This window comes from Pseudomonas sp. NPDC089918, assembly GCF_050280605.1.
Lineage (GTDB): Bacteria > Pseudomonadota > Gammaproteobacteria > Pseudomonadales > Pseudomonadaceae > Aquipseudomonas.
Genome location: NZ_JBNNVP010000001.1, coordinates 223,245 through 276,356, shown reverse-complemented (window position 1 = coordinate 276,356; position 53,112 = coordinate 223,245). Strand labels below are relative to the sequence as shown.

The 53,112-nt window shown below is 57.7% G+C and carries 65 protein-coding genes and 1 pseudogene (2 of these 66 running past the window's edge); 33 read left to right on the top strand and 33 right to left on the bottom strand.

Going from position 1 to position 53,112, the window contains the following annotated elements; genetic code table 11:
* The 4 genes from tusD to ACQKPC_RS01290 all read right to left on the bottom strand — a co-directional run.
* Positions 1–216, bottom strand: the 5' portion of a protein-coding gene (gene tusD, locus ACQKPC_RS01305; RefSeq protein ID WP_427622848.1) for a sulfurtransferase complex subunit TusD. It extends 177 nt beyond the left edge of the window; only the first 216 of its 393 coding nucleotides appear in the window; it begins with the start codon at positions 214–216; its stop codon lies off the left edge, out of view.
* A gap of 223 nt (positions 217–439) precedes the next feature.
* Positions 440–1,144 carry a YoaK family protein gene (locus ACQKPC_RS01300; protein ID WP_427622847.1) on the bottom strand — a complete coding sequence of 235 codons (705 nt, stop codon included), beginning with the start codon at positions 1,142–1,144 and terminating at the stop codon, positions 440–442.
* 27 nt (positions 1,145–1,171) lie between these two features.
* A complete protein-coding gene (locus tag ACQKPC_RS01295) occupies positions 1,172–1,501 on the bottom strand; it encodes a DUF6388 family protein (RefSeq protein ID WP_427622846.1) in 330 nt (109 codons plus the stop codon).
* Between the two features lie 2 nt (positions 1,502–1,503).
* Positions 1,504–1,758, bottom strand: a complete 255-nt coding sequence (locus tag ACQKPC_RS01290) for a hypothetical protein (RefSeq protein ID WP_008008546.1) — start codon at positions 1,756–1,758, stop codon at positions 1,504–1,506.
* Between the two features lie 162 nt (positions 1,759–1,920).
* On the opposite strand from ACQKPC_RS01290, the gene ACQKPC_RS01285 reads away from it, so the two are divergent.
* Complete coding sequence (locus tag ACQKPC_RS01285; RefSeq protein WP_007904889.1) at positions 1,921–2,271, top strand: hypothetical protein; 351 nt, start codon at positions 1,921–1,923, stop codon at positions 2,269–2,271.
* A gap of 107 nt (positions 2,272–2,378) precedes the next feature.
* Here the strand turns inward: ACQKPC_RS01285 and ACQKPC_RS01280 are convergent, their stop codons facing one another.
* Positions 2,379–2,807, bottom strand: a complete 429-nt coding sequence (locus ACQKPC_RS01280; protein WP_427622845.1) for a GNAT family N-acetyltransferase — start codon at positions 2,805–2,807, stop codon at positions 2,379–2,381.
* Between the two features lie 147 nt (positions 2,808–2,954).
* Here ACQKPC_RS01280 and ACQKPC_RS01275 point away from each other — a divergent pair, with 147 nt between their 5' ends.
* The 6 genes from ACQKPC_RS01275 to ACQKPC_RS01250 all read left to right on the top strand — a co-directional run bounded on the left by ACQKPC_RS01275 (position 2,955) and on the right by ACQKPC_RS01250 (position 6,629).
* Positions 2,955–3,392 carry a hemerythrin domain-containing protein gene (locus ACQKPC_RS01275; protein ID WP_007904887.1) on the top strand — a complete coding sequence of 146 codons (438 nt, stop codon included), beginning with the start codon at positions 2,955–2,957 and terminating at the stop codon, positions 3,390–3,392.
* Positions 3,393–3,550: 158 nt separating this feature from the next.
* Positions 3,551–4,051 carry a hypothetical protein gene (locus ACQKPC_RS01270; RefSeq protein WP_427622844.1) on the top strand — a complete coding sequence of 167 codons (501 nt, stop codon included), beginning with the start codon at positions 3,551–3,553 and terminating at the stop codon, positions 4,049–4,051.
* A gap of 12 nt (positions 4,052–4,063) precedes the next feature.
* Positions 4,064–4,306, top strand: a complete 243-nt coding sequence (locus ACQKPC_RS01265) for a hypothetical protein (RefSeq protein ID WP_019580101.1) — start codon at positions 4,064–4,066, stop codon at positions 4,304–4,306.
* 240 nt (positions 4,307–4,546) lie between these two features.
* The gene (locus tag ACQKPC_RS01260; RefSeq protein WP_427622843.1) at positions 4,547–5,140 is read left to right on the top strand and encodes an NUDIX domain-containing protein; all 594 of its coding nucleotides are present in this window, start codon (positions 4,547–4,549) and stop codon (positions 5,138–5,140) included.
* 125 nt (positions 5,141–5,265) lie between these two features.
* A complete protein-coding gene (locus ACQKPC_RS01255; protein WP_427622842.1) occupies positions 5,266–5,805 on the top strand; it encodes a kinase inhibitor in 540 nt (179 codons plus the stop codon).
* Between the two features lie 5 nt (positions 5,806–5,810).
* Positions 5,811–6,629: a helix-turn-helix transcriptional regulator gene (locus ACQKPC_RS01250; protein WP_427622841.1), complete on the top strand. Its 819-nt coding sequence runs from the start codon at positions 5,811–5,813 to the stop codon at positions 6,627–6,629.
* Positions 6,630–6,780: 151 nt separating this feature from the next.
* Here the strand turns inward: ACQKPC_RS01250 and ACQKPC_RS01245 are convergent, their stop codons facing one another.
* Positions 6,781–7,302 (bottom strand): methylated-DNA--[protein]-cysteine S-methyltransferase, encoded by a 522-nt coding sequence (locus ACQKPC_RS01245; protein ID WP_033036799.1) that lies wholly within the window; start codon positions 7,300–7,302, stop codon positions 6,781–6,783.
* 152 nt (positions 7,303–7,454) lie between these two features.
* Here ACQKPC_RS01245 and ggt point away from each other — a divergent pair, with 152 nt between their 5' ends.
* The 3 genes from ggt (at position 7,455) to ACQKPC_RS01230 (ending at position 11,079) form a co-directional block, all read left to right on the top strand.
* Positions 7,455–9,182, top strand: coding sequence for a gamma-glutamyltransferase (gene ggt / locus ACQKPC_RS01240; protein WP_008068370.1), 1,728 nt, complete (start codon positions 7,455–7,457; stop codon positions 9,180–9,182).
* 228 nt (positions 9,183–9,410) lie between these two features.
* Entirely contained in the window at positions 9,411–9,944 is a 534-nt protein-coding gene (locus tag ACQKPC_RS01235) for a cysteine hydrolase family protein (RefSeq protein ID WP_427622840.1), read from the top strand.
* 112 nt (positions 9,945–10,056) lie between these two features.
* Positions 10,057–11,079, top strand: coding sequence for a helix-turn-helix transcriptional regulator (locus ACQKPC_RS01230; protein ID WP_427622839.1), 1,023 nt, complete (start codon positions 10,057–10,059; stop codon positions 11,077–11,079).
* Positions 11,080–11,207: 128 nt separating this feature from the next.
* On the opposite strand, the gene ACQKPC_RS01225 is transcribed toward ACQKPC_RS01230, so the two are convergent.
* On the bottom strand, positions 11,208–11,564 hold the full coding sequence (locus ACQKPC_RS01225) for a DUF6124 family protein (RefSeq protein ID WP_192342650.1): 357 nt from the start codon (positions 11,562–11,564) through the stop codon (positions 11,208–11,210).
* A gap of 634 nt (positions 11,565–12,198) precedes the next feature.
* Here ACQKPC_RS01225 and ACQKPC_RS01220 point away from each other — a divergent pair.
* The 4 genes from ACQKPC_RS01220 (at position 12,199) to ACQKPC_RS01205 (ending at position 17,231) form a co-directional block, all read left to right on the top strand.
* Complete coding sequence (locus tag ACQKPC_RS01220; RefSeq protein ID WP_427622838.1) at positions 12,199–13,941, top strand: amidohydrolase; 1,743 nt, start codon at positions 12,199–12,201, stop codon at positions 13,939–13,941.
* A gap of 111 nt (positions 13,942–14,052) precedes the next feature.
* Positions 14,053–14,793, top strand: a complete 741-nt coding sequence (locus ACQKPC_RS01215) for a TorF family putative porin (protein WP_427622837.1) — start codon at positions 14,053–14,055, stop codon at positions 14,791–14,793.
* Positions 14,794–15,005: 212 nt separating this feature from the next.
* Positions 15,006–16,418 carry a purine-cytosine permease family protein gene (locus tag ACQKPC_RS01210; protein ID WP_427622836.1) on the top strand — a complete coding sequence of 471 codons (1,413 nt, stop codon included), beginning with the start codon at positions 15,006–15,008 and terminating at the stop codon, positions 16,416–16,418.
* A gap of 159 nt (positions 16,419–16,577) precedes the next feature.
* The gene (locus tag ACQKPC_RS01205) at positions 16,578–17,231 is read left to right on the top strand and encodes a peroxiredoxin (protein ID WP_038982589.1); all 654 of its coding nucleotides are present in this window, start codon (positions 16,578–16,580) and stop codon (positions 17,229–17,231) included.
* 219 nt (positions 17,232–17,450) lie between these two features.
* Here ACQKPC_RS01205 and ACQKPC_RS01200 read toward each other — a convergent pair whose 3' ends face one another.
* Both ACQKPC_RS01200 and ACQKPC_RS01195 read right to left on the bottom strand, forming a co-directional pair.
* Entirely contained in the window at positions 17,451–17,948 is a 498-nt protein-coding gene (locus tag ACQKPC_RS01200; protein ID WP_427622835.1) for a heme-degrading domain-containing protein, read from the bottom strand.
* Positions 17,949–17,958: 10 nt separating this feature from the next.
* A complete protein-coding gene (locus tag ACQKPC_RS01195; protein WP_427622834.1) occupies positions 17,959–18,960 on the bottom strand; it encodes a LacI family DNA-binding transcriptional regulator in 1,002 nt (333 codons plus the stop codon).
* 213 nt (positions 18,961–19,173) lie between these two features.
* Between ACQKPC_RS01195 and ACQKPC_RS01190 the strand changes: the two genes are divergently transcribed.
* The 3 genes from ACQKPC_RS01190 to ACQKPC_RS01180 are packed head-to-tail and all read left to right on the top strand — an operon-like array spanning position 19,174 to position 22,716.
* Entirely contained in the window at positions 19,174–20,328 is a 1,155-nt protein-coding gene (locus ACQKPC_RS01190; RefSeq protein ID WP_427622833.1) for a Gfo/Idh/MocA family protein, read from the top strand.
* Positions 20,325–21,428, top strand: coding sequence for a sugar phosphate isomerase/epimerase family protein (locus tag ACQKPC_RS01185; RefSeq protein WP_427622832.1), 1,104 nt, complete (start codon positions 20,325–20,327; stop codon positions 21,426–21,428). Before ACQKPC_RS01190 ends, ACQKPC_RS01185 begins: the two co-directional genes overlap by 4 nt.
* 55 nt (positions 21,429–21,483) lie before the next feature.
* Positions 21,484–22,716, top strand: coding sequence for a nucleoside permease (locus tag ACQKPC_RS01180; RefSeq protein ID WP_427622831.1), 1,233 nt, complete (start codon positions 21,484–21,486; stop codon positions 22,714–22,716).
* Positions 22,717–22,936: 220 nt separating this feature from the next.
* On the opposite strand, the gene ACQKPC_RS01175 is transcribed toward ACQKPC_RS01180, so the two are convergent.
* Positions 22,937–23,797 (bottom strand): CAP domain-containing protein, encoded by an 861-nt coding sequence (locus ACQKPC_RS01175; RefSeq protein ID WP_427622830.1) that lies wholly within the window; start codon positions 23,795–23,797, stop codon positions 22,937–22,939.
* 252 nt (positions 23,798–24,049) lie between these two features.
* Here ACQKPC_RS01175 and ACQKPC_RS01170 point away from each other — a divergent pair, with 252 nt between their 5' ends.
* The 3 genes from ACQKPC_RS01170 (at position 24,050) to ACQKPC_RS01160 (ending at position 26,446) form a co-directional block, all read left to right on the top strand.
* On the top strand, positions 24,050–24,862 hold the full coding sequence (locus tag ACQKPC_RS01170; RefSeq protein WP_427622829.1) for an AraC family transcriptional regulator: 813 nt from the start codon (positions 24,050–24,052) through the stop codon (positions 24,860–24,862).
* A 91-nt stretch (positions 24,863–24,953) separates the two neighbouring features.
* Positions 24,954–25,340, top strand: coding sequence for a cupin domain-containing protein (locus tag ACQKPC_RS01165; protein ID WP_030130977.1), 387 nt, complete (start codon positions 24,954–24,956; stop codon positions 25,338–25,340).
* Positions 25,341–25,624: 284 nt separating this feature from the next.
* Positions 25,625–26,446, top strand: coding sequence for a MinD/ParA family protein (locus tag ACQKPC_RS01160; RefSeq protein ID WP_427622828.1), 822 nt, complete (start codon positions 25,625–25,627; stop codon positions 26,444–26,446).
* A 201-nt stretch (positions 26,447–26,647) separates the two neighbouring features.
* Here ACQKPC_RS01160 and ACQKPC_RS01155 read toward each other — a convergent pair whose 3' ends face one another.
* Genes ACQKPC_RS01155 through ACQKPC_RS01145 form a run of 3 tightly spaced genes read right to left on the bottom strand, consistent with a single transcriptional unit; the run spans position 26,648 to position 28,314 of the window.
* Positions 26,648–27,133, bottom strand: a complete 486-nt coding sequence (locus ACQKPC_RS01155) for an adenosine-specific kinase (RefSeq protein ID WP_427622827.1) — start codon at positions 27,131–27,133, stop codon at positions 26,648–26,650.
* A gap of 47 nt (positions 27,134–27,180) precedes the next feature.
* Entirely contained in the window at positions 27,181–27,684 is a 504-nt protein-coding gene (locus tag ACQKPC_RS01150) for an SLATT domain-containing protein (protein WP_192342661.1), read from the bottom strand.
* 57 nt (positions 27,685–27,741) lie between these two features.
* On the bottom strand, positions 27,742–28,314 hold the full coding sequence (locus tag ACQKPC_RS01145) for a thioesterase family protein (protein ID WP_008075105.1): 573 nt from the start codon (positions 28,312–28,314) through the stop codon (positions 27,742–27,744).
* 241 nt (positions 28,315–28,555) lie between these two features.
* Between ACQKPC_RS01145 and yfcF the strand changes: the two genes are divergently transcribed.
* Complete coding sequence (gene yfcF, locus ACQKPC_RS01140; protein ID WP_427622826.1) at positions 28,556–29,188, top strand: glutathione transferase; 633 nt, start codon at positions 28,556–28,558, stop codon at positions 29,186–29,188.
* A gap of 15 nt (positions 29,189–29,203) precedes the next feature.
* Here yfcF and ACQKPC_RS01135 read toward each other — a convergent pair whose 3' ends face one another.
* Positions 29,204–30,001, bottom strand: a complete 798-nt coding sequence (locus ACQKPC_RS01135; protein ID WP_427622825.1) for an alpha/beta fold hydrolase — start codon at positions 29,999–30,001, stop codon at positions 29,204–29,206.
* Positions 30,002–30,134: 133 nt separating this feature from the next.
* Between ACQKPC_RS01135 and ACQKPC_RS01130 the strand changes: the two genes are divergently transcribed.
* Positions 30,135–30,524, top strand: coding sequence for a c-type cytochrome (locus ACQKPC_RS01130; RefSeq protein ID WP_008008497.1), 390 nt, complete (start codon positions 30,135–30,137; stop codon positions 30,522–30,524).
* A 131-nt stretch (positions 30,525–30,655) separates the two neighbouring features.
* The gene (locus tag ACQKPC_RS01125; RefSeq protein ID WP_008008496.1) at positions 30,656–30,991 is read left to right on the top strand and encodes a hypothetical protein; all 336 of its coding nucleotides are present in this window, start codon (positions 30,656–30,658) and stop codon (positions 30,989–30,991) included.
* Positions 30,992–31,160: 169 nt separating this feature from the next.
* Here the strand turns inward: ACQKPC_RS01125 and ACQKPC_RS01120 are convergent, their stop codons facing one another.
* Positions 31,161–31,466, bottom strand: a complete 306-nt coding sequence (locus ACQKPC_RS01120; RefSeq protein WP_427622824.1) for a panthothenate synthetase — start codon at positions 31,464–31,466, stop codon at positions 31,161–31,163.
* 310 nt (positions 31,467–31,776) lie between these two features.
* A complete protein-coding gene (locus ACQKPC_RS01115) occupies positions 31,777–32,169 on the bottom strand; it encodes a VOC family protein (RefSeq protein WP_427622823.1) in 393 nt (130 codons plus the stop codon).
* Positions 32,170–32,282: 113 nt separating this feature from the next.
* On the opposite strand from ACQKPC_RS01115, the pseudogene ACQKPC_RS01110 reads away from it, so the two are divergent.
* Positions 32,283–32,584 (top strand): annotated as a pseudogene (locus ACQKPC_RS01110) (arsenate reductase ArsC); the annotation flags it as partial.
* Between the two features lie 120 nt (positions 32,585–32,704).
* Here ACQKPC_RS01110 and ACQKPC_RS01105 read toward each other — a convergent pair.
* From ACQKPC_RS01105 to ACQKPC_RS01090, 4 genes are all read right to left on the bottom strand, one after another.
* The gene (locus tag ACQKPC_RS01105; RefSeq protein ID WP_427622822.1) at positions 32,705–33,184 is read right to left on the bottom strand and encodes a phage infection protein; all 480 of its coding nucleotides are present in this window, start codon (positions 33,182–33,184) and stop codon (positions 32,705–32,707) included.
* 209 nt (positions 33,185–33,393) lie between these two features.
* Entirely contained in the window at positions 33,394–33,873 is a 480-nt protein-coding gene (locus tag ACQKPC_RS01100; RefSeq protein WP_008074055.1) for a YbaK/prolyl-tRNA synthetase associated domain-containing protein, read from the bottom strand.
* A gap of 16 nt (positions 33,874–33,889) precedes the next feature.
* Positions 33,890–34,648 (bottom strand): sulfite exporter TauE/SafE family protein, encoded by a 759-nt coding sequence (locus tag ACQKPC_RS01095; protein ID WP_427622821.1) that lies wholly within the window; start codon positions 34,646–34,648, stop codon positions 33,890–33,892.
* Between the two features lie 4 nt (positions 34,649–34,652).
* Entirely contained in the window at positions 34,653–35,738 is a 1,086-nt protein-coding gene (locus ACQKPC_RS01090; RefSeq protein ID WP_427622820.1) for a TauD/TfdA family dioxygenase, read from the bottom strand.
* Between the two features lie 109 nt (positions 35,739–35,847).
* Between ACQKPC_RS01090 and ACQKPC_RS01085 the strand changes: the two genes are divergently transcribed.
* From ACQKPC_RS01085 to ACQKPC_RS01070, 4 genes are all read left to right on the top strand, one after another.
* Complete coding sequence (locus ACQKPC_RS01085) at positions 35,848–36,777, top strand: LysR family transcriptional regulator (protein WP_008074052.1); 930 nt, start codon at positions 35,848–35,850, stop codon at positions 36,775–36,777.
* 317 nt (positions 36,778–37,094) lie between these two features.
* Positions 37,095–37,571 carry a VOC family protein gene (locus ACQKPC_RS01080; RefSeq protein WP_427622819.1) on the top strand — a complete coding sequence of 159 codons (477 nt, stop codon included), beginning with the start codon at positions 37,095–37,097 and terminating at the stop codon, positions 37,569–37,571.
* A gap of 67 nt (positions 37,572–37,638) precedes the next feature.
* Positions 37,639–38,475 carry an AraC family transcriptional regulator gene (locus tag ACQKPC_RS01075; protein WP_008074051.1) on the top strand — a complete coding sequence of 279 codons (837 nt, stop codon included), beginning with the start codon at positions 37,639–37,641 and terminating at the stop codon, positions 38,473–38,475.
* A gap of 51 nt (positions 38,476–38,526) precedes the next feature.
* Positions 38,527–39,123, top strand: a complete 597-nt coding sequence (locus ACQKPC_RS01070; protein ID WP_427622818.1) for a LysE family translocator — start codon at positions 38,527–38,529, stop codon at positions 39,121–39,123.
* A 101-nt stretch (positions 39,124–39,224) separates the two neighbouring features.
* Here the strand turns inward: ACQKPC_RS01070 and ACQKPC_RS01065 are convergent, their stop codons facing one another.
* The 8 genes from ACQKPC_RS01065 to ACQKPC_RS01030 form a co-directional block, all read right to left on the bottom strand.
* A complete protein-coding gene (locus tag ACQKPC_RS01065) occupies positions 39,225–39,779 on the bottom strand; it encodes a YSC84-related protein (protein ID WP_427622817.1) in 555 nt (184 codons plus the stop codon).
* A gap of 259 nt (positions 39,780–40,038) precedes the next feature.
* A complete protein-coding gene (locus ACQKPC_RS01060; RefSeq protein ID WP_192342674.1) occupies positions 40,039–40,539 on the bottom strand; it encodes a GNAT family N-acetyltransferase in 501 nt (166 codons plus the stop codon).
* A 48-nt stretch (positions 40,540–40,587) separates the two neighbouring features.
* Positions 40,588–40,908: an isochorismate lyase gene (locus ACQKPC_RS01055; protein ID WP_063343151.1), complete on the bottom strand. Its 321-nt coding sequence runs from the start codon at positions 40,906–40,908 to the stop codon at positions 40,588–40,590.
* A 110-nt stretch (positions 40,909–41,018) separates the two neighbouring features.
* Positions 41,019–41,381, bottom strand: coding sequence for a DUF6463 family protein (locus ACQKPC_RS01050; RefSeq protein ID WP_427622816.1), 363 nt, complete (start codon positions 41,379–41,381; stop codon positions 41,019–41,021).
* A 78-nt stretch (positions 41,382–41,459) separates the two neighbouring features.
* Positions 41,460–41,978: an isochorismatase family protein gene (locus ACQKPC_RS01045; RefSeq protein WP_192342677.1), complete on the bottom strand. Its 519-nt coding sequence runs from the start codon at positions 41,976–41,978 to the stop codon at positions 41,460–41,462.
* A 310-nt stretch (positions 41,979–42,288) separates the two neighbouring features.
* Positions 42,289–42,834 (bottom strand): histidine phosphatase family protein, encoded by a 546-nt coding sequence (locus ACQKPC_RS01040; protein ID WP_427622815.1) that lies wholly within the window; start codon positions 42,832–42,834, stop codon positions 42,289–42,291.
* 89 nt (positions 42,835–42,923) lie between these two features.
* Positions 42,924–43,991: an SDR family oxidoreductase gene (locus ACQKPC_RS01035; RefSeq protein ID WP_427622814.1), complete on the bottom strand. Its 1,068-nt coding sequence runs from the start codon at positions 43,989–43,991 to the stop codon at positions 42,924–42,926.
* Between the two features lie 10 nt (positions 43,992–44,001).
* Positions 44,002–44,418: an ester cyclase gene (locus ACQKPC_RS01030; RefSeq protein ID WP_008074035.1), complete on the bottom strand. Its 417-nt coding sequence runs from the start codon at positions 44,416–44,418 to the stop codon at positions 44,002–44,004.
* 116 nt (positions 44,419–44,534) lie between these two features.
* Here ACQKPC_RS01030 and ACQKPC_RS01025 point away from each other — a divergent pair, with 116 nt between their 5' ends.
* Both ACQKPC_RS01025 and ACQKPC_RS01020 read left to right on the top strand, forming a co-directional pair.
* Entirely contained in the window at positions 44,535–45,446 is a 912-nt protein-coding gene (locus tag ACQKPC_RS01025; protein ID WP_427622813.1) for a LysR family transcriptional regulator, read from the top strand.
* Positions 45,447–45,559: 113 nt separating this feature from the next.
* Positions 45,560–46,186, top strand: a complete 627-nt coding sequence (locus tag ACQKPC_RS01020) for a LysE family translocator (RefSeq protein WP_427622812.1) — start codon at positions 45,560–45,562, stop codon at positions 46,184–46,186.
* 633 nt (positions 46,187–46,819) lie between these two features.
* Here ACQKPC_RS01020 and ACQKPC_RS01015 read toward each other — a convergent pair.
* From ACQKPC_RS01015 to ACQKPC_RS01005, 3 genes are all read right to left on the bottom strand, one after another.
* The gene (locus ACQKPC_RS01015; RefSeq protein ID WP_123493927.1) at positions 46,820–47,326 is read right to left on the bottom strand and encodes an AAA family ATPase; all 507 of its coding nucleotides are present in this window, start codon (positions 47,324–47,326) and stop codon (positions 46,820–46,822) included.
* An 87-nt stretch (positions 47,327–47,413) separates the two neighbouring features.
* The gene (locus tag ACQKPC_RS01010; protein WP_427622811.1) at positions 47,414–47,836 is read right to left on the bottom strand and encodes an MAPEG family protein; all 423 of its coding nucleotides are present in this window, start codon (positions 47,834–47,836) and stop codon (positions 47,414–47,416) included.
* A gap of 81 nt (positions 47,837–47,917) precedes the next feature.
* Entirely contained in the window at positions 47,918–48,871 is a 954-nt protein-coding gene (locus ACQKPC_RS01005) for a diiron oxygenase (protein ID WP_427622810.1), read from the bottom strand.
* Between the two features lie 199 nt (positions 48,872–49,070).
* On the opposite strand from ACQKPC_RS01005, the gene ACQKPC_RS01000 reads away from it, so the two are divergent.
* Positions 49,071–50,027: an AraC family transcriptional regulator gene (locus tag ACQKPC_RS01000; RefSeq protein WP_427622809.1), complete on the top strand. Its 957-nt coding sequence runs from the start codon at positions 49,071–49,073 to the stop codon at positions 50,025–50,027.
* Positions 50,028–50,403: 376 nt separating this feature from the next.
* On the top strand, positions 50,404–51,552 hold the full coding sequence (gene yiaY / locus ACQKPC_RS00995; protein WP_427622808.1) for an L-threonine dehydrogenase: 1,149 nt from the start codon (positions 50,404–50,406) through the stop codon (positions 51,550–51,552).
* Between the two features lie 218 nt (positions 51,553–51,770).
* Here the strand turns inward: yiaY and ACQKPC_RS00990 are convergent, their stop codons facing one another.
* A complete protein-coding gene (locus ACQKPC_RS00990) occupies positions 51,771–52,043 on the bottom strand; it encodes a hypothetical protein (RefSeq protein ID WP_048397200.1) in 273 nt (90 codons plus the stop codon).
* Between the two features lie 386 nt (positions 52,044–52,429).
* Here ACQKPC_RS00990 and ACQKPC_RS00985 point away from each other — a divergent pair, with 386 nt between their 5' ends.
* Complete coding sequence (locus tag ACQKPC_RS00985) at positions 52,430–53,023, top strand: sce7726 family protein (protein ID WP_427622807.1); 594 nt, start codon at positions 52,430–52,432, stop codon at positions 53,021–53,023.
* On the opposite strand, the gene ACQKPC_RS00980 is transcribed toward ACQKPC_RS00985, so the two are convergent.
* Positions 52,978–53,112, bottom strand: the 3' end of a protein-coding gene (locus ACQKPC_RS00980; protein WP_427622806.1) for a beta family protein. 924 nt of this gene lie beyond the right edge of the window; only the last 135 of its 1,059 coding nucleotides appear in the window; its start codon lies off the right edge, out of view — the gene reads right to left on this strand; the stop codon is at positions 52,978–52,980. The two genes, ACQKPC_RS00985 and ACQKPC_RS00980, sit on opposite strands and share 46 nt — an antisense overlap.

Sequence of the window (53,112 nt, the reverse complement as noted above, 5' to 3'; positions counted from 1 at the left end):
GAGTTGATGCTCAGTGACAAAGTTGCGCCATTGCTTGGGCAAATCCTGCTCGTCCTGAGGCGTGACCACGCTGCCGGACGCGTTGTAGACGCCATCCTGATAGAAAAACAGCCGGACAATCTCATGCCCGCCGGCCAGCGCGGCCTGGGCGAATAGCAGGGCACGGCGCGAGGAGGGCGCATGGGCGGCGGAAAACAGCGCAATGGCGAATTTCATGATGGGCTCGATCAGCAAAACTGCGGCCATGATAAAGCTTTATCGGCGGGGCGGCGAAGGGCGTTTATTCGTAGACCGAGTCGCTGCTATCGCGAGCAGGCTCGCTCCCACAAGGGATTTGTGTCGTACAGGACACTGAAATCCACTACAGACCCCTGTGGGAGCGAGCCTGCTCGCGATAGCGGAGTGTCAGGCAACATCAATGCTGAATGTGATAACCCGATCAGCGCGGCATATAACCCAACTGCCAACGCCGCGGTATCTTCAATGACAGCACCCCCAGCGCCCCGGCCAGCAGCCCGCTGACAAACAGCGCCTTGAGCCCAAGATGATGTTCCAGCACCGCACCCAGCACCGCGCCGGCAAACATCCCGGCCCACGGGATCAACTGCACCCGCCAGCCATTGCGCCGCTCGCCAAGCATCCATCGCCCCAGCCCACGACCAAACCGCGATAACGCGCCGGTGACGTAGGTCAGCCCGACCGGCAGGCCGTTCACTTCTTCCACGGCGGCATTGAGCATGCCCATGGCGATGATTGCCGCCAGCAGCGCCGGCAATTGCGTCTCATAGGGCCAGGCCGCAGCGCCGCAGAGCAACGTGGCGATGCACAGCATCAATGGCAGCGCCCGTCGGCCACCGAACCGGCTGACGACAATGCCCAAGGCATTACCGATGACGAACGTGGCCACGAGAATCAGCAGACGCAGGGTCAGCCCGAGGTCGCCATCGCTGATCGCCACGGCCAGACGGGTGGTGTTACCGCTCATGAAGGACACGAAGTCGCCGCTGGCCATGAAGCCGATGGCATCGGTCATGCCGGCGAGTACCGACAAACCGGCGACTAGCGCCAGGCCGATGCGTCCGCGCCATTTATGGGTATGCAGATGGCCCGGCGTGGCCCGGGTGCCTGACGGAGAAGGCAGCATTGAAGAGGACTTCCTTGAGCCGCGAGATTATTTGGTTAACCCATATAACTCGCAATACTCCAGCCAGTCCATGCCGGCCATCTCCGCGACTTCCTTGTGCACCTCCAGGCGTTGGGCCTGGTAGTCCTCAGGCGTGGCGGCAGTCAGTTGCAGTGTCAGCTCCCAGGCAAACAGACCCAGGCGCTCAGCCTCGGCTTCGAACGCTTCATGCAAGCGCACGTCGCGGTACTGCTCCACTGTCACGCCCTTGGCTTGGGCCAATAGTGGATTCAGGTTGTCCAGTTCGACGTGCAGCTCAGGACGCTCATCGAGAAATTTTTTCAGCGCCTGCTCGTGTTGCTGTTCGGTTGCCGCCATGGTCACTCCTTGGAAGACTGCTTTTTGCTCGCCTTGGCAGCCGCGGCCAGACACTCCAGAGCAAATTGCTCGGGGTAGGTCATCTGGATCGGCGTGGTTTCGCCTTTGACGGTTCGTTCGCCATCGAGAATGTAACGAATCCGTTTGTCGGTGACGCCAATTCGCTTGGCGATCCAGGAAGGCGTCTGACCGATCTGGCTGATCAGCTTGTCGGCGTATTCAGCGGTTGGTTTGTAGTATTCGGCGTTGGGTGTCATGACCTTTCCAGAAAAATGCGCCCGGAAAAATGGGCGATGCGGCGTTAATGGCGCGACAGGGTGCGCGAATCGTTGCGCGGTGTCGCGGTATAAATGAAGTAAAGCAGAACGATACGCCGTGCCGCGGTGATACAGTCCGCTTTTTCTTGATGAGCGAACGCAATGCGAATTCTGATGGTGGCGCTGGCCGCAACCTTGCTGGCGGGCTGCGCCGGATCGGCGATGAATGACGCCCGCACCAAAACCCCGTACAAAACCCTGACCTCGGACAAACCGGAAAAAGTCGTCGCCCAGTGCGTGCAGTTTGCATGGCAGGACGAAGCGGTGTTCGGTGTCGATGCGGGCGCGTATTTGCAGCCGGGCAAGAAGGGTGGCTCGACGGTGTATACCCGTTCGGCCGAGTCCTTCGTGGACGTGACCACCGACGCCTCCGGTACAGCGTTGAGCTACTACGCGCAGCATGACGACTTTGTCGCCAAGCGCCGATTGGCGGCGTTGGCGACCTGCTTGTAAGCAAGATCAAAAGATCGCAGCCTTCGGCAGCTCCTACATGGGATTGCGTTCACCCTGTAGGAGCTGCCGAAGGCTGCGATCTTTTGGGCCCCCCCGAAAATCGAAGGTTACAAATCCACCAAACGCTTCTGGAAAAAGAAGCGCTTATGGCCCGGCGGGTAATCGGCAATGTGCCCCAACTCGCTGTATCCGTGTTTTTTGTAAAACTCCGGCGCCTGGAAGTCGAAGGTGTCCAGCCAGATCCCCACGCATTCCTTTTCCCGCGCCAGGTCTTCGGCCATCTGCATCAGCTTCGAGCCCATCCCTTGTCCCCGGGCCTGCTCCGGCACCGACAACAACTCAATGAAAAACCACTGGTAAAACACTCGGCCATAGAGCCCGCCGAGAATCTCGTCGCTGTCATTGCGTACCAGCAAAGCAATCTGCTCCGACACCGTGGCCCCGGCCTTTGAGGCGTTGTAGGCGCGCAGCGGTGTGAGGATCGCCTCGCGCTCTTCCGGGGTGGCATTTTTCGACAATTCGATTCGCAGGGTCATAGGCAACACATCCTTATGGCAGTGAACACGGAGCCTATCCCGGTTGTGGCGATTGTTCTATCCCCCGCAACCGAAGGAACCCCCGGGGCTCCGGGAATGTCTAGCCTGAACAGCATCGTTGTTGAACGCAGCCATTGAGGACAGCCCGTGAACATTTTCGAAGCCTTGCGCGAAAGCCACGACCGTCAGCGCCGCTATGCCGATGCACTGATTCAAACCCGGGGCGACACCCCGGAACGGGTCGAGGCTTACAAACGGCTCAAATCCGAGCTTCAGGCCCACGAAACCGCTGAAGAACGCCATTTCTACATGCCGCTGATGGAGTTCGACAACGGCGTGGATCTTAGCCGCCACGCCATCTCCGAACACCATGAAATGGACGAGATGATGGAAGCGCTGGATGCGACCGAAATGTCCAGTCCATCCTGGTTGGCAACGGCGAAAAAGCTCTCGGAGAAGGTCCATCACCACTTGAAAGAGGAGGAGCAGAAGTTCTTCCAGATGGCCGGTAAGTTACTCGACGAGCAACAGAAAGAAACCCTCGCCGGGCAGTATCAGAAAGAATACAAGGCGCAACTTTCCTGAGGATGAAAGCGCCGCAATGCGGTTCACTCAAGAGAGTCTTGAGTCAGTAAGAACTTGTGGCGAGGGAGCCAACACACCTTGCCGGCAAGGTGAAATGATTTGAATCCAATGCGCTCCTTATAGAGAATCGCCATCTTTGCCTCGAAAGGATGCGCGCGATGAAGTTCGAAGGGACTTTCCAATACATGGGCACTCACGGGATCGTCTTCAACGTCTCGCAGATCACCCTCACCGACAGCGAGCGCGGACGCCTGCGCGAGCTGCATTTTGGCGAGGCGAAAAGCGCCCACTATGAGGTCAACAGCAAGGTCGTCGAGGTGTACGACAAGATGCAGGCCAAGAGCCTGCCGTGCGTGATGATGATCGGCATCTCCAAGCCGCTGACCCGGCAACAGGGCGATGTCCTCAATGCCCAACGCACCAAGATCGCCAACCTGGCCGCCTCCGCCTTCGGTGGCGCTGCCGGTACTGTGGGCGGTTTAGCCGGACCTGCAGGCAGTGTCGCCGCAGGTACTGTTGTAACGGCGGGTGTGCGCTCGTACGTCAATGACGCTCTGCCCACCTACCATGCTGGCGACGTAATCGTCAGCATCCAGGCGCAGGTCAATGGTGGGATTGGCCCACAGCGCTCTTCCGAATCCCTGATCATCAAGACCTGAGTGGGGCTGCACATGTCCGAAATTACCCAGACGGTCATCGTTGTGGCGCTGGCCTTTCTACTTGATCGGTTTCTTAAGCCGTACCCGCTGCGCAAGTGGCTAGGGGTGACGCTGGTGGTGGCAGGCGCAATCGGCTGCGTTGCAGTGAGCCAGACCCAGTTGCTGGGCTTTGACTTGGGATTGATGTCGGTCCTTGCCGTGCCGGTGGGCGCGGGGCTGTTCGTGACCAGGCGGCGGTTCGAGCAGATTGGCTGAAGGTCAGGAAGGTGTGTTGACCGGACGGATACCTTGCTCCCGCTTGAGTGCGTAGCGCTCACAAAAATCGCAATGGTTGTCAGATTTTTGGGGCCGCTACGCAGCCCAGCGGGAGCAAGCTCCCTCGCCACAGGTTTCTCTGACTCAAGATTCTCTTGGGAGCGCCATTACGGCAGTCGCCGGGCTTTTCTGTTTTCGCCTAACATGGACGCTTTCTGACGAACATAAGGATGGATTGTCATGTCGAACACAGCCGAGCGGGTCAACATCATCGAGTCCCAAGTGCTGTCCCACGACTGGTATCTGCTGAAGAAAATCACTTTCGATTACTTGCGCAACAACGGCGACTGGCAGCGTCAGACTCGCGAAGTCTACGACCGGGGCAATGGCGCGGCGATTCTGCTGTTCAACCGCGAGAAGAAAACCGTCGTACTGACCCGCCAGTTCAGGCTGCCGGTGTTCGTCAACGGCCACGATGGTTTGCTGATCGAAGTGGCGGCGGGGCTGCTGGAAGGCGTTGCGCCTGAAGAGCGCATTCGTGCTGAGGCCGAGGAGGAAACCGGCTATCGCGTCCACCATGTGCAGAAGGTTTTCGAAGCCTACATGAGCCCCGGTTCGGTGACTGAAAAGCTGCATTTCTTCATCGCTGAGTACGACGCGTCTTCGAAGGTCAGTGATGGCGGCGGGCTGGAGGAAGAAACCGAAGAACTGGAAGTGCTGGAATGGACGTTCGACGAGGCGTTGGCGGCGTTCTATCGCGGGGAGATCTGCGATGCCAAGACCATCATGCTGCTGCAGTATGCGGCGATGAAGAATGTCTTCGGAGCGGTTTGAGCAGGATTGGATTGGCCTCTGAATTGAGAGAGCGTTCAGGCACAATGGTCGAGCATTTCGGCACAGTAACCAGCCTTTGCTCTCTCTAAACTCGTGCCTCACGCCAACACTCAGATGAGGTCACGATGAACATCAGAATAATCCTATCCGCATTGTCCATGGGCGTCGTGCTCACGGGACACGCTGCCGAGTTCTCGCTGACAAGCCAGGATATTGCTGAAAACCGCCCGCTGACCAGTCGCGAGGTGTTCCAGGGTTTCGGTTGCGAAGGGGGTAATACTTCGCCCGAGCTTTCCTGGCGCAACGCCCCGGCGGGTACCAAAAGTTATGCGATCACGGTCTACGATCCTGATGCGCCGACCGGTAGCGGCTGGTGGCATTGGACGGTGGTCAACTTACCCGCTTCAACCAGCAGTTTGCCAAGAGGGGTCGGCTCGAACCTGCCTGCCGGAGCAGTACAAGGGCGAACCGATTATGGCCAACCGGGATTTGGCGGGGCTTGCCCTCCAGTAGGGGATAAGCCGCATCGCTATCAATTCACCGTATGGGCGCTGAAAGTCGATAAGCTACCACTCGACAACCAGGCCAGCGGCGCCTTGGTGGGCTATATGCTCAATGCCAACGCCTTGGCCAAAGCGACCATCACTTCAACTTACGGACGTTAAGAACGATGCGCCCTTGTGTCGGCATACAGCACCGGGAAAACATTATCGATGCGTGTGTCATACGGGCGCGACAGCCCCATACATTGCAACGGGTGCCGATATTCGCTACCGCCTTGTGTCGAGTGCGGCAGGGGGAAAAACTGCTGCAATGGGATGACCGGCAGATGCGTGCAGGGCCGCAACATCTGATTCTGATGCCGGCCGGGCGCGAGCTTGGCATCTCGAATTTCCCCGGCCTTCACGGTCACTACATTGCCGATGTGGTGACCTTTCCCGGTTCGACATTGCGTAACTTCAGCAGCCGATATGGCCAGCAGCTCATCAGCCATCGCCATGCCCAGAAGACAGACCTGTGTGTCCCTCTGGACAGGCATACCACACAGGCATGGGATCAGTTATTGGCCTCCATCAATGCGGATGCTCCGGATGCATTACGCACCCACTATGGGGAGGCGGTGCTTCTGAGCCTGTGCCTTGGCGGCCAGGCTGGACCGCTGCTGATGGATCGCAACGATCCACTGTGCGAACGGGTGCAGCAGCTGGTAATGGGCAGCCCGGAGAGAGACTGGACTGTTGCGCACGTCGCACAACACCTGAACCTGGGGGAGTCGACGTTGCGTCGCCAACTGGCCAATGAGGGGGACAGTTTCAGGAATATCCTGGAAAACGTTCGGCTGGCGACGGCGCTGCAATGGTTGCAAACCACTTCACGCCCCATCGGTGAAATTGCCGGTGCCAGCGGTTACGCCTCGGCCTCACGTTTTGCAGTGCGCTTTCGCTCACACTATGGCTTGTCGCCACGGGAATTGCGGGCGACGATTTAGGTAATTCCTGTGAGATGTTCCCTGTCTTTTTGAAACTGTGCGTTTTGTGGCGAGCGAGCTTGCTCGCGCTGGGCGTGAAACGCCCCTTGTCGAAGATTTTGCCAGCGCTACGCACTGGAGCGGGAGCAAGCTCCCTCGCCACAAGGGCTCATTAGCTCAAAAACAAATCATCCATCTTGCCGGTCCCTGACCATTCGCAGCCCTCCAGCGTCAGCAACCGCTCTTTCGCCTCGAGCCCACCGGCAAACCCCGTCAGTTTCCCCGACGCCCCAATCACCCGATGACACGGCGCGATAATCGAAATCGGATTCTTGCCATTCGCCGCACCCACCGCGCGAACCGCACTGGGATTGCCGATTTGCCGGGCAATCTCGCTGTAGCTACGCGTTTCGCCAAACGGAATCGTAAGTAGCGCCTGCCATACCTTCTGCTGAAATTCCGTCCCGGCAAAGTCCAGTTCCAGCTCGAAACGGTTACGCGTGCCAGCGAAGTATTCCTGCAGCTGCTGTGCGGTGCGCACCAGGATCGGGTTGTCCGCTGCTTCAGTCATCGGCCCCAGCCTTACCCGGCCTGGTTTGTCGTTTTCCCAGAGGATGGCCGCCAGTCGCGCGCCTTTCGCCACCAGTTTCAATTCGCCGACCGGAGACGCCAGGGTGGTGAAGGTGTAGGACATGCCGGCGGACTCCGCAAAAGTGCTGAACAGGGGGCCCAGCATACTGCCTCGTCGGGGAGGCGCAATACGCAATCCCAGCCATACTTGCCTACTGCTCTTGAACCGTTCCCTCTGTTTTTGAACAGAACCTAAAAACAAAAAGAGACCGACTCATGAAGTTCGAACCTTTTACCAAATCGCTCGTGGCAACCGCATTGGCGCTGAGCTGTCTGACCGCCCACGCGGCCTCCGTCGCCCCGGTCGCAGCCGAAAACGGCATGGTCGTCACCGCCCAGCATCTGGCCAGCCACGTCGGCGTCGATGTGCTCAAGAATGGCGGCAACGCCGTCGATGCCGCCGTTGCGGTGGGTTATGCGCTGGCGGTGGTGTACCCCGCGGCGGGCAACCTGGGCGGTGGTGGTTTCATGACGATTCAATTGGCGGACGGGCGCAAGACGTTCCTCGACTTCCGTGAAAAAGCCCCGCTGGCCGCGACCCCCGACATGTACCTCGACAAAGCGGGCAACGTCATCCCGGACCTGAGCACACGCGGCCATCTTGCCGTTGGCGTGCCGGGCACCGTCTCGGGCATGGAACTGGCCCTGAAGAAATACGGTACCAAACCCCGCAAGGAAGTGATCGCCCCGGCCATCAAGCTTGCCGAAGACGGTTTTGTGCTGGAGCAGGGCGATGTCGATTTGCTGGAGTACGCCACCGACGTCTTCAAGAAAGACATGCGCGACTCGGGCTCGATTTTCCTGAGCAATGGCGAGCCGATGCAGGTGGGCCAGAAACTCGTACAAAAAGACTTGAGCAAAACCCTGCGGGAAATTTCCGAGAAGGGCGCCGACGGTTTCTATAAAGGCTGGGTGGCCGACGCCATTGTCACCTCCAGCCAAGCCAACAAGGGCATCATCACCCAGGCTGACCTCGACAAATACCAGACCCGCGAACTGGCGCCGATCGAGTGCGATTACCGTGGCTATCACGTGGTCTCGGCGCCACCGCCAAGCTCCGGTGGCGTGGTGATCTGCGAGATCATGAACATTCTCGACGGCTACCCGATGAAAGACCTGGGCTTCCGCTCGGCTCAGGCGATGCACTACCAGATCGAAGCGATGCGTCACGCGTATGTGGACCGCAACAGCTACCTCGGCGACCCGGACTTCGTGAAAAATCCGATCGCCCATTTGCTGGATAAAAACTACGCGACCAAAATCCGTGAAGTCATCGATCCGCAAAAGGCCGGCGTGTCCCGCGAGATCAAACCCGGCGTAGCGCCCCACGAAGGCAGCAATACCACCCATTACTCGATCGTCGACAAATGGGGCAATGCGGTGTCGGTGACCTACACCCTCAACGACTGGTTCGGCGCCGGCGTCATGGCGAGCAAAACCGGGGTCATCCTCAACGATGAAATGGACGACTTCACCTCGAAAATCGGCGTGCCGAACATGTACGGTCTGGTGCAGGGCGAAGCCAACGCCATCGCCCCAGGCAAGGCGCCGCTGTCGTCCATGAGCCCGACCATCGTCACCAAGGACGGCAAAGTCGTCATGGTCGTCGGCACTCCCGGTGGCAGCCGCATCATCACTGCAACCCTGCTGACCATCCTCAACGTGATCGACTACGGCATGAACATCCAGGAAGCGGTGGATGCGCCGCGCTTCCACCAGCAATGGCTGCCGGAAGAAACCAACCTGGAGAACTTCGCCACCAGCCCGGACACCAAGAAGATGCTCGAAAGCTGGGGGCACAAATTTGCCGGGCCGCAGGACCCCAACCATATCGCAGCTATTCTGGTAGGTGCGCCTTCGCTGGAAGGCAAGCCAGTGGGCAAGAACCGCTTCTATGGAGCGAACGATCCACGGCGTAATACCGGGTTGTCACTCGGTTACTAAAGCAGGCGATCACCGGCCACCTGAACTCCCGGGTGGCCCCGATCCCCGTAGGAGCTGCCGAAGGCTGCGATCTTTTGCCTTTGATGTCAGCGAAAGCAAGATCAAAAGATCGCAGCCTTCGGCAGCTCCTACAGGGGCTCGAACGTAGCCTCGCAAGCTCGACAGTTGCTACAGGTTAAAAGGGAGTTGAATTCCATCGTTCTACCGACCTATCTAAGGAAGGAAGCCATGAGCACCGCACTCCTGATCATCGATGTCCAACGCGCGCTGTGCACCGGCGAGTATGAATGCTTCGACATCCAGCGCGTCATCGACACCATCAACGACCTCAGCACCAAAGCCCGGGCCGCCGACATCCCGGTCATCCTGATCCAGCACGAAGAAGAGGGCGACCTGTTGCAACACGGCAGCGAAGGCTGGCAACTGGCCGACGGTCTGAAGACATCACCCCAAGACCTGCGCGTGCGCAAAACCACCCCGGATTCGTTCTACCAGACCCACTTGCATGAACAGCTGCAAGAGCTGGACGCCGACCGCCTGATCATCTGCGGCCTGCAAACCGACTACTGCGTCAACGCCACCGTTCGCCAGGCGCATCAATTGGGCTACGACGTCGTGCTGGTGGCCGACGCCCATTCCACCATCGACAACGGCACGATGAGCGCCGAAGACATCATTACTGAACACAACAAGGATCTGGCGCACCTGACCGGCTCCGTGGCGCGAATCGATGTGATGCCGGCCAGCGAAATCAAAGTCTGAAACAGCGCCTACCCCACGGCAGGGAGCTTGCGTGCCAGGGGCTGGACGCATTCGCTGCGCCTATGGCATGGTCAAAAAAATAATACGCCATGCAGCGAACAGGATCAGAGCGATGGAGGAGGGTGATGAGGTCGGCGCCAAGGCGTCGATGGCAACGCTGCAAGCGTTCAATCTTTGCGTATTGCACCTGGGGCGTCTTGCCCGAGATCGCGGTGCATCCCGCTTCATCACCGACGGCCTGCAGGCGTTCAGCCAACTGGTGCCCTTCGCTTCGGCATGGTGGGGCGAGATGTCTGCGCCGGGCGTCGATGTTTCGACCAGAAACTGGATGCACGGGCGAATCAATCTGCCCGAGTCGTTTACCGCCGAGTGGCACACGTGTGCGCGCAACGACAAATTCTCCGATGACACCATGAGTCGACCCGGTGAGGTCGTGCGCGACAGCGGCTTCACCGACCCCAATGAAGAAGTGAATGCATTCGCTCGGCGCCACGACCTCTACTACCTGATGTGCATCACCTTCGAGTTACCCGAAAGCGGCTTGATGTTCTTCGTCTGTCTCTATCGAGGCATTGATGCCTCGGCTTTCAACGACAGCGAGGCCGATCTGTTTTCGGCCTTCTGCGACCATCTGTTGCAGCTGTGGCGATTCCAGGTGCAGGACATGATCCGCTTCGACACGGGCAACGGGGCGTCTGACTTTGGTGTCGCGCGTATGGACGGCAGCTTGCTGTACGTGGGAGCAACGCTGTGTGCAGCCATTGAGCGTGAGTTACCCGGCTGGAACGGCTCAATGCTTCCCGCGCAGGTGATCGCGCAACTGCCAAAGGCACCCTGCGTCATGCGCCTGGGCCGCTGCGCCCTGACACTGAGCCCTAACGCCGAGCACGTTATCCTGTCGCTCGAAGCCCAGTCGCGCGGGGCGATGCTGGCGCCACGCGAGCGAACGGCAGCCATGCTGTTCGCCGCCGGCCATTCCTACAAGGAGATTGCCAAAATCCTGGAGTTGAGCCCTGCGACAGTACGCACCTACCTGCGCAACTGCTACCTGCAACTGGGCGTGAAGAGCAAGGTGGAACTGGGGTCGGTGCTGCGTTCAGCGACCTCGCTTGCGGATGCGCCGCGCCGCGATTAAATCCGCCTACAACGCGCGCCCTGTAGGAGCGAGGCTTGCCCGCGAAGGCGTCAGGTCTGGCACACCGCGTTATCGTTCTTCGCGGGCAAGCCTCGCTCCTACATCTATGGAGAGTGGAGCTCACATGTCTAAGGTGTATTGATTTTATCCAGCACCCGGTTCGCCGTGATCTCCGCCACCATGATGCTGTTTGAAATGCCCAGCAGGGCGTAGCGCGACTCACCCTCCAGATGATCCACCAACTGATGGACCATCACATCGACCGAGGCCAGCGTCTCGACCAAAAAAACCGCCAGGGTTTCGGCTGTGGCCTGTGGGTCCACGGAAAACATAGTGCTGGGTGTACGCGCGGTGGCTTTGATGTCGGCATTCGACGGGAAGTGGAAGTTCAGAGCCCGCTCGGCGGCCTCGTTGAGCTTCTTTGAATCGGGTTCGTACGGGGAGATCGGATCAGTGTCCGGCGGATTGGGTGTGACTTTGAACATGGTGACTAACCTCTAGTGAGGCCGCAACCATCTCGCTGCTAAACGAAAGGGTGGCAGCTGTGCGCAAGTTAGCAGACCGGTAAGTCACCCAAACCCGGCGCACCCGAAGGTGCCATGCGCACAGCCACCATCAAGTGCAGGCGAATGCCTGACTGGATAAGACATGTGCAACCGTGAATGACTAGCCGGGCTGCTAAACCCGATCACTGGGAATCAGTGATGCGAATCAAGTTACCGGCGGAGCTCCAGGCGCACAAGCCAGCGGATTCTGGTGCAGCCGTAGGCAACGGCGCAAGGTTTTGTAGCTTTCAGGAAGTAACTTTCAGGTCTTTTAAACAAGCCTCTTCGGTCTATGTTGATTGTGCCGCCGTCTTCGCGAGCAAGCCCGCTCCCACAGGGTCCGCCGCCCACCAGATCGGATCTCTGTCATTTAATTGCCTCACCCCTCCTCATTTGTAGAGGTCCATCCGACGTTTGCGCCCTATAGGGTAGGCCTGCATGTCAGAGGCTTGCGGCCGTCTGTTCGGGCCACTTCCTGAGCGGGGCCAAGGCGCCGTTCGTTGGACTTGATCCGAAGGCATTGTCACAAGCGTCCACATCCCGAACCGCCCAATAAAAACAAGTGAGTGTTCCGATGCAACTATTCATTCCCAACCTGTTGGCTGCAGCCCTGGCCCTTTCCTCGGTGCAGGCTATGGCCGCCGCTGATCTTGTGCTGTTCAACGGCAAGGTCTTTACCGCCGAACCCGGTCAAGCACTGGTTCAGGCCGTGGCGGTGCAAGACGGCAAGATTCTGAAAGTGGGCAGCAATGCCGAGATCAACGCCTTGGCCGATGCCCAGACGCAACGAATCGATCTGGCGGGCAAAGTACTGATGCCTGGAATGATTGATACCCATAGTCACCCGGTCGTTGCGGCCTTCAACAGCCAGGGGGCCAACCTGCTGGATGAAGTAAAGCCGTTGCCGGAACTCGAGCAATGGGTGATCGAGCAAGATGAGGCGGGGCGAGCACGGGCCGGTGACGTGATCAGCATTGCCGGGGTGAGTTCGGCCTATTGGGAGAAAAGCCGCGAACTCGGTCAGCGCTTCAATCAGGGACGCTGGGCGGACCAACCGGTGGTCCTCAGCGGGATTGACGGGCATACCGGCTGGGCCAACAACGCGATGCTCAAGCGTCTGAAGATCGACGCGGCATTGGTAAAAGGTCTGTCGGAACAGGACCGCAGCTTCGTGGGGCACGCAGCGGACTTCACCCCCAATGGTTTGTTCGCCGAGTCGCGCTGGGACAAGGTACGCAGTCAGATCCCCGCGCCCGGCAACGAGGTCATGCTCAAGGCTGCCCGCGAGGCTGTGAAAGTCAATAATCAATATGGCGTTACCGCCTGGATGGACGCGGCAGCGAATGCCGGAAGTGGTGATTCGCTGTTCGATTTCCAGGCCACCGAGCAGAGTTACGGTGTTCTCCCGCTTTACCGCGAACTGGCGGAGAAGGGCGAGCTCAATGCCCACGTCGCGGCGCTGCTGCTGGCCAACCCAAAAAGCCGGCCGGCCGACCTGGAAGTGCTGGCCAAGGTGATGAAGAAATTCGAGGGCGTGCCCAACCTGAGCTTCCCTGGCATCAAGGTCTTCGCTGACGGCGTCCTGGAGTTTCCAGGGCAGACGGCAGCGGTGATTGTTCCGTTCACTAACAGTCACAAAAACGGTCAGTTGCTGATCGACCCGGCACACTTTGGTGAATTGGTCGTCGCGGCGGAGAAGCGTGACTGGATTGTGCACATGCATGCGGTCGGCGACCGTGCCGTACGTGAGTCACTCAATGGTTTTGAATACGCGCGCAAACTCAACCCGACACCGATGGCCCACAGCATCACTCACCTGCAACTGGTCAATCCAAAGGAGTTTCCGCGCTTCAAGCAGCTTGGCGTGATCGCTTCCATGCAGCTGCTGTGGGCCACCGGCGAGTCTTACACGGTGGAGTTGGTCAAACCGTATATCAGCGCATTCGCTTACGGTTATCAGTATCCCGCCGGGTCCTTGCATAACGCCGGTGCGGTCATCGCCGGTGGCAGTGACTGGCCGGTGTCCAGCCCCAACCCGTGGAATGCCATCGCTCAGGCCAGCACGCGCAAAGGGCCGCTGGGTGTGTTGAATGCCAAAGAAAGCATTGATCGCCAGACCATGTTCTACGCCTACACCCTCAATGCCGCCAAAGTCCTGCGGCTGGAGCAACAGATTGGTTCGCTGGTGCCCGGAAAACAGGCCGATCTGATCATCCTCGACCGCGATGTGTTCAAGGTCAGCGACGACGAACTGTTCGACACCAAGGTCCTGAAGACTTTCTTCGCTGGCAAGCAGGTTTACGCGCCCGCGTCCTGACGACTACCCGCCGGCAGCACCGAAAAAAATGCTCCTGCTCCTCGCATTGCGAGGGGCAGGGCAACGCCGTGCCCGAAATCACCCGCTGATCCATAAAAATAAGAGACTTGTATGAACGTACGCTCAGCATTGACCCTTGCCAGCCTTGTATTGGCTCCCCTGACCAGCCAGGCACTGACGCTTAACGATGACTTCAGCCTGGACATGACCCTGGGCGTTGTCAGTGACTACCGCACCCGTGGCATTTCGCAAACCCTGGGGGATCCGGCGGTTCAGGCCGGCGCCACGCTGGTGCACAGCAGCGGCTTGTACGTTGGCGCCTGGACCTCGAATATCGATTTCGGCGGCCCATACAAAACCCGGCAGGAACTCGAGTACTACGCGGGCTACTACTGGCAGGCGACCGAGGCAATCAGTCTGGATCTGGGGTACATCAAGTACGACTATCCAAAGGAAGGCCAATTCAACATGAGTGAGGTCTACGCCATCCTTGACGTTTATGGCGTGAAGCTCGGCGCCAACTACTCAAACGATACGCCGAACTTCTTTGGCGAGGACCAGGACACCCTCTACACCTACCTCAGCTACAAAATCGAATTGCCGGCCGAGATCGGCCTGGACCTGCGCGTGGGTCGCAACGATGTCAAAGACCCGGCTTTCTGGTCCGCCAACGGCGAAAGCCGCGATGCCTACACCGAGTGGGAAGCCAAACTGACCCGTGATTTCGTGGGCGTGACCTGGGGCCTCAGCTACATCGATACCGACCTGTCGAAAAGCGAATGCGCGAGCTGGTACGGCTATGGCGATCTATGCACTGCCACCGTGGTCGCCAGTGCCAGCAAGGCCTTCTAAGCGTTAAAAGCCCTGTCAGTCAGTTAACAGTCAAGCGATCAATTGTGGCGAGGGAGCTTGCTTGTGGCGAGGGGGCTTGCCCCCGTTAGGTTGCGCAGCAGCCGTCGCTTTTGGGGCCGCTTCGCAGCCCAACGCGAGCAAGCTCGCTCGCCACAAAACAGTATTTGACTTGAAACCCCTTGCCCGTCTGCCCCTCAGAAGAGAACACCGTAATGACCAGGCTCAGCGATAGACAGCAGCGAAGTCCCCTGATCGAGACACGTTCGATCGATTACATTCCCGAGGCCGAGCGTCATGGCAGCCTCTACAGCCAGTTCACCCTGTGGCTCGGCGCCAACCTGCAGATCACCGCGATCGTCACCGGCGCTCTGGCGGTGGTATTGGGTGGCGATGTGTTCTGGTCACTGATTGGTTTGCTGATCGGCCAGTTGTTCGGCGGTGCGGTGGTTGCCTTGCACGCGGCTCAAGGACCGAAGCTTGGGTTGCCACAGATGATCTCCAGTCGCGTGCAGTTCGGCGTCTATGGGGCGGCGATCCCGATTGTGCTGGTGTGCCTGATGTACCTCGGCTTCAGCGCTACCGGCGCGGTACTGTCGGGGCAGGCCATTGCCCAGTTGATCGATGTCAGCGACAGCGCCGGCATCCTGATTTTCGCCTCCTGCATCGCGTTTCTGACGATCTTCGGTTATCGGGTCATCCACTTGGTCGGACGGGTCGCCAGCGTGCTGGGCATCATTGCCTTCGTCTACCTGTTTACCCGGTTGATGACGCTCAACGACATCGGCCTGTTGCTGGAAAATCGCCATTTCGGCTGGAGCACTTTCCTGCTGGCGGTATCCCTTTCCGCGTCCTGGCAGATCGCGTTCGGCCCTTATGTGGCCGACTACTCACGCTACCTGCCGAGCAAGACCTCGTCCTGGAAGACCTTCGCCGCCGTAGGCCTGGGAACGGTGCTGGGCGCTCAGGCGTCAATGGTACTCGGGGTGTTCGCTGCGGCATTGGCGGGCACGGGTTTTCGCGGGCATGAAGTCGCCACCATCGTTGGTTTGGGCAGTACAGGCGTGATCGCTTCCTTGCTGTATTTGAGCGTGGTATTCGGCAAGGTCACGGTGTCGACCCTCAACGCTTATGGCAGCTTCATGTGCGTGGCCACCATCATTAGTGGCTTTCGTCGTGGCTTCGAGATATCCGCCGGTAAACGCATGCTGTTTGTGCTGGCGATTGTCGGCGCGTCCACCGCGCTTGCATTGCTGGGGCAGCACTCGTTTCTCACCACGTTCAAATACTTCATCCTGTTTTTGTTGACCTTCTTCACCCCGTGGAGCGCGATCAACCTGGTGGATTATTACTTCATCAATAAAGAGCGTTATGACATTCCCGCGTTGTCCGACCCGGCGGGGCGTTATGGCCGCTGGAATGTGTTGGGGATCAGCGTGTATGTCTTCGGTGTGCTGGTTCAGCTGCCTTTTGTCGACACGCACTTCTATTCCGGACCGATGGTCGCGCAGCTCGGCGGCGTCGATATTTCCTGGATCGTCGGGCTGGTGGTGCCGGGCATTCTCTACTACGGGCTGGCCAGGACATCCGGGCTTGCGGTGTCGGTCGAAGGCAACTCGAAGGCTTGAATGCCCCGTCGTTCAAGGGCTGCAGAGTGGGCGCGGCGATAACTCCCTTGTGTTCAGGCGTCTCCTATACTGATCCGCGTTGACAGGTTCAACGCAGATCCTGAATGCCGTTGGAGCAGCCAGCGGCTTCCCTACGACTCAACAGTAAGGAGAACGAATATGGCAATCCGTATTGGCGACGAAGCACCGGACTTTACCGTCGAAAGCACCGAAGGCCCGCTGCATTTCCACGAGTGGATTGGCGACAAGTGGGCGATCCTGTTTTCGCACCCCAAGGACTTCACCCCGGTGTGCACCACTGAGCTTGGCTACATGGCGGGGCTCAAACCGGAGTTCGATAAACGCAACACCAAGATCGTCGGGCTCAGCGTCGACCCTGTCAGTAACCATCAGACCTGGGCCAAAGACATCGAAGAGACCCAGGGGCATGCGGTCAACTATCCGATGATCGGTGACGAGAATCTGGTGGTGGCGAAGCTCTACGACATGATTCATCCGAATGCCAGTGGCGGCGCACGGACTGCCGTGGACAACGCTACGGTGCGTTCAGTGTTCATCATCGGGCCGGACAAAAAGGTCAAGGCGATGCTGATCTACCCGATGAGTGCCGGGCGCAACTTCGATGAAGTGCTGCGTCTGCTCGACTCTCTGCAGTTGAACGCCAAGCACACCGTCGCCACCCCGGTGAACTGGCGTCCGGGCGAGGACGTGATCATTCCCACTTCGGTCTCCGATGAGGACGCCAGGAAGAAATATCCGGATGGCTTCAAAACGGTGAAACCATATTTGCGCACGGTGGCGCAACCGAAGTAACCGATCCGTCCAGTCAGTTAAGCGTGATACTGAACTTGTGGCGAGGGAGCTTGCTCCCGTTGGACTGCGAAGCAGTCCCCCTCTTTTTGGGGATAAGGGGGGCCACTTCGCGACCCAGCGGGAGCAAGCTCCCTCGCCACAGGTTACTCATCGCTTGTTCTATCTCTTAACTGACTGGCACTAGAGCAAGCCCGCTCCCACAACCCGCCTGCGGCGGGGCTACTCGTCCTCAAGTGCGAGTTCGCTCGGGTCGACCCCGCACATCTGGGCCAACACCTGAACCACCAGGGCATGATCCTCACGCTGGGGAAGCCCTGAAACGGTGACCGCGCCAATGCACCCCACGCCCTTGACCGACACCGGGAAGCTGCCGCCATGGTCGGCGTAATCACGCAACGGCAACCCCATCAAACCTTCGAGTGAATCGCCCTGAAGCTTAAAGGACAGGCCTACGCGGTATGAGCTGAGTTCCATCAGTTCTACGACATTTCGCTTGCGTCGTGCCCAGTCGGCATTGCTGGCGGAGGTGCCTGGCATCGAGTAGACAAACACCGTGTCCCGCGCCAGCCTGACCTCAACCGTGGCGGACACGCCTTGCTCCTCGCAGGCGGTTTTCAAACGGGTGCCCAAGTCCCAGGCCGTCGCTTTGTCGAAGCGCTCAAACCTCAGGGTTTCTTCCTGGAGCGCGATGCGTTGCAGGTCGGTTTTGATGTCCATGATTTCTCCCTCATCCCTTTCGGGCGGTCGTACTGTTACGCACGGTTAATGTGAACGGCAGCACCACATGGCGGTCCGGGATGGGCTTTTTTTCAATGAGGGCGATCAGCATTTCAACGGCTTTTTGGCCAAAGATTTCGGCGGGTTGCGCGATGGTCGTCAACGCTGGATCACAGTAGGCTGCGAACGGAATGTCATCGAAACCGACCAGAGAAATATCTTCGGGTACCCGCAAACCCTGTTGTTTGATGCGCTTCAATGCACCGATCGCCATTTCATCGTTTTCGCAAAAGAATGCGGTCGGACGGTCGGGCAGTTCCAGCAGCATTCCCGCGCCATCAAAACCGGCCTTCAACGTGAAGTCCCCGTGGCAGATCAATTGCGCGTCCGGGGCGATTCCGGCCTGGTGCAATGCATCTTGATAACCGGCCACACGGTCGCGTGTGAGCGGGCTGCTTTTCGGGCCTTTGATCAGGCCGATCCGGCGATGGCCCAGATCGATCAGATGCTCCGTCATGGCTTTGGCCGCCGCCCGGTTGTCGAGGCTGATGGTCGGATGCCGCCCGCCTTGAATCACCTCGCAGGCATTGACCAAGGGCGGTGATTCGCCGTTGGGGAAGGGCGATTCAAAAGGGTCGTAGGCGCGCAACTGAATCACGCCGTCGGCCTGGTGGGCGTACGCCAGCGCGGCAAATTCTCGCTCGATTTCCTCGCGGCCCTGGGTGTCGCACAGCAGCAGTCGGTATCCGGCCGCCTGTGCCGCCTGTTGGGCACCGCTGATCACCCGTGCGAAAAACGTGTTGGCGATGGCCGGGACCAGAATCACCAGATTGCCGGTTCTGCGCGAACGAAACTGCACGGCCATGAGGTTCGGCCGGTAGCCGGCCTGTTCCACGGCTGCATTGACCTTGTCCCGGGTTTCGGGGAGTACGCGCTCGGGCGACTTCAGCGTTCTGGACACGGTGGCCACCGAGACGCCGGCCAGCCGGGCTACTTCACGGATATTGGACAATACGACCTCGTTATCGAACCGGCAGATGTAAACGTGGCCGGCGAGCTTACCGCAGTCCGGCCGTGCGCTGAAATGAGCTTCATTTTTAATCCCGGGTTTGACACCTGAAGTAACTGAGCCTAAATTTCCGGCATGATGTAACCGGTTACATCATAGTCAAACCTGAAGCGTTAATCCGCCCCGAACAAGAGAAAATTCGCGATGAGTGTTGCAATGGCAAAAATAAGAATGGGGTTTGTCGGGGGCGGCGAGGGTGCCTTCATCGGCAAAGCCCACCGCCAGGCTGCCGGCCTCGATGGTCGTTTTGAACTGGTGTGCGGTGCATTCAGCCGAGACGCCCGCAACAATCAGGACACCGGCGCCGCGCTGGGATTGTCCGCCTCACGCTGCTACAGCGACTGGCAACAGATGCTGGACAGCGAGCGCGCACTGCCCGCCGATCAGCGCATGGAGCTGTTGGTCATCGTCACGCCCAATCACTTGCACGCGCCGATCGCCAGCCAGGCACTGAATGCGGGTTTTCATGTGTTCAGCGAAAAGCCCGCGGCACTGAATCTGTCCGAACTGCTGGCGCTCAAGGCGGTGGTGAAGAGCAGCGACCGCCTCTATGGACTGGCCCACACGTATCTGGGTTACCCGATGGTCTGGCAGGCGCGCAAGATGGTGCGTAGCGGCGTGATCGGCGCTGTGCGCAAGGTCATCGTCGAGTACCCGCAAGGCTGGCTGAGCCGGGATGTGGCCGGGCAGGGCAACAAGCAGGCGAGTTGGCGCGATCAGCCCGAGCAGTCGGGGTTGGGCGGCTGCATTGGCGACATCGGCACCCATGCCTTTTCACTGGCCGAATTCGTCGCGGACCAACCCATCGAACAGGTGTGCGCAACCTTGGGTTCGCACATCGCCGAGCGGCAACTGGACGATGACGCGGCGATGCTGTTCAAGATGGCCGCCGGGGCCAGCGGGGTGTTGATCGCCAGCCAGGTCTGCGCCGGCGAAGAGAACCCGTTGAAGATCCGCGTCTATGGCGACAAGGGCGGGCTGGAGTGGCGTCAGGAAGAGCCCGCGAGCCTGATCCATCGCTCCCTCGATCAACCGTTGAGCATCCTTCGTTCCGGTGTCGGCCAACCCTGGTTATGCGAGGCCGCCAGCCAGCGCATGCGTTTGCCCGCCGGGCATCCCGAAGGTTATCTCGAGGCCATGGCCAATCTCTATGGTGATTTTGCCTCCGCGATCCGCAGCAAGGTCGAAGGCAACGATGCCCCTGGCGTGCCAGGCATCGACGTCGGGTTGCGTGGCATGGCGTTCATCGAGGCGGTGGTCGCCAATCATCGCGGCGACGCGAAGTGGACCGAACTGGTCTGCAACCCATGAATCCGGAGAGCCCTCCCGTGAACCACACCTCCCCAACACCGGCAGGCCTGCGCGGCCCGGGTATTTTCCTCGCGCAGTTCATGTCCGCCGAAGCGCCCTTCGACACGCTCGCAAACATTGCCCAGTGGGCGGCGGCGCAGGGTTACAAGGCCATTCAATTGCCGACCCTGGGCACGCAATATATCGACCTGGCGCGCGCCGCCGACAGTCAGGATTACTGTGATGAGTTGAAAGCCGTCTGCGCCCAGGCTGGTGTCGAAATCAGCGAACTGTCGACGCATCTGCAGGGCCAACTGGTGGCGGTGCATCCGGCGTTCGATACGTTGTTCGATGACTTTGCCCCCGCGCATGTGCGCGGCCAGCCTCAGGCCCGCACCGAGTGGGCCATCGATCAGTTGAAGCTCGCCGCGCGCGCCAGCCAGCGCTTGGGGTTGAAGGCGCACGCGACGTTTTCCGGGGCGCTGCTGTGGCCCTACGTCTACCCGTGGCCGCAACGGCCGAGCGGTCTGGTCGAGCAGGGTTTTGCCGAGCTCGCCAAGCGCTGGTTGCCGATCCTCGATTGTTTTGAAGAGGCCGGAGTCGACCTCTGCTACGAGATCCATCCCGGCGAAGACCTGCACGACGGCGCCTCGTTCGAGCGTTTCCTTGAGGCCGTCGATCACCATCCGCGCGCCGCGATCCTTTATGACCCGAGCCATCTGCTGCTTCAGCAAATGGACTATCTGGGCTTCATCGATCGCTACCACAAGCGCATCCGCATGTTCCACGTCAAGGACGCCGAGTTCCGGCCCGATGCCCGTTCAGGGGTCTACGGCGGTTATCAAGGTTGGGTCGATCGGCCAGGCCGCTTCCGTTCCTTGGGCGATGGGCAGATCGATTTCAAGTCGATTTTCAGCAAATTGACGCAGTACGACTTTGCCGGCTGGGCGGTTCTGGAATGGGAGTGTTGCCTGAAGGATTCGCAGCAGGGCGCCGCAGAAGGAGCGGCCTTCATCCGGCAGCACATGATCAGCAAAACCCGAAAGGCGTTTGACGATTTCGCCAGCGTGGCGTCCGACGAGCATTTCAATCGACGGCTATTGGGTTTGCCCGACGCCTGAAAACCGTGTTTGCCCCTCTCTCCCAAAAAAGAAAAACAATAAGGCGGTGACTGATATGACCATGATGAGTGCGCGATTAAGCGTAATGATGTTCTTGCAGTTCTTTATCTGGGGCGGATGGTTCGTGACCCTCGGCACCTTCCTCTCCAGTAACCTGGGGGCCAGCGGCGGGCAGATCGGCATGGCGTTCTCGACGCAGTCCTGGGGGGCGATCATCGCGCCGTTTGTGATCGGTTTGATTGCCGACCGCTACTTCAATGCCGAGCGCATTCTTGCGGTGTTGCATCTGATCGGCGCGGTGCTGCTGTTGCAACTCTATCGAGCGCCTGACTTCAGTGGGTTTTACCCGTTCGTGCTGGCCTACATGATGATCTACATGCCGACGCTGGCATTGGTGAATTCGGTGGCGTTCCGGCAGATGCGCGACCCGGCCCTGGAGTTCTCGCGGATCAGAGTGTGGGGCACCATCGGCTGGATTGTGGCGGGCGTGGTGATCAGCTTTGTGTTTGCCTGGGATTCGCAACAAGCGATCTCATCCGGTGGTTTGCGCAACACGTTTCTGATGTCGGCCATTGCCTCATTCGTGCTCGGGGTCTACAGCTTCAGCCTGCCGCGAACCGCGCCGCTCAAACCTGAGCCGGGCAGTGTCGGCTTAAAGCAAATACTTGGGCTGGACGCCTTGGGTTTGTTGAAGGACCGCAGTTACCTGGTGTTCTTCATCGCTTCTATTCTGATCTGCATACCATTGGCGTTTTATTACCAGAATGCCAACCCGTTTCTGGCGGAAATCGGTGTGACCAATCCAACCGCCAAGATGGCGATCGGGCAAGTCTCGGAAGTGCTGTTCATGTTGCTCCTGCCGCTGTTCATCCAGCGTTTCGGCATCAAGATCGCGCTGCTGGTGGGGATGCTGGCGTGGGCGTTGCGCTACCTGTTGTTCGCCTATGGCAACAACGGTGACCTCGCTTTCATGTTGTTCACCGGCATCGCCTTGCACGGCATCTGCTACGACTTCTTCTTTGTTTCGGGGCAGATCTACACCGATGCCAAAGCGTCGGAGCGTTTCAGAAGCTCCGCGCAAGGCTTGATCACCCTCGCGACGTACGGCTTGGGCATGCTGATTGGCTTTTGGGTGGCCGGGGCGGTCACCGATCACTATGCGTCGGCTGACAGCCATGACTGGAAAAGCATCTGGCTGTTCCCGGCAGGGTTTGCGTTGGCGATATTTTTGTGTTTTTCGCTGGCCTTCAAAGGACGGCAAAGCGTGGCAGCGCCGTCGAGTATTTGAATCATGCCCGAACACCGGCGGAACCTGTGGGAGCGGGCTTGCCCGCGATGGCGGTGTGTCAGACGACATCAATGTTGACTGTGCCGCCGTCTTCGCGGGCAAGCCCGCTCCCACAGTGGTCGGTGTCGTTCGCAAAATTTGTGTACGTCGCCAATCCATTTGTGGGAGTGGGCTTGCGATTAACCGACTGGCATTTTTGGGGTGATGGAACGCGCCTGATTCAAGGCGCACCAAACAGCATCGTCCAATAAACACCTTTATCGCTGCGCGAATCGGCGGCATAGGCTGCGCCGACCTGGGTAAACATCGGGTTCATCAGGTTGGCGCAGTGCCCGGGGCTGGCCAGCCAGCTGGCCATCGCTTTGTTCGGTGAGCTTTGCCCGGCGGCGATGTTTTCGCCGATCTGCCGGCCTCGATAGCCAGCGGCTTTGGCCCGATCCAATGGCATATCACCATCAGGATCGCGGTGGGCGAAGTAATTGCCGTAGGCCATTGCCTTGCTGTGGCCTTGCGCGGCGGCGCCCAAAGCGGGACTCCAGGACAGTGGCCGTGCGGCGGCGAAGCGTTGGCGGCCGCACATGCGCGGCCTGGCCCGTGCCGCATTGACCTCGGCCAGCAACGCCTTGCCCGCTGCTCGCGAATCACCGGCACGTCCGTCGAGCACCGGTTGCGCCAGTACCACCTGCCATTCGCTACGGGAGCGCGTGACGCCGATGTCGGCGAACTGAGTATCGAGCAGCGCCCCGCAATAGTCGCTCTCAAGCATGTCAAACGCCTCATCGGCATCTTGCGCGCCGACTACGCGAATGGTGCGCACCGTCACCGCTTGATAGCCGTTGGCCTTCAAGGCACTTCGCAAACCGCCGCCATAACCGACCGGCAAGGCCAGGTTCGATTTCAGCGACAGCGGCCGTAACGGCTTGACCGTACGCCCCGCGCAGCGATCGGGATCGGCGCGGTAGTCATTGATGACCTCCACCAGTTGCCGTTCACCACTGGCATGGGCGGGGCTGGCGAGTAGCGGGAGCAAAGGCATCAGGCACAGAGAGATAAAGCGACAGCGGCGGACGGTTGGGCGCATGAACGGACAGCTCTGATGAGATGACGACGATAGGGGGAGAGGAACGAGCAATGACCGTAGGAGCGCTTCGTTGGGTGAGCTTCTTTTACGGCACGGCTAAGACTGCGGGTCTGAAGACTGGTTCACGAGGGGAAGAGACAAATTTAGCGCCGCCACCGTGGGGGCCGATTCAGGCATGCACGGGTCAGCCCTGCGGGGACATCGGACACGCGGGCTGGTACCGTACTGACATCATTCAGGTGGTACAGGGACATGACGAAAGCCAGGGGTGACAAGGATTGGGTAAAGCGCTCGGCTCAGCCGTTGAAGATCGAGCGCATCGAAGCCTTTTTTTGCGGCCATGGGTTTACGCCGCATCGCCACGATACGTACGCCATCGGACGAACGCTGTCGGGTGTTCAAAGCTTCCAGTACCGCAACACCAAGCGTCACAGCCTGCCCGGGAAAACCATCGTTTTGCATCCGGACGAGGTGCATGACGGTGAAGCCGGCACCGAAGCGGGTTTTCATTATCGGATGATCTACATCGAACCTGCTTTGATTCAGCAAGTATTAGGCGGCAAGCCCTTGCCCTTCATCGAGGGTGGTATATCGAGCGACCCACGGCTTTATGCCGCGACCCAGGTGCTACTGCAAAACCTCGACGCTTGCATCGAGCCCCTGGAAGAAGACGATGCCATTTACGATCTCGCGCAGGCGTTGGATGTGAACTCGGGGCAACGCGGGCGGTGTAAGTCGTTTGATTTCGCAGCGGCCGAACGCGCGCGTGCGCTGATTCATGAGTCGCTGGATCGAGTCATTACCCTGGAGGAGTTAGCGCAGGCCAGTGGTCGAGACCGCTGGAGCCTGAGCCGTGATTTTCGTGCGCTGTACGGTACTAGCCCCTATCGATACATGACTCAACGACGTCTCGATCTGGCAAGAGCACTGATGTTCGGCGGCTACTCGATGGCGGAGGCGGCCGTCTGCGCAGGCTTTTTCGATCAAAGCCACATGACGCGTCAGTTCGTCCAGACGTATGGCGTCTCACCCGGTCGATGGATGAAAAGGCTGGGCCTTGTTTAAGGGGGCTCGACTTGCACAATCATGCAATACGCAGTGCTGCGTCCTCTCCTAAAGTCAGACCTCGATAACTTGTCTAGTGAGGGCGACTCAAATGCATTCCCAACCCGGCGTGACAACCTGCACCGCGATTAACTTTGCCGAAAAATTTGCTTTGTTCAGCGAGCAATGGGCGCCCAAGGTCATTGCCGAAATGAACGACTACCAGTTCAAGGTGGTGAAAATCGAAGGCGATTTTGTCTGGCATTCCCATGCCGATACCGATGAAACCTTCATCGTCCTTGAAGGCGAGCTTCGCATTGATCTTCGAGAGGGGGCCGTCGTGGTTAGGCAGGGAGAAATGTACGTTGTCCCCAAGGGCGTCGAACACAAGCCTTACGCCGAGCGAGAGGTGAAAATGTTACTGATCGAGCCGCGTGGCGTGCTGAATACCGGTGATCAGGAGGGAGAAAGAACCGCAATCAATGACGTCTGGATTTAGACGTCTTGGTAGTTTCTTCATCTCTGGGTGAGCAGGGCGCCTGAGAGCCTGGCGCCAGTTCAGCCGCCTCTATCGGTACATCTGCCAGCGATCGTTCAGGAGCGCAGTGTCATCCTCTGAATCAACCCATTAGCGGCGTTTTCGTTGAAAAGGGTCGATGGTATGTGGCGATGTGCCTCTCGTCGGGAGACAAAGCAGCAATTTTGCGCTTTTCAGCTATTCTTCCGGCATCAGGATGGTGCCATTACGTACTGGCACACAATGCGCAGGGAAGGGAAGGCAAAATGGATGATGTGCATTGCGTGCAAGTTATCGCGGTAACTGGCGGTAAAGGTGGCGTGGGCAAGACAACGGTGGCGGTTAACCTGTCGCTGGCGCTGGCCAAAATGGGGCGACGCGTCGTATTGCTCGACGCTGATCTGGGCCTGGCGAATATCGATATTCTGTTGGGGCTGACCCCGCGCTACACACTGGCTGATGTCATTGAAGGGCGTTGCGAGTTGTCCGAGGCGCTGTTGCCTGGGCCTGGAGGCATTCGTGTGGCCCCGGCCTCTTCGGGCTTGCAGAGCATGATTCATCTGGAGGCAGCGCAATACCGTGCGCTGATCCAGTCCTTTAGCGATATTGGCGACAAGCTGGATGTGCTGGTAATCGATACCGCCGCCGGTATCGGTGGTTCAGTGGTCAACTTCATCCGCGCGGCCCAGGAAGTGTTGGTGGTCGTGTGCGATGAACCCACCTCGATCAGCGGCGCCTACGGGCTGATCAAACTGCTCAACCTGAACTACGGTCTGCACCGTTTTCGGGTGTTGGTCAACATGACGGGCAGTCCGTCGGAAGGCCGCAATCTGTTTGCCAAGCTGGAAAAGATTACCGACATGTTCCTCGATGTCTCGCTGCAATACGTCGGCGCGATACCCCACGATGAATGTGCGCACAAAGCCGTGCAGAAGGGGCGTGCAGTGCTTGAAGCCTTTCCCCGTTCCAAATGCGCTCAAGCCTTCCAGGCCCTGGCTCACAACGTCGACACCTGGCCGTTGCCGACTCATCCGAGAGGGCATGTGGAGTTTTTCGTTGAGCAACTTGTGCAGAATTCGGGCAGGTGAGTCTCAAGGCCTTGTAACGTTGTTCACTTAAGCGCTCATCAGTCATACCTGCCTTTGTGGCGAGCGAGCTTGCTCGCGTTGGGCTGCGCAGCGGCCCCAAAAAATCTGACAACTATTGCCGATTTTTGTGAGTGCTACGCACTCAAGCGGGAGCAAGCTCCCTCGCCACAGGTTTCTCACTGACTCAAAACCAGACTCAAATCACAACTTGTAGCCGATCTGCCGCAACAGATTCTTGCGCCACAGAATGTCTTCATCGCCTTCAATGTCTTTGGCACAAAAGCCATCCACCACGCCCAGAATCGCTCGCCCCTGTTCCGTCTCAGCAACAATCACTTCGGTGGGATTGGCCGTCGCACAAAAAATCCGGCACACCTCCGGCACCATTTTGATGGTGTTCAACACGTTCAGCGGATAAAAACCGTCGCCCAGGAAAATGATGAAACTATGGCCCGCGGCAATGGCTTGCGCGTTTTTCTGCGCAAGTTCGATCATGGCGGTATCGGTGCCGGACCAGCGCACCAGGCATTTGCCGGAGGCTTCACAAAAGGCCACGCCAAACTGAATACCTGGCACGGCGTTGACCAACGCTTCATGAATATCCTCGACGGACTTGATGAAATGCGTCTGGCCCAAAATGAAGTTCGTCGCTTCTGGCTTGTCGATTTTCAACGTGATGAGTTGCATTGCAAACGCCTCCTTTCACGATGCTGCGGGCCAAGTCTGGCCGTTGATCAAGCCGGGACGGTGTCTTGCCCCGCTGGCGGTGGCTCTGTGTAGACGCGAACATCCCCCAGTCTCCTTATCGTCGACTTGGGCAAGGTCGGCGCATCAAGCAGAATCGAATCAATGCGCTTGCGGATGTCAAAAACGATTGGGCCCAGGATCGCTTCGTCCTTGCCACTGGCGATTTCGTCCTGAATCTCACGCGATATCGCCCCGAGTTTCTCGGCGGTGTCTTTGTGCCCGGCAGCCCGGGTGTCAAAGTTCAGGAAGGTCTGAACCGAACTCAACACCAGGGTCAGGAGTGACAGGACACCGGCTACGTATTGGAGCCATACGGGCGAAGAGTCACTGATCGAGCCGAAGACGCTGGCGCTGACGATCGCCGACAGAACAACGCAGGGGATACCCAGTTTCCAGCTGAATTTCTCGAAATCCCGGGCACTGATTTCGTGTTCAATCTGCAACCGAACAATCATGCGATTCCATTTGGTCAGTAGCTCGAGCCGGCTCATGGTTGCAGTCCTTGGCAGGGGGATTCAGAGGAATATTAGCTTCTATTTGGCCGCCTGTTAGGGTTCGGAGACAGGATGAAGCTGAGGCGCCAGGCCTTCTTCCTCTCGGAGTTGGCGGCTCATATCGTCGCAGCTTTGCGACCAGGTTGTCAGCCACGGCGACATCTCGGGTGACTGTTCAGCCAATCCCAGCTCCCGGACAAACTCGGCAGGTGCGACCGTGCCTTTGGCCGCGCGGAACAGGCCCCGCATGATGACGACGCCAACTACCCGTCCTTTGCTCACGAAGCGGTGTTCCATAAAGCTCCACTTATCGTCCCAGCCGAGAATGCGGGTATGAATCTCAAACGATTCGAACAGCTTCAGCTCCCTCCGAAACTTGCCCCAGGTATCCCCAACGATTGGCACCGCCCTGTGACGCAGGGCTACGCGGTAGGCACCGCTGCGCAGGACGAAGTCCATGCGGCCTATGTCGGCCATAGTGAAATAACGGCCATTGGTGACGTGCCGGTTGAGGTCAAGATCGAGCGGCCAGACGCGCATGCGGATGACGGTAGTGGCCAGTCCATCAACCGGCTTGCGCCATGGGCGACGAAACAGCATCAGGAACAGTCGAAACCAGAGATTCATAAGGATGCCGAGGGTTGAGTAGATCCGTGCACTTTAGGGTGGGGAATGCGAGCGAGATAGGTGCACAAATGACTTTTTTCATGTGAAAAGCGCAATTGGATCATTCATGCGCTGAGGCAGTCATTTCAGCGGGTGCCCGCCAACCAGATATTCCGCTCAGGAATGCCCCCATAAAAATCATGCATTTTCTTTATGGCATTGGATCTCGTAGCGTGTCTGCTCACCATATGGAGATGACCCCGTGAATGACTCCCGCCTGCGCCTGTACGTTGATGCTCAATTCACCAGCCCCTATGCCATGTCGGTTTTCGTGGCACTTCGCGAAAAGGGCATCGAATTCGAACTGAGCCCGCTGGACCTCGACGCGTTTGAAAACCAGACACAAGACTATGCCAACCTCTCGCTGACCCAGCGCGTACCGACGCTGGTGCATGGCGATTTTGCCTTGTCTGAATCGTCGGCGATCACTGAATACCTGGAAGACGTTTTTCCTCAGAAGCCGGTTTACCCGCAAGAGCTGATGCAACGCGCGAAGGCACGACAAGTCCAGGCGTGGCTGCGCAGTGATCTGCTGCCCATCCGGCAGGAGCGCTCCACACTGGTGGTGTTTTATGGCCTTAAATCAGCGCCCTTGTCGCCCGCTGCCGAGTCGGCCGCGCGCAAACTGATCGGTGCTGCACAAGCGCTACTGGCTGACGGCCGCGAGTACCTGTTCGGGCAATGGTCGATCGCCGATGTGGACCTCGCCTTGATGCTCAACCGGCTGATACTCAACGGCGACGCCGTGCCATCCGCGCTGGTGGAATACGCGCAGCGTCAATGGCAGCGGCCTGCGGTGCAGGAGTGGGTCAAACTGCAGCGTCCTGCGCTGTAATGGTGTGAAATCAGGTCAATTGCGCTCAACAAATTGCACGATGACCTGATTGACGATTTCGGGATGCGTAATCGGCCCCATATGACCGAGCCCCTCGAGTTCTACCACTTCAACGTTCGGCAGTGTGCCGGTCAGCAGCCGCGCCACTGCCCGTGAGGATGCCGGTGAATCCTTGCCGACCATGAAAAGCACCGGCAGGTTGAGCGAACGGAACGCCTGCAATGGCGTCGGCTCGTTCAACAAGGCGTGAGCCCAGCCCTGCACATTGGCCACCGCGGCGGCGATGGAAGGCTTGCGTTGTTCCGGGGTTTGCTCCCAGGCCCCGGCACCCATCCAGTAGTCAATGAAGTGCTGGGCCGCTGCGTCCAGGTTACCCGCCTCAAGTGCCAGCCCGGCGTTTGCGACGACTTCACGAATGGCATCCGCCTCATTGGGTGGGGGCGATTCGGCGTCGAGCAGGGCAAACAATGTTGGCTCATACAAAGCCATGGCGCGCACCCGGCCGGGGTTCTGCAACGCCGTAATCAACGCCACCGCCCCGCCATAAGAGTGACCGACCAGAATGAGCGGTTCGCCGGCACGGGCGAGCACCGGCTCGGCGAAGCGCGCTTCTTCACTGAGGGTGACGATTCGATCGGCGGGCCACGCCGGGCTCTTGCCGGCGCCAAACGAATCGAGCGCCAGAACCCGAAACTTTGCGGCCAGGTGATCTTGCAGTCCACGCCATTGCACCGAGTGACTCGCATTGGCGTGAAAGCAGACAACGCCCGGGCCTGCGCCAGCGTCCCGATAAAAGGGTTCGACGGGTTTCATTCTGGCTCTCCTGCAACGACGTTAAAGGGACGAAGAGGGTTATAGATTAACTTCAAGGCTTCGGTGTAGCAGCCAGTCATGATGAAATAGCCGCCCGTTTTTGCTGTCAGCAACACCTGATTTGGAGCACCACATGAAAAACGCCGCCGTCCTTACCTTCGCCTTGATGCTCAATACCGGGTTATTCAGCATGCAAGCCGAAGCGGCGGGGGATGCTGAAGCCGGTCAGAAACTGTTTAACCGTATCTGCGGCGGCTGTCATCAAGTAGGGACTTCGGCACGGGGGTCTTTTGGTCCGCAACTCAATGCCATTTTCGGGCGTCCTGCGGGAAGCACGACGGACTACCAGTACTCAACCGCGATGAAATCATCAGGCCTCATCTGGACTCGCGAAACACTTACCGCCTACATCGAAGCGCCAAAAGAAGTAGTCCCCGGAACCCGGATGATTTTCTGGGGCCTCAGCGATCCGGAGAAGATCGAAAATCTGCTGGCCTACCTTCAGACATTTCAGCCGCAATAATCTGTGCCTCATCAACATGTTCTTGCAGTGCTGCATAAAGCCTGTACGGGTGATATCAATGAGCCACTTCATCCGTTAAAGTATGTGCCGCCCGAGAGACGGATCCCGGGTATTTCTAATGGAGTGACTCAGTGAATTACCTCAGCAAAGTAGTTGCCGTAGCCCTGTTCGGTCTGGTTCTGGCGGGTTGCACCGGCACCCCGATGAAGACTCAGCAGTACGACAGCAACCAATACACCGTTGTCGGCCACAGTGAAGCGACCGCCACTGGCCTCCTGCTGTTCGGCGTCATTCCGATCCAGCAGAACAACCGTTTCATCCGCGCTCAGAATGCCGCGATCAAGGCTAAGGGCGGCGACGCGATGATCAATACCCAGGTGCAGGAAAACTGGTTCTGGGCTTGGGTTCTGACCGGTTACACCACCACAATATCCGGTGATGTGGTCAAGCTGAAAACCGTTCAGTAAGCGACAGGCTCTGCCTTTGTGGCGAGCACGCTTGTGGCGAGCACGCTTGCTCGCGCTGGGCTGCGTAGCGGCCCCAAAAAACCGACACAATTGCCGATTTTTGTGAGTGCTACGCACTCAAGCGGGAGCAAGCTCCCTCGCCACAGGTTTCTCACTCATTGATCGCACCTCACGCCCAGGCTTTACCGAGCTCCTCCAGACCGGCGTTTTGCAGTTCCAGCGGGCTCATGACCACTCGGAATTTGCAGTTGGCCTGGAAGTTGAGAAAGAAGGGTTCCGCATAGCCGGGAATTTCGGAAGGGTCTTCTACATCGATCAGAAAAATCCCACTTCGCATTCCATCCTGCTCAGTGAAATAAGCCGCCTCCGGCTTAATGGTTTCCAGAACGCGGTTCATGACTTCGCCGACCTTCCCCGACCTGACAAGCGCGTTGAAAGGCTCATGGGGAAACTCGACCATCAGTAGCATTTTCATTATTCGATACTCTGTTGAGGTGGCGTGCTCCTTACCCGGATCCTTACTCCTGACGATGATGCCGCAAGCCGGGCGTTCAGCCGTGCCAGCGGTGGTGTGTGGTTAAGAATAGCGAAGGGTTCGAGGCTGCCGGGGCAGAGTTACGGACGGTCGTTCTTGATGATTCTGCGCGAGGCGAAGGGGTAGGGCTTGTTGGCTGAAGTCATGCAGTTCTGTAATGAAGGCAGCTTTATGCAGCGCGGCTTTGGACGTTCAAAGAGGGACTCGCCAGCATCGCCTATAGAGGCGATGCCGACTCACCGATCCCCGATTATTGCTGTAGCGGTGTGCAGAGTTCTACCAACGTTCCGTCAGGGCATCGAACGTAGGAGACGATTTGTCCCCAGGGCTTGGCGCTTGGTGCGGAAATTTCGCTGGCTCCCGCCTTCAACGCTCTGGCATGCGCCGCCGGAACGTCCTCGGTCACCAGGCCTACTTCGATTCCAAGTGGTTTGGCGGACGAGTGTGCCGAGACATGTCCCGTGCTGAAGTTCATCGCGGCCAGTTCATCGGCGGCGAATGCCAGCGCGGTTTCCCCTGTTTCGAGTTCGCCGTAGGTGTTGGATTCATGGAGGAAGCGAACGCCAAGCCCGAAGGCTGACGAAAAGAACTGGAGTGAGGCAACAACGTCCGGGACGTAGATGATCATGTAGCCAAATTTCATAAGCGGGCATTCCTTGTCGTGTTTATTGAGTGGCAAATCACGGTTACCCAGGCAGGTTAGCCCGGTGTCTGTTCTTTCGAAAAGGTTAGAGGGTGTCATCATGATGTCATCGAACCGCCGGTCTAGTGGCCAGTGAGGTTGACGCTCGCACGCTGGAGTCACTCGATCACGTAGGCATCGACACCACGGGGTTACGCAGTAAAGCCATCGATGAGTTTGAGGGGCAGCGGTTCCATTATGTGATTACGCTGTGTGACAAGTCCTCCGAAGAGGCTTCGCGGATGCCCAGCGCCGGAGAAGTGATCGTGTGGAATTTCGAGGACCCCGTCACCAGTGAAAACATGATCCGTTCCGTCATGCCATTCAGGAGATCCATGATCGCATCAAAATGTTCATCACTGTGAAGACCCGGTAGAGATGCTCGAGTACCAGCGCTGACCATCTTTAATGATCCCGTCGAGCACTAAAAACGCATGAAAAAACCCGGCTGATGAGGCCGGGTTTTTTGGTTGAGTGTTGCGATAAAGCCACTCATTCATGCCGCACGATTCTGAATCAGGCGATCCGAACCACCTTCAGCGACGCGGTTCTCGATCAGGCGATCCGAACCACCTTCAGCCACGCGATTCTCGATCAAACGATCCGAACCACCTTCAGCAACGCGATTCTCGATCAGACGATCCGAACCACCTTCAGCGACGCGATTCTCGATCAGACGATCCGAGCCACCCTCAGCAACGCGATTCTCGATCAGACGATCCGAACCACCTTCAGCGACGCGGTTCTCGATCAGACGGTCCGAACCACCTTCAGCAACGCGATTCTCGATCAGACGGTCCGAACCACCTTCAGCAACGCGATTCTCGATCAGACGATCCGAACCACCTTCAGCGATGCGACTTTCGATCAGACGATCCGAGCCGCCTTCAGCGACAACCGGGTGAGTAGAAGACGCGGCAAAAGCGTTAACTGCAAAAACCGAGAAAGCGATACTGAGGATGATTTGGCGTTTCATGATGGTGTGCTCCGGGGTGTTATTGGTTGGGTATGGAGCGGATGTTACGCCGAGGATTTTTTATGAGAACTTCATTGACGTGATGGTGACTATCGATGCCAGCAATGGTTGAAACGTAGTGGGCAAATGGCGCGTCCACACCGAGGCACGCCGGCGCCATGAGCGCCCCCTTGCTTGAGCGGCATTCTCCCCACGCGGTAGCGGTGTGCTCAGGCCTGGCTGATATCCAGCAACCGAGGCTTGGCAATCGCCAGATAATCCTGCGTATCGAGCACCATCGACGCATCCAGCCGACCAGCATTGAAGGCGATTTCGCTGTAGCCGGTGGTCAGGGCCGGATCGACGATCAATTGAATCCGCTCATCGAAGACGAAAGGAGGGATGGCGCCGATCCGGCATCCGGTCAGTTCCATGGCGGTTTCGGCCTTCACCAGTTCGGCTTTTTTCCCGCCGAGGGCCGCACCGACCTTCTTCATGTCGAGCTTCTGGTCTCCCGGCAGAATCACCAGAGCATACGGTTCGGCCTGACCCTTGAGCGAGCAGAGCATGGCCTTCGCGCCTTGGCCGGGCTCGGTGCCACGGATTTCGGCGACCCGCGCCGACTGGCCCTCGGCATCGTGCATCAATACCCGGTAAGAGGCTGCGCGGGCATCGAGTAGCGCCACTAGGCGATCGAACATGGGATGCATGTGATTTTCCTCAGGTTTACAGGAACAGGTCGTAGGACAGTTTGCTGATCAGAATCACCAGCAACACCAGGAACAGAGCCCGGACAAAAGGCACGCCTTTATGAACCGCCAGCCAGGTGCCGGTCAGCGCGCCCAGGATGTTGAATGCCGCCATGGGGATTGCGATCAGGTAGAGCACATTACCCGTCGGGATGAAGAATATCAGCGCCGCTACGTTGGTCGCGATGTTCACCAGCTTGGCCGACGCCGAGGCATGCAGGAAGTCGAAGGCGAAGCAGCGGATAAACAGGAAGATCAGGAAGCTGCCAGTGCCGGGACCGAACAGTCCGTCGTAGAAGCCGATGGCACCGCCGATGACGATCGCCAGCAGTTTCTCCTTGGTACCGATGTGCATGGGCTTGTGCAGGGCGCCGAAGTCCTTTTTCCAGAAGGTGTAGATCGCCATCAGCACGATCAACACCAGCACCGCCGGCCGGATCATCGACTGGGGTACGAACGACACCGTGGCCGCTCCGAAGAAGGCCATGACAAAGGCCGCACAGGCGGCGGGAACCACCAGACCCCAGTCGATCACCACCTTGCGCACGAAGGACCTGGCCGCGAATGCGGTGCCGCAGGCTGCCGCGACCTTGTTGGTGCCCAGCAGCGCCGCCGGTTGTGCCGAGGGCAGCACGTTGAATAGCGCAGGTATCTGGATCAGTCCGCCGCCGCCCACCGCCGCATCGATCAGGCCAGCGGCGAAGGCGAACACGCAAAGGATGACAATATCGACCATGAAATCAGGCTCTGACTATGTAGGGTTGGTGAGGGTCCAGCGGCATCACGCGTGCCGGGTCGTTGACCCCGAAGACGCGCAGCATCCAGCGATCCCGGCCGTCGTAGCGGGGGGTAAAACCGTCCCGGGCGTGCAGGGTTTGCTGGTTCTTGAAGATCAGCATGTCCCCCGGTTGCAGCAGTATGTGGTGCACGACATCGGGATGATTGGCGGCGGCGGAGAACAGTTGCAGGGCAAACTGCGCATTGGCGCAGGTCGCTTCGACACTCGCCTTGTTGTAGCGGCAATACAGTCCACCGGTTGCGTTTCTGTACAGCAGGGGGACGTTTTCCAACACATTACCCTGCTTGCCGAAGGAGGCCGGTCGGCGAATGGAGAAGTTCGGTCGTGACAATTCTTCTTCGACGGAGGCCGGCAGCATGGCCAGCACCTCGTCAATGGCGATGATGCGCGTCGGCACGTCGAGCTCGCATCGCAGGCCGGTCAGAGTCAGGTACTCCGGACAAGCCGACAACTGCGACACGGGTTCGCAGGTCAAGGGCAGGTGAGGGTTGTCGACATGCATGTCCAGATCCGCGCGCGAGCCATAGGAACTCTTTTCGGTCTCTCGCTTGTGCTTGGGTGATACGTGGCGGAACACCGTGTCGTCGCTTTCACCCTCGTACGCCAGCGGACGGGTTTGCAGGGTTTGCAGAACGGACAGGATCGCCCCGGCCAGAACCGACAGGTTCTCGATACCTGGTTCCAAGTCGTAGGGCGTGGCGGGCAGCTGCGGGTCCAGCGGCAGCCCCCTGACGATCATCGCCACTGCACGGGCTTGGGGAAAGTTGCGCAACTGCTGGATTTTCTCGGCGTACAGGACACTCTCCAGCAACTGCCCCAAGGCCGGCATGTGGCGGATGCCCGAGGCGCTGTCGGTCACGGCCAGCGATGCCAGGCCGGCTTGAAGTGTGCGCTGTTCTTCGAACGACACATGAATTTGCGGTATCTCTTGTCGGGTCGGAGTCGCTGATTTTTTTCCCAGCCACCCATGAATTTCTTCACCGATACGGGCGGCGGATTTCCCGACTACTTCATCCAGCTTCGACACGTCCTTCTGCTCCTGTTTGCCCCATCCTTGTGGGTTGAGCGGGAAGGTTAACGGAAGGGCCTTTTTTGTGTTGCAATACCACGTTGTGAAAAGTGCAATGAGGTGGCCAGTGGCATTGAATATGTTGGGGGAACTAGAAGCCTTCGCGACGGTGGCTCGCAAGCGCAGTTTCATCGCGGCGGCACGTACTCTGGGGCGCTCCCCCAGCGCGCTGACCCGCGCCGTTCAAGCCCTGGAGGAAAGCGTCGGGGTCAAGTTGTTCAATCGCTCGTCCAATGCCGTGAGCTTGACCGAAGCGGGTGAGCGCTTGATGCCTCACGCTTACAAAATGCTGGATCTGCAACGTGAGGCGGATGAAGACCTGGCCGGTCTCAGCGGCCTGGCCTACGGCTGGATCCGCTTTTCCGCCCCCGAGTTTCTCGGGCACGGGGTATTGCCCCGGTTGATCGCGCAGTACAGCGAGCGTTATCCAGACGTGAACGTCGATGTGATTTTTACCGATGAACTCATTGACCCGGCCAAGAGCAAGTTGGACTTCTCGATTCGTGGAGCGTTTGCGCAATCGAGTGACCTGATCGGCTATCCGCTCTGGAATTATTCACGTTACCTGTATGCCAGCCCCGGGTATCTGGAGCGGCGCGGGATGCCCGACTCCATCGAGGCGCTGGAGGCGCACTCGCTGATCCTGCACACGGCGCCGCGGATTCTCAAGGAGTGGAATTTTCGCAGTGAAGAGCGGGCCATCAGCTTCCGGGTTCATCCAAAATTTCGTTTCAGCTCCGGTTTGGCGGTGTTCCAGGCGGCGCTGGCGGGCGTCGGGATCGCCCGCCTGGCGGACTGGATGGCGGAGCCCGAAGTGGAAGCGGGGCGCCTGCTGCGGGTCTGTCCCGAGTACAAACTTACCTCCAGCGGCGGTGAAAGCCCGCAGATGCACGCGGTGTACCCGGCCGGGAATCTGCCGCTGCGGGTGAAGTCGTTGTTGGAAGTGATCCGTGGTTTTGGCGACAGCCTTGGTCGAAAGCATGCGGGGACACTTTAGGAGGCGGCTGGACTGCAAGGCACCTTGAACTGAATGGCCGTTTTTGGCCGACTCTGTTGAAAAAGTCGGCCATGGTTTCCATGGCAGAAAAGTACACGCTTGAGATTGAAATCTTTACTTTTGAGTAGAGGATTCCGGGCTCAGATTTCGCGTAGCTGCGCGCAAAAAGGCTGTTTCAGTATGCGAGCAGTCCGGAAGGACCGACGTTTTCAACAGAATCGACCGAATGCAGACATCAGTAGCTATCGCAAAGGTTAGCGAATCAGAATACCCGGACTGACAGCAAACGAATCGTATGTCTGAAAAGGGTGAGGCCATTGAAATTAAAGTTCAGCCACGTGGATGTTCTCGTCGAAGACCTTGAAGAAGCGTGCGGGTATTACGCCCGAGTCTTCAGCGCCAGGATTTCAAAGACACTTGATTGGCAACGCGACGGTTTGCATGTGCGCTATGCGATCGTCATGTTTGGAACGGAGCGCCTTATGTTAGTGCAACCGTTTACCGGAAATCTCAAGGCGCTGATGGACTCCAACGGCGAAGGCACGATCTATCGTCACTGCTATTCCACACCAGACATTGAGGCAGCGTACGACGAATTGATCGATGCAGGAGTCCAGCCGGAAAATGAGAACGGAAAACCACTGTCCCGCGATAATCTGCAATCGCCAAGCGGGACACGCATAATTTGGTTACCGAAACGCTTTGGGCATTTTTCTATTGAGCTGCTTGAAGAGAAAGAGCTGGAGGCATTCATTAAGGATGCATTTGCCGAGGAGCCTGCACAAATCTTCTAAACGTCATTTCCATTGCGCGGTAATTTAGTCGTCCGCACAGATAAACGCTGAACCAATGGAGCCTTCCGTGGATAGACGCAACTGGATTGAGCTGTCCCAGGACGCCGATACCGGGATTGAATCAATTCGTGCTCATTTTCAGGGCCATGCCTACGATCCGCATTGGCATGACAGTTTTCTGGTGGGGGTCACCGAGCAGGGCGTGCAGCAGTTCAATTGCCGGCGCGTTCGCCACCTCAGTACGCCGGGCAAGGTATTCATGCTGGAGCCGGGGGAAATCCACGATGGGCACGCGCCGACCGAGGAGGGGTTTACCTATTCCATGCTCTACCTCGATCCGCATTGGCTGGAGCGGGAGTTGCACGCGTTGTTCGAGCATGCGCCGGCCAACAGTCAGCCGGGTTTTGCCGACACCCTGAGCCAGGATCCGCGCCTGGCCACTGCCATTTTTCAAGCCTTCCACGCGCTCCATGAGGGCGATTTGCGCATTGTGCGCCAGAGCGCCATCGACACCTTGTTGGGGGCGCTCACTGGCCACCTTGATTGGCGCAAACGTCAGGCTTTTGATCCGCGCCTGCCGTGGGTGGCCCAGGTGGCGCGTGACTATTTGCATGCCCATGTTTATGAAGACATTGGGCTGGATGATCTGGCCAAAGCCTGTGGTGTCGATCGCTTTCGCCTGACGCGGGCTTTCAAGGCAGCCTTTGGGCTGGCGCCTCATGCTTATTTGATCCAGCTGCGCCTGGCCAAGGCGCGACAGCTGCTGGCGCGGGGCGAGTCGCCGGCGCAGGTGGCCAGTGCCCTCGGGTTCGCCGATCAAAGTCATATGGGGCGCTGGTTCCGCCGTGCCTACCAGCTCACACCCGCGGATTACCGCAAGCGCTGCTCAAACCTTCCAGACTGAATTTCGCTGATCCGCGACCATGGATTCCTATCTGATCAAGGAGTCCATGCCATGGAATCGTTGCTGCCTTTCCTGCTGTTTGCGTTCGTTGCCTCGATTACCCCGGGGCCGACCAATATTCTGGTGTTGAGCCACAGTTCGCGGCGGGGGCTGGGGGCCACACTGCCCATCATTTTTGCTGCCTGCGGGGCGGCGGCGCTGATTGTGTTTGCGGTCGGGCTCGGCGTGGGCGAAACGCTGCTGCGGTTTGCGCGTGTGCAGCAGGCAATGGCGTGGGCCGGGGTGCTCTGGTTGAGTTGGCTCGCCTGGCAGATCTTTCAAAGCGCGCCGCCGTCCATGGACCTGACCACCTCGCGCGACGAAGGTGTCAGCGTGTTCGGTGCCGCCACCCTGCAATTGGTCAACCCCAAGGTCTGGATGATGGCGGTGGCGGTAGTGAGCGTATTTGTCGGTGGCGGTGACAAGACCCTGCGGCTGATGGTGTTGTCGCTGATATTTTTGTTGGTCTCCGTGCCCTGCATGACCCTGTGGGCGTTGCTCGGCGTGGGCAGTGCCCGGGCTTTTGGTTCGCCGCAAGCATTCAAACGTATGAACACTGCACTGGCTTGTTTGCTGCTGGTATCGGCCTGGTTAACCGTGCTGGTGTAGGTCGTTGGCTGGGCCGGTCGCTTGAATCAGCTACTGGACCCCGCATGGCTTCAAGCGGGCGCATTTATGGATTGGCGCATCCCTGCGCCAAACGACCGGTGTTAGCGCTTGATCAGCGAAATCTTGGTTCCTTCGATGCTGATCCCAGCCATCAGCCCCTGCTGGTCGAAAATGAACGCGTAGGCATCGTCCTTCACGGTCGTGCTGGACAGATTCTTCGCCACCCCTTCATCAACCATTACAACGGTGGGTCCTACGCCGACTTCCCAACCCTTGGATTTGCGTATGTAGTCCACGGCTTTGTCGGTCATCAGGAAAACCGCATAGCCATACGACTGGGCGCCTGCTTGCAGCCCCCAGGACCCGGTTACGGAGTTGTAATAATTCTCTACTTTCTTGTCCTTCAACAATACGCCTTCGCCATAGCTGCCGCCGAACACAAGGCCCGCCTTGATGATTTTCGGAAAGACAAGAATCGCTTTGGCGTTGTGCGAAATGCTTTCAGCAAATGGCGAGGACTTGTACAGAGTTTGCAACGCTTGCCGAGAGTCGACATCCAGATCCTCGGCAGTTGCCGCACGAGCAGTGTTCAAGAAGCTGGCCGATGCCAGTGTCGCAAGGACGATCGATAGGAAGAACCGCATTGACTGAGTCATGTTAGTACTCCGATACGGGAGCATTGGATATGAGCAGCAGTCAGCACTTGCCCCTCGGAACAATCCGAGCCTGCTGAAACTATCCGGCGCACCCTAAAATATGTGAGCTACTGACTTCGCCCTTGAATGAGGCCTTCGATCATTGGCGACGTCATCACCTGCTTTGACCTCTGTGTATCAGCCGGGTTCGTTGTCAGAAACTGCGATGACCAACTGTAAAAAAAACGGACACCTGACAAGGCGCCCGTTTTTCAATCATCTAAATCGAAAGATCAAACCGATATTCATGCTCTGTCGTTTCTTGCCGGGATAGAGGTTCGATCAAAAAGCCACACCGTTCGAGTACTTTTGCCGAACCCATATTTCCAGCGTAGACGTTGGCAACCAGTTGTTTAAGGTTCCAATGTAACTGCGCCTCCTGAATCAGATGCCTCACCGCCAGCGTTGCCAGTCCCCGTCCGCAAGCGCTTTGAGCAATCCGATAGCCAACTTCTGCCGACCGCTCGGACATATCGATGCCTTTCAGGTTCGCTCGCCCAACTATTTTTCCGTCAACATCTTCGAGGACAAATGGGTGCCAGGTTCCGGCGGTAAAACCAGATAAATAAGCCGCAATGTGGTCAGTGACGCCCTGCACCGTGTAAAAAGCAGCATCGCGCGCGTCAATGAAACGCTCGAACCACTCGCGATTGTCCAATTCAAATGTCAGCAACGCCTCAGCATCAGTACTTTGGAGGGTACGAATTCTGACGGGTTTCATAAGGTCGCTTCCCTTTCTGGTAGAACTGCTTGGTCGTTGCGCAATGGATCAGTTTTCGGATTGATGAGCCGCCCAGTGTTTCATCTCTTCGGCAATGAAGTGGTTCACCAGGTCGCTGTACATCTTCTCGATGGCATCCGGGCTCAAGCCCTCGGTCTCGGCCCACTCGCGACGTGTCGCCAGCATCGCCTTGAAACGCTCCGGAGCACGCACCGAAGTCGCCGAGGTCTTGAACTTCGAGGCAGCCAGCACGTACTGAAAACGCTTGCCCAACAGCTTGATAACGGCGTGATCAAGGGCATCGATTTCGCGTCGGATGTCCTCCATGCCTTCACATTCTGCGGGTTGTAATTGATTGATGACTTCCATGTAAGTGACTCCATTTGCTGAAAAAGATCGTGGGACTTCGGAAGAGGTATTAGCGGGTTAGGCATTCACTTGAGGGCAAGGTAGGCGAAGCGAACGAGTTGAACCGTTTGTCAGGCGTACAAGCCATATCCTGCCGCGATGATCAGCGGAGAAACCAGCAGCGTTGCCCAGAACCCCGATTTTGGAACAGCAATGACGCAAATGATCGAGATCATCAGCACATAGATGCCAACAATTTTAAGTAGCGCGAGATCGGCAACTGCTACGGCGTGAATCGCTGTATGCCCTGCGAGCATAAAGAGCGGCCCCAGCAGGGTAAACCAGAGGGCAGTACGCCGATCTTCGTGCGCTCTGAACTGGTCAACGAAGCCTGAGTCTACAGCGGCGGCGAATGCTGTTTTGAACTTGATAATACCGAATGGAATATGGATGGCGCCCAAGACGAACAGGGTCCATGCGACGATGTTTGACATCTTACATGCTCCGTAACGGTAAGGTTGGGCAAGTGACTAACATTTGGTAAAGGAGCCGTCGACGCGTATTTTTGCTGGTTAGAATCGCCATTCCTCAGCGTGAACGACGCGACAGAATGGGCCCGCCAAGGTTGCATTGTGATGAGCGACGATATTTTCGGCCTTCAACGCAGGGGTGTCGGTGCAGGTATGACCATCGGCGATCAGCACTGCATCGAACCCAAGATCTCGTGCGGCGCGGCAGGTGCTGTCGACACAATACTGGGTCTTCATTCCGGCAATAACCACGCCTTGAGATCCACAAGCTTTTAGTTGATCGGCGAGGTCCGTCATGTGGAAAGCGTTGGGTCGGCTTTTTTCGAAGATCACCTCGTCGCCTTCCAGTAACAGTTCCTGCACCAGTTGTGTCAACGGGCTTCCAGGGTCGATAGGCGAGCCGAGCGGACCTACGTGACGAGCAAGAAAAATAGGCGCGCCTGCCCTGCGGGCTTTGCTCAACAGGCTATTCAAAGTGTTCAGCAGCGCTTCGCCATTCCATGGTTTATCCGGGCCATGAAACAATCCAACCTGCATATCGAGAATCAACAGTGCATGCATAGTGCTTTCCTTGCATTTGGGCCAGCGACACAAGGGCAAAAGAAAAGGCCCTGTCCATCACTGGCGGGCCTTTTGAAGTTCGTGCGTTATTGGCTCACGACACCTCTCACGACCCGCCCCGGGCGGTCGTGGTCGTGGTAGTGGTGGTCGAGGTAATGCGTGGCTGATTCATAAAGTTGACAGTATCTGTACGGTACCCTTGTTGGCAAGAGAGGCGTGACCTGCGTGACGGCTACTACTTGTATTGATCGTTGAGGTCCGCCTATGGCCCAGAGTGTGTAAAAACGTACGTCGAGGTGATAGGCACCTTTTAAACACCGCCATATTGATACACCGTCGCACTCCAATACTGGCTGCCGTTACGTTTTTGCCGAGTCCATCCATCTGCCACCAGTTGTTTGGCGATCATTCGATTCATAAAGCCATGACCGAGCAGTAGAACCGGTCCTTCGCTGGCAGCAAGGGACTGAAGTCGTTGAGCTGCCGTGCTGGCGCGCATCTTCGCAGTGGCGACGGATTCGACGCTGCGTGAGTAACCGCACAACCATAAGACTCGAAGGATAAATGCCCAGGTAAACGGCGATAGCCGTGGCAGTTTCCAGTGACCATAAGGCAGTTGCGCTTCACAGAAAAGCGCGTCGACGAGGCCGGGCTTCAGGCCAAGAGCCTGGACGGAAGTCAGCGCACGAGGCGAGTTGCTTGAGACAATCACCGTGGCGGTTGCGGCGAGCTGCATGCTGGCATCCGGGACGGGTTGGCTGGTGATTTCGGACCGGTTGTAGTGTTCGATCCAGTCTTTCATATCGAGCGCTGACATTTTGTTGGTTGCGACCAATTTTGGCTGGCCGTGACGCATCAGGATTATTTTCCTGCTCACAGTATGTTTACGTCCTTGTCCTGGTATGCGGTGAATGTGGAATCCGACGGTCATCTTATCTGCGAAAGTCAGTCGTCGACCATGACGGATGTGCGTTTTTCCGGCGACGGAGGCGCACTGCGATTTTCAAACCAACCGTGATCGCGGTACCACGCCACGGTGTCACCGAGTGTCAGCTCCAGCGCCCGGAAACTCAGGCCAAGCTCTTGTTCACTCTTGCTGTGGTTGAAACAGGTGCGGTCCTTCTCTCGTATCAACAGGCGCAGTGTGGCCATGCTCAGCAGAATGGGCTTGCCGGTGACACGCGCATAGATCTCCTGCACCGCCGCCAAGGCGTATAGAAAGGGCAGTGGTAGTTGTCGAGCGGGTGTCTTGACGCCAGCTATGCGTCCCAGAACAGGCACCAGCTCACGCATGGTCATATGCCGGCCCGCCGCGAGATAGCGCTCACCACGCCGTCCAAGTCTGGCTGCGGCAATCTGCGCCATTGCCACATCGCGGGCATCGACAACGGAGAAACTGCCGGGGATCAGTCCGGGCAATTTGCCACGCACGACGTCGTTAACCAACTGTCCGGAGGAGGTCGGGCCAATATCGGCAGGGCCCCACATCCAGCCAGGCAGGACCATGCAGGCATGCATCTCGGGATGGCGTTCCAGGAACGACAAGACGACACGGTCGGCGAGGATCTTGCTACGGTAGTAGTCATCCGCGTCGGCGTCGGCCCGCAGGCAAGTTTCATCGATTGACGTGCCGGGTGCGCCGTCGAGCACGGCGATGGAAGAGGTATGGATGAAACGTCGGATACCGGCGTTGTAGGCCTGGGCAAGCAGGCGCCGCGTACCCTCCACGTTAATCTTTTCGAGTTCCTTCCAGTGGCTGCCGCCCTTGTAGTTATCGCGAAAGAACGCGGCGGTATGAAACACCGTATCGCAGCCTTGCAGCGACGCTGCGAACGCGTCGACATCGGCCATGTCGCCAACGACCAGTTCCACACCCTGCAAATGCTTGAACTGCTGTTCACCTTTGGCTCTTGAACGAACCAGGGCTTTGACCGCGCAACCACGAGCGATCAGTTCTCGCACCAGGTTGTTGCCCAACAGGCCGGTCGCGCCAGTGACGAATGTGCTATGCATAGGTCAACCCTCACGCTGATCGGCTAAAAAATGACATCAACACCGCACTGTCGAAGAAGGCCTCTTCACGGATGGCCAGCCCGTCTTTGAAGGTGAAGTGTGCGGCGTAGTACACGGCAATATGGCGGCCATGGGGTGGAATCACCCGGTCCGGCAGCACTAATGGTGCGGTGAAGGTGCCGGTCAGGAAGGCGGTCAGTGCCAAACGATCGTCACTGACGGCAAATGGGCTGAAGGTCAGCTGGGCATCAGGGAAGGCTTCGAGTAATGCGATTTCTCGTTTGCGCATGGATTCGCGACCGGTTTGCATCCCCATCCCATCGAAGTAGATGAAGTCTTCGCAAACCAGCGTAAGCATCGCTTCCACATCACGGCGATTGAAGGCGCTGGCGGCGCGTTCCGCAAAGTCGTTAGGGCCAGTAGTCATACAGTCCGTTCCATTCGTTTCGAGGACGTGTAGATATACCGTTGACGCCTCTGCCGAAAAACAGCGACTGCTGCATAATGGCTTTGCACATTTGCAAATCAGGGAAGATATGAAGCATGGCTTTGCAAGCAAACTGGGACGATCTTCGCCTGCTGTTGGCAGTCTCGCGACGTGGCAGCTTTCTTCAGGCCGGCCAGTTGCTGGGGATTGCGGCGTCTACTGTGTCGCGACGGCTGACCCAACTTGAAAGGGCACTGGGCGAGCCACTCGTGGAGCGGGGCGTTGAAGGATGCTGGTTGACCCCGCGAGGCCAATCCCTCGTGGACGTTGCCCTGGCTGCAGAAGCGGGCTTGAGGCGTCAAACCGTTACGGGCATGTCCGAGCCACACACAGAGTTATCTGGCACTGTCGTGGTCAGTGCAGGGGAGGGGTTCTCGTCTTGCGTGCTGGAGGCAGCGAGTCGCTTCACCTCCGCGCACCCGCGATGCTCGGTGGAGTTGCTGATAACAGCCGACTTTCACAAGATCGTCCGCGGCGCCGCAGACATTGCCGTACGCACAGCTCATCTGGGCGAGCCGTCGCTGATTTATCGCCCCTTGGGCAAGCTCGCTTACGGTGTCTTCGCCGATGCAAGTTATCTGAAGCGGTTTCCAGGAGTGACTCCGACCACGGCGGTCAATATTGCCTTGCTTCCTCCGCTGGATATGTTGCCGCAACTGTGTGTGGCAAAGGCCGCGGGTCTGGAACACACGCAGATCAGCGTGAACTCGTTCGCGGCTCAGCTCGAATCGGTGAGGCGAGGTATGGGCGTGGCAGTGCTGCCCTGTATTCTGGCGAAGGACCTGATCGGGTTGTTCCCGGATATCCAGCTTCCAGATATGGAGGTCTATCTGGTGACCCGGCCGCAGGCGTTGAAGCAGGCTCACATCAAGTGTTTTTTTGTCATTCTGGAGCAGGTGCTGCTGGAAGCCATTTCCATAGAATGTGTCGAAGATTACCCATTGGGGGAGGCGCCCCGAAATGGGTGAATAAGGGCAAATACATCTTCTAAAATTCAGTGGCTTTGACTTTGCAATCTGGTAGGGGCACAGTCTGGCGCTACGTGAGGATGGATGCCTCGGTGAAGCTTAAGGAGAATGCCGTGTTTCCGATCAATATCTGGCTTACCTATACTGCCGCGTGCTTGCTATTGGTACTCGCACCAGGCCCGGACAATCTGCTGGCCGTAGGCCGAGGACTCAGTCAGGGCAGGATAGCCGCTATCGTATCGGGCATGGCATCCGGGGCGGGAATTCTCTTTCATGTGGCAACCGCTTCACTCGGATTGACTTTGCTTATGCAGACGTCTGCAGTTGCCTTCTGGGTCGTCAAGCTCATCGGCGCCGGTTATCTACTTTGGCTTGGCATAAAAGTCCTACGCTCTCGTAGCCTGATTAGCTTCCAGCCAGCGACTCGGCAATCACTGCCGAGCATTTTCCTCACGGGATTACTCTCGGCAGCGCTCAATCCGAAGCCTGGGTTTTTCGTTCTTGCATTCATCCCTCAGTTCGTCGACCCACAACGCGGCTCAGTGAGCGTGCAGATGCTGGTATACGGCATATGGTTCGCCGCACTGACGGCAGTGGGATTCGCACTTATGGGTGTATTTGCCACTGCACTGTCCCGATTTCTGCGTCAGAGGCCACGATTGGTAAATGGCCTGAACGTAGGGGCAGGACTCACCTTCGTTGCTTCGGGAGTATCGATAGCGGCACTCAGCCAAAAATAGGATCAGTATATTGGCGTCGCGGAGCTAAGATTTCAGCCTCGCTGAGCCCCGGTGATTATGAAAGCTGACGACTTTAAGACTTATCTTTCAGGGCTGAGATCATGGCTCTGTATAGCCGCGAAATTGTCATTCGCCGTCAGAATCTTGTTCGCATGCTGCCTTTTGATCGCAACCGCTAATCACATCCGTGCAGACGTTTCGCATGGATTGTTCTGGGACTACGGATACGGGCCTGGCACTTACTTGGGCAGCCGTATTTTCTGGGGGGCGCTTACGTTTTTTGACCCGATTGCAGCATTGCTACTATTCATCAAGCCAAGAGCCGGAATCGTGCTTACGGCAGCGATTATTTTGGTCGACGTAATCCACAACACTTTTTACGTCGCGTTGAAGCAACAGTGGCTGGAGCCGTTCTATCTGTCCCAGGTAGCTTTTCTTATCGTAGTATTCCTACTCTCACCCATCGCTTGGAATGACCCTATTCGGGACGTAGCGCTCACCAATTCATTCCGGCTGTGATTCGCTCCACACGCCTGCCGACACAGCGAGCGAGTGAGATAGGGCAACTGCTGCCGCATCAGTGGGTGGCGGCGTCGGTTGATCACACTTTGCTACGTTGGGCTTTAGCGGGTGCTACTCCCCGGATAAAAATCGTTTGGTGATCATTGCCACTGCCTCCGCTGGAGATGTCAGGGCTGTGTCTATATTAAATGGGGCGTTATCCCACGCCTCATATTCATGATCCAATACAGACTGCCAGGTTGGTGGCGTCAGCCCGGGAATATCAATCTTCCTGGTTTCTACCCGTCTCCGGTGTTCATGTTTATCAGAGCAAACCACCTGGATATTCACTAATGGAGCACCAGAGCGTGTGGCGATTTCGCTCCACGCCTTTCGGCTTTCGATTACTGGGTTAACGCAGTCGACTATGACCGTGCTGCCAAAACGAAGATTGCTTAGAGCAAGCTCATTAGCGACCATGTAACCGCTCCGCCCCACGTCTTGTGCCAGAGCACCGGAATTTCGGATAGCCTGCTCAATCGTATCGATCCGCAGATACACGGCACTTGTTCTGGTGGCAAGGTCACTTGCGATAGTCGTCTTTCCGGTACCCGGAAGGCCGCTGAAGACAATGAGCATTTTATGTCCCTCGGTTAGTGAGTTAACCCAGTCCAGGCGGTTGCCTGATTTGCAGGACCAAGCCAGGAATCCCTTGATTCAAGAGATTCATACGCCATAACTAGCGGCTATAACAATGAGCGCGAGAAAACAGACCAACTGAACGAAAAAGAAGGCAAACCGAACCGCCACGAACATATTGGTTTGCACATGGGATACGTGAACCACAGACTGGCACACTCGGGCAATCAGGACGATTACGGACAAGTAGCTCACTGCAGGGTCGTCAACACCAAGGGTTGAAATCACCCACACAATGGCGCCAAAGACCGGCAGATTTTCCACACAGTTCGCGTGTGCTCTTATCCCACGCCGATACCAATCCTCGCCTTCGAGCTGATCGCATCGGAAAGAGGCAATCGGAACATTCGAGAACAAGATTCTGACCCAGCGATACACCCCGACGGTTGCCATCAACAGCAGCAAAGTCCAGGTCGCAAATCCAAGCAACATCCACATCGGTATTGTCATGGCTGCCAGCCTCGATAAATCGTTTTCAACACGTCATCCCACAGCCGCGCGGCCGACGTACGGTCGGCCGCCCCCTGTCGATCAATTGCTCATGATTGGCGCCAGCGCGGTCTGAATCGTGGACATCTGTGCGGGTGTTGTCATGCGCGTAAGCAGTCGGCCAAAGTGTGGATGCTCCACGCCCGAGATAATGTATTGCCAGCGGTAGGCGCTCAGCACGCAGGCTTTGATTTGCGCTGTGTCATCGACACTGAATGACCGTGAAACATTGCGAATAAAGTAGTCGGCATCGGATGCCGATTGTGCCTGCAGTATTCCGTCGACGGCCGCCACCAGCGCAATCAGATCGTTCACTGCCTGGTCGCGCTCGGCTGGCGAGAGTTTCGCGTGCTCCGCCTTCCACTCCAGTTCATCGAGTACGACGTGCCGGCTTTCATCCTTCCAGTGAAACTTGAAAATATCCTTGAAGAGTGGGCACAACTCCTCACGCGGGGCGATGCTTTGCGCGTAGTGCGCCTGAACAAACAGCTCGATATGACAGGTCAACGCCAACACTGACCAGGTGCTGGCTGCAAGTACCGAGCGCGCCACATCGTTTGGATCGGCAACTTGCCGATACCCCGCTGGCAAGTGCGAACTAATCATCGTCTCCATACGCCGGAACAGCTCCTGGTGCTTGATCTCGTCATTAGAGAAACGCACTAGCGCTTCGAGTGCGAGCTGATCGTCAAAGACATGGGCTCGACCTTGATCGAGCATTTTGGCGCTGATAAAACGCTCGACCAAGCCAAAGATATACGCATAGGTTCGGCCCTGAATCTGACTGAGCAGGCGCGCCTCATCCGCGTCGAGAAAGGTCAGGCGGTCGATCCGCGACAGTCCGTCGGGCAAGAATTTGCGCGAGAAGTCGAAGCTCCGATCCTGTAGCAAATCACGATCGATCTGCCATTCCGCTTTCTTCGATGATCTGACAAGTTGAGCATAACGGTCGGCGTTGCCCGAATCTGAGCTGGGCATGGTAGCAACGGTGTTCATATCGATCTCCTGCTTGCCTGGTCGAGTTGGAATGGGGCAATTACGGTTAACGTCGGAGCCAATGACCATCGGTGAAGCGTCTGGGGATCGTCTCGATCACGGAGTCCGCGTTGGTGCTAATCTAGGCCTCGCAGTTCAGGCGATGAATGACCAGTGCGCCTGATTACATGCTCCGGACTCCGGAAAGGAGGGCTGGCAATTGCTGGATGCGTTTTCTGATGTGTTGCGGGTGATTCGGCTGTCAGGAGGGGTTTTTCTCGAGGCGGAATTCACTGCGCCCTGGTGCGTCAAGGGAAGAATCTCTGCGGACGATTGCAAACCGTTCCTGGCGGCACCTCGACATATCATTGCATCGCATTTTGTCGCCGCGGGGCATATGCAATTACAAGTCGACGGCGGTGCCGCCATCGACGTGCGGGCAGGCGAACTCGTTCTGCTTCCTCACAATGACGCTCATTCTTTTGGCAGCGACCTGAGCATTGCGCCCATGTCGGCGGGCGAAGTTATTCAGCCGCCAGAAGTCGGCGCTATTTCACGAATCAAGTACGGCGGGGGCGGCGAGGTCACGCAGCTATTGTGCGGATTCCTCGGCTCTGAAACCCCCTTCAGTCCGTTGCTTTCGTCGCTGCCATCCTTATTGAAACTAGACTTGCGCGCGACGGCTTCGGGAGCCTGGATTGAAAGCTCATTCCGTTTCGCTGTCAGTGAGATTGCGGCGGGGCGCCTCGGCTCGACAACAGTCATCGCCAAGCTCTCCGAATTGCTATTCGTCGAAGCCGTCAGCCAGTACGTCGCGAGCCTCCCCGCTGAGCGACGCGGGTGGCTGGCGGGTTTGCGAGATCCGCATATCGGGCGCGCACTGGCGCTGCTCCATGCCCGTCCAACCAAGGGCTGGACTGCAGAAGCCCTAGCGCTTGAAGTGGGCATGTCGCGCTCGGTATTCGCGGAGCGATTCACGGCATTGGTCGGACAGCCACCGATGCAATACCTGACGCTCTGGCGTATGCACGTGGCGGCTCAACAGCTGCGCGAAGGTCGCGGTAATGTGGCGCAAATCGGCTTTGCAGTGGGCTATGAATCCGAAGCCGCGTTCAGCCGCGCATTCAAACGCCAGTTCGGCACATCACCCGGCACTTGGCGCAGACAATCAGCGTGAGGTGGGGCCGGTGCTGATGGACACTCTGATCAAGCCAGGCAGCAAAAGTCTCATCACGGCCAATTCATCTACCCAGTCTCGCGCCGGCCTTGTCGGGGCGCATTACCTCCCAGTACTAAAGGAGGTGCCAATGAACGCTAAAGGACCATTCCAGTCTGGCGTCATAGGTTTAGGCTCAATCCCACGATCAAAAGATACCGGCTGCAATGGCCCATCCATCACTGCATCTTAAAACACTGTTCGCCTGAACACTTGATGTAGCACCGTCTCCCGCTGAACGTTGTCAATGATGACAATCAGACGAGCCTCACAGCCTGCGATATGAGTAGAAAACCTCACCTGATTTCCGGGTTTCCAGAATAAAAGAGGATTTATCATGAGCAGCACCTTCTTCATTCCATCCGTGAACATGATGGGCATTGGCAGTCTCGACGAAGCGATGCTCGCCATCCGCAAATATGGTTTCCGTAAAGCCTTGATCGTCACTGATGCCGGCCTGGCCAAAGCCGGCGTGGCCGCCAAGGTAGCCAGCCTTCTGGCCCAGCAGGACATCAACTCCACCCTGTTTGATGGCGCCAAACCGAATCCGACGGTCAGCAATGTCGAGAAAGGCCTCGAGCTGCTTGGTCGTAGCGATTGTGATTTCATTATTTCCCTGGGCGGCGGCTCACCCCATGACTGCGCCAAGGGCATTGCCCTGTGCGCCACCAACGGCGGGCACATCAGTGATTACGAAGGCGTGGATCAATCCGCCAAGCCACAGATGCCGTTGATTGCGATCAATACCACCGCCGGCACGGCGAGTGAAATGACCCGTTTCTGCATCATTACCGACGAAGTCCGGCACGTTAAAATGGCCATCGTCGACCGTAACGTCACCCCACTGTTGTCGGTCAACGATCCTTCGCTGATGGCAGGCATGCCCAAAGGCCTGACCGCCGCAACCGGCATGGACGCGCTGACCCACGCTATCGAAGCCTACGTGTCGACTGCGGCAACGCCGATCACCGATGCCTGTGCACTCAAGGCCGTGGAATTGATCTCGGCCAACCTGCGCACTGCCGTTGCCCAGGGTGACGACATGACCACCCGGGAAAATATGGCCTACGCGCAATTTCTTGCCGGCATGGCCTTCAACAATGCTTCGCTGGGCTATGTCCACGCCATGGCGCACCAACTGGGTGGGTTCTACGACCTGCCCCACGGCGTCTGTAATGCGATCCTGCTGCCCCATGTCGCCAGCTTCAACGCCAGCGTATGCCTGGCCCGGTTTAAAGACATCGCCAACGCAATGGGTGTCGACACCCAGCATCTGGATGCGGAAAAAGGCGCCGCCGCAGCCATCACCGCCATCCGCAAACTGTCTTCGGATGTCGGTATTCCGAGCGGTCTCGCCGAACTGGGCGCCAAGGCCGACGATATCCCGATCCTTGCAGCCAATGCCATGAAGGATGCCTGCGGCTTTACCAACCCGCGTCCTGCCAATCAGGACGAGATCGAGCAGATTTTCCATACCGCGATGTAACCGATGTGAAGTAACGCCAGCCAGCTCAAAAGCCCCGCCTTCGGTTGAAGTGCGGGGCTTTTAGCAGCCAGCTGTCTCGTCCTGAATAAGGTTTACACCTTCTGACTTCTTATCAGGAAGGTATTCACTGTCCTTGCGAAGTGAGGTGAGCGATGGATTCTATGCTTCTGCTCGATCTCCGACAAAAAAACGGGTGCCCGCAAGGCACCCGTTTTCATTTACTCCGCCGCCTGCGCCCGCAAGCGTCGGCCGATCACATCCATCAAATCACAGCCATCGCGCAATGGAATGGCCAGTAGTTTGGAGAAGTCCGACAGCACCACCGTGTCGCAACCGATCTCGGCGCGGAAGGCGATGTTTTCCAAGACTTGGGTGACCGTGCGGATGCGGTAGTCGGCCATGGCGTGCAGGACGTCGAGTGGGGCTTGGGTGTCGATGAGCAGGGAGGCCGGGATCAGGTCGATTCCGGTGAGGGGCATGTATCTATCCATGTTTGAAAACTCCGATCAAATGCAAAGGTTGACTGTCCCTCAAATCGTCGCCAAACGAATGGGTGACAGCTGTACGCAGGTTGGCGAACCGGGATCGGAATACCGGCAGACCCGAAGGTCTCCCGCGCACAGCTGCCATAAAGACAGCTTTGCGAGCGCGCAACAGCATCTGCAATAAAGCACAGAGCTTTTGCACCCGATCGAACAGGTCGCCAAACCTGGTCGCCATTTGGGCGACGGGCGGACTATAAGCGTCAACGGGCTAGGCGGGCAAGGTGCAAGGGGCTGAGCTTCGTGTAGGAAGTGGTGGACGAACCTTTCCTTGCGTCTCTTGGAATCATATGGCGCATAGGTTTCAGAGGGGAGAGAAGCTATACTCCTGCGCCATGCACAATCCAGATCATATCCGCGAACTGCTCAAAAAATGGGTCGCCAAGACCATGCCTCATGGTGAGGGCGATGTCTTCATTGGGGAGCTTTGCTTCATCAACAAAGCAAGGCGCGCAGATCTTGTGCATGCCAACGGCCAGCTAACGGCGTTCGAAATAAAATCAGCCGCAGATAGCTTGTCCCGATGGGAAGGGCAGCAAGATGCGTATCTCAGTTGTTTTGATCAGGTTTGGCTTTGCTGTCATTCCAAACACATAGAGAAAGCGTTCGGCGTAACTCATAGGAGCGTCGGAATTCTTGTGGTTGATGATCTTGGATCTATCGCTGTGGTCAGGAAAGCAACTCACAATAAATTGCGCGATAAATTTACCCTCACAGGGCTTCTGTGGCGGTCGGAATTAGACGAGATCTGCAAAGAATTTCAACTTGAAACGAAAAGTGCTATGAGGATAAAGGAGGTGCGCCTCGAAGTGACCGAGGCGCTGGAGTGGGAGCTTATTCGAGATAAGGTTTTAAGCAGTCTTAAGGTTCGTTATTCTGGAGGTCAGAATATGTCGTCGATGGATACGTTGTCGCCATCATCTTGCTGAAGGAACTGGAGCGTCGCGCAAATATGCTGATTGGCTCTTAGGCCGTTCCACACTCCATTGTTACCATACCGCTCACTAGTTTGGCTGAT

What these genes read in the sequence shown, in the direction of transcription:
- ACQKPC_RS01300 (WP_427622847.1), bottom strand. Translation starts at nt 1,144, where the DNA reads ATGCTGCCTTCTCCGTCAGGCACCCGGGCCACGCCGGGCCATCTGCAT.
- ACQKPC_RS01295 (WP_427622846.1), bottom strand. Translation starts at nt 1,501, where the DNA reads ATGGCGGCAACCGAACAGCAACACGAGCAGGCGCTGAAAAAATTTCTC.
- ACQKPC_RS01290 (WP_008008546.1), bottom strand. Translation starts at nt 1,758, where the DNA reads ATGACACCCAACGCCGAATACTACAAACCAACCGCTGAATACGCCGAC.
- ACQKPC_RS01285 (WP_007904889.1), top strand. Translation starts at nt 1,921, where the DNA reads ATGCGAATTCTGATGGTGGCGCTGGCCGCAACCTTGCTGGCGGGCTGC.
- ACQKPC_RS01280 (WP_427622845.1), bottom strand. Translation starts at nt 2,807, where the DNA reads ATGACCCTGCGAATCGAATTGTCGAAAAATGCCACCCCGGAAGAGCGC.
- ACQKPC_RS01270 (WP_427622844.1), top strand. Translation starts at nt 3,551, where the DNA reads ATGAAGTTCGAAGGGACTTTCCAATACATGGGCACTCACGGGATCGTC.
- ACQKPC_RS01265 (WP_019580101.1), top strand. Translation starts at nt 4,064, where the DNA reads ATGTCCGAAATTACCCAGACGGTCATCGTTGTGGCGCTGGCCTTTCTA.
- ACQKPC_RS01260 (WP_427622843.1), top strand. Translation starts at nt 4,547, where the DNA reads ATGTCGAACACAGCCGAGCGGGTCAACATCATCGAGTCCCAAGTGCTG.
- ACQKPC_RS01255 (WP_427622842.1), top strand. Translation starts at nt 5,266, where the DNA reads ATGAACATCAGAATAATCCTATCCGCATTGTCCATGGGCGTCGTGCTC.
- ACQKPC_RS01250 (WP_427622841.1), top strand. Translation starts at nt 5,811, where the DNA reads ATGCGCCCTTGTGTCGGCATACAGCACCGGGAAAACATTATCGATGCG.
- ACQKPC_RS01245 (WP_033036799.1), bottom strand. Translation starts at nt 7,302, where the DNA reads ATGTCCTACACCTTCACCACCCTGGCGTCTCCGGTCGGCGAATTGAAA.
- ggt (WP_008068370.1), top strand. Translation starts at nt 7,455, where the DNA reads ATGAAGTTCGAACCTTTTACCAAATCGCTCGTGGCAACCGCATTGGCG.
- ACQKPC_RS01235 (WP_427622840.1), top strand. Translation starts at nt 9,411, where the DNA reads ATGAGCACCGCACTCCTGATCATCGATGTCCAACGCGCGCTGTGCACC.
- ACQKPC_RS01230 (WP_427622839.1), top strand. Translation starts at nt 10,057, where the DNA reads ATGGAGGAGGGTGATGAGGTCGGCGCCAAGGCGTCGATGGCAACGCTG.
- ACQKPC_RS01225 (WP_192342650.1), bottom strand. Translation starts at nt 11,564, where the DNA reads ATGTTCAAAGTCACACCCAATCCGCCGGACACTGATCCGATCTCCCCG.
- ACQKPC_RS01220 (WP_427622838.1), top strand. Translation starts at nt 12,199, where the DNA reads ATGCAACTATTCATTCCCAACCTGTTGGCTGCAGCCCTGGCCCTTTCC.
- ACQKPC_RS01215 (WP_427622837.1), top strand. Translation starts at nt 14,053, where the DNA reads ATGAACGTACGCTCAGCATTGACCCTTGCCAGCCTTGTATTGGCTCCC.
- ACQKPC_RS01210 (WP_427622836.1), top strand. Translation starts at nt 15,006, where the DNA reads ATGACCAGGCTCAGCGATAGACAGCAGCGAAGTCCCCTGATCGAGACA.
- ACQKPC_RS01205 (WP_038982589.1), top strand. Translation starts at nt 16,578, where the DNA reads ATGGCAATCCGTATTGGCGACGAAGCACCGGACTTTACCGTCGAAAGC.
- ACQKPC_RS01200 (WP_427622835.1), bottom strand. Translation starts at nt 17,948, where the DNA reads ATGGACATCAAAACCGACCTGCAACGCATCGCGCTCCAGGAAGAAACC.
- ACQKPC_RS01190 (WP_427622833.1), top strand. Translation starts at nt 19,174, where the DNA reads ATGGCAAAAATAAGAATGGGGTTTGTCGGGGGCGGCGAGGGTGCCTTC.
- ACQKPC_RS01185 (WP_427622832.1), top strand. Translation starts at nt 20,325, where the DNA reads ATGAATCCGGAGAGCCCTCCCGTGAACCACACCTCCCCAACACCGGCA.
- ACQKPC_RS01180 (WP_427622831.1), top strand. Translation starts at nt 21,484, where the DNA reads ATGACCATGATGAGTGCGCGATTAAGCGTAATGATGTTCTTGCAGTTC.
- ACQKPC_RS01175 (WP_427622830.1), bottom strand. Translation starts at nt 23,797, where the DNA reads ATGCGCCCAACCGTCCGCCGCTGTCGCTTTATCTCTCTGTGCCTGATG.
- ACQKPC_RS01170 (WP_427622829.1), top strand. Translation starts at nt 24,050, where the DNA reads ATGACGAAAGCCAGGGGTGACAAGGATTGGGTAAAGCGCTCGGCTCAG.
- ACQKPC_RS01165 (WP_030130977.1), top strand. Translation starts at nt 24,954, where the DNA reads ATGCATTCCCAACCCGGCGTGACAACCTGCACCGCGATTAACTTTGCC.
- ACQKPC_RS01160 (WP_427622828.1), top strand. Translation starts at nt 25,625, where the DNA reads ATGGATGATGTGCATTGCGTGCAAGTTATCGCGGTAACTGGCGGTAAA.
- ACQKPC_RS01155 (WP_427622827.1), bottom strand. Translation starts at nt 27,133, where the DNA reads ATGCAACTCATCACGTTGAAAATCGACAAGCCAGAAGCGACGAACTTC.
- ACQKPC_RS01150 (WP_192342661.1), bottom strand. Translation starts at nt 27,684, where the DNA reads ATGAGCCGGCTCGAGCTACTGACCAAATGGAATCGCATGATTGTTCGG.
- ACQKPC_RS01145 (WP_008075105.1), bottom strand. Translation starts at nt 28,314, where the DNA reads ATGAATCTCTGGTTTCGACTGTTCCTGATGCTGTTTCGTCGCCCATGG.
- ACQKPC_RS01135 (WP_427622825.1), bottom strand. Translation starts at nt 30,001, where the DNA reads ATGAAACCCGTCGAACCCTTTTATCGGGACGCTGGCGCAGGCCCGGGC.
- ACQKPC_RS01130 (WP_008008497.1), top strand. Translation starts at nt 30,135, where the DNA reads ATGAAAAACGCCGCCGTCCTTACCTTCGCCTTGATGCTCAATACCGGG.
- ACQKPC_RS01120 (WP_427622824.1), bottom strand. Translation starts at nt 31,466, where the DNA reads ATGAAAATGCTACTGATGGTCGAGTTTCCCCATGAGCCTTTCAACGCG.
- ACQKPC_RS01115 (WP_427622823.1), bottom strand. Translation starts at nt 32,169, where the DNA reads ATGAAATTTGGCTACATGATCATCTACGTCCCGGACGTTGTTGCCTCA.
- ACQKPC_RS01105 (WP_427622822.1), bottom strand. Translation starts at nt 33,184, where the DNA reads ATGAAACGCCAAATCATCCTCAGTATCGCTTTCTCGGTTTTTGCAGTT.
- ACQKPC_RS01100 (WP_008074055.1), bottom strand. Translation starts at nt 33,873, where the DNA reads ATGCATCCCATGTTCGATCGCCTAGTGGCGCTACTCGATGCCCGCGCA.
- ACQKPC_RS01095 (WP_427622821.1), bottom strand. Translation starts at nt 34,648, where the DNA reads ATGGTCGATATTGTCATCCTTTGCGTGTTCGCCTTCGCCGCTGGCCTG.
- ACQKPC_RS01070 (WP_427622818.1), top strand. Translation starts at nt 38,527, where the DNA reads ATGGAATCGTTGCTGCCTTTCCTGCTGTTTGCGTTCGTTGCCTCGATT.
- ACQKPC_RS01065 (WP_427622817.1), bottom strand. Translation starts at nt 39,779, where the DNA reads ATGACTCAGTCAATGCGGTTCTTCCTATCGATCGTCCTTGCGACACTG.
- ACQKPC_RS01060 (WP_192342674.1), bottom strand. Translation starts at nt 40,539, where the DNA reads ATGAAACCCGTCAGAATTCGTACCCTCCAAAGTACTGATGCTGAGGCG.
- ACQKPC_RS01055 (WP_063343151.1), bottom strand. Translation starts at nt 40,908, where the DNA reads ATGGAAGTCATCAATCAATTACAACCCGCAGAATGTGAAGGCATGGAG.
- ACQKPC_RS01050 (WP_427622816.1), bottom strand. Translation starts at nt 41,381, where the DNA reads ATGTCAAACATCGTCGCATGGACCCTGTTCGTCTTGGGCGCCATCCAT.
- ACQKPC_RS01045 (WP_192342677.1), bottom strand. Translation starts at nt 41,978, where the DNA reads ATGCATGCACTGTTGATTCTCGATATGCAGGTTGGATTGTTTCATGGC.
- ACQKPC_RS01040 (WP_427622815.1), bottom strand. Translation starts at nt 42,834, where the DNA reads ATGCGTCACGGCCAGCCAAAATTGGTCGCAACCAACAAAATGTCAGCG.
- ACQKPC_RS01035 (WP_427622814.1), bottom strand. Translation starts at nt 43,991, where the DNA reads ATGCATAGCACATTCGTCACTGGCGCGACCGGCCTGTTGGGCAACAAC.
- ACQKPC_RS01030 (WP_008074035.1), bottom strand. Translation starts at nt 44,418, where the DNA reads ATGACTACTGGCCCTAACGACTTTGCGGAACGCGCCGCCAGCGCCTTC.
- ACQKPC_RS01025 (WP_427622813.1), top strand. Translation starts at nt 44,535, where the DNA reads ATGGCTTTGCAAGCAAACTGGGACGATCTTCGCCTGCTGTTGGCAGTC.
- ACQKPC_RS01015 (WP_123493927.1), bottom strand. Translation starts at nt 47,326, where the DNA reads ATGCTCATTGTCTTCAGCGGCCTTCCGGGTACCGGAAAGACGACTATC.
- ACQKPC_RS01010 (WP_427622811.1), bottom strand. Translation starts at nt 47,836, where the DNA reads ATGACAATACCGATGTGGATGTTGCTTGGATTTGCGACCTGGACTTTG.
- ACQKPC_RS01005 (WP_427622810.1), bottom strand. Translation starts at nt 48,871, where the DNA reads ATGAACACCGTTGCTACCATGCCCAGCTCAGATTCGGGCAACGCCGAC.
- yiaY (WP_427622808.1), top strand. Translation starts at nt 50,404, where the DNA reads ATGAGCAGCACCTTCTTCATTCCATCCGTGAACATGATGGGCATTGGC.
- ACQKPC_RS00990 (WP_048397200.1), bottom strand. Translation starts at nt 52,043, where the DNA reads ATGGATAGATACATGCCCCTCACCGGAATCGACCTGATCCCGGCCTCC.
- ACQKPC_RS00985 (WP_427622807.1), top strand. Translation starts at nt 52,430, where the DNA reads ATGCACAATCCAGATCATATCCGCGAACTGCTCAAAAAATGGGTCGCC.